The organism is Micromonospora sp. NPDC005237, assembly GCF_040607775.1.
Taxonomy (GTDB): domain Bacteria; phylum Actinomycetota; class Actinomycetes; order Mycobacteriales; family Micromonosporaceae; genus Micromonospora.
Map to the genome: position 1 here is coordinate 1 of NZ_JBEXHJ010000016.1, position 57,671 is coordinate 57,671.

At 71.0% G+C, this 57,671-nt stretch carries 49 protein-coding genes (1 of these 49 running past the window's edge); 25 read left to right on the forward strand and 24 right to left on the reverse strand.

The genetic code is table 11. From position 1 onward, the window contains the following. Positions 1-135 precede the first annotated feature (135 nt). The 16 genes from chvE to ABZT87_RS29980 all read right to left on the reverse strand — a co-directional run bounded on the left by chvE (position 136) and on the right by ABZT87_RS29980 (position 20,681). Positions 136-1,278: a multiple monosaccharide ABC transporter substrate-binding protein gene (gene chvE / locus ABZT87_RS29905; protein ID WP_355139725.1), complete on the reverse strand. Its 1,143-nt coding sequence runs from the start codon at positions 1,276-1,278 to the stop codon at positions 136-138. A gap of 343 nt (positions 1,279-1,621) precedes the next feature. After that, a complete protein-coding gene (locus ABZT87_RS29910) occupies positions 1,622-2,611 on the reverse strand; it encodes a LacI family DNA-binding transcriptional regulator (protein WP_355068944.1) in 990 nt (329 codons plus the stop codon). A gap of 414 nt (positions 2,612-3,025) precedes the next feature. After that, positions 3,026-5,146 carry an RICIN domain-containing protein gene (locus tag ABZT87_RS29915; protein ID WP_355139727.1) on the reverse strand — a complete coding sequence of 707 codons (2,121 nt, stop codon included), beginning with the start codon at positions 5,144-5,146 and terminating at the stop codon, positions 3,026-3,028. A gap of 340 nt (positions 5,147-5,486) precedes the next feature. Beyond that, entirely contained in the window at positions 5,487-6,989 is a 1,503-nt protein-coding gene (gene araA, locus ABZT87_RS29920; protein WP_354861998.1) for an L-arabinose isomerase, read from the reverse strand. 26 nt (positions 6,990-7,015) lie between these two features. Then, positions 7,016-8,008, reverse strand: a complete 993-nt coding sequence (yjfF, locus tag ABZT87_RS29925) for a galactofuranose ABC transporter, permease protein YjfF (RefSeq protein ID WP_354861996.1) — start codon at positions 8,006-8,008, stop codon at positions 7,016-7,018. Beyond that, positions 8,005-9,075, reverse strand: a complete 1,071-nt coding sequence (locus tag ABZT87_RS29930; RefSeq protein ID WP_355139729.1) for an ABC transporter permease — start codon at positions 9,073-9,075, stop codon at positions 8,005-8,007. The genes yjfF and ABZT87_RS29930 overlap by 4 nt, the downstream gene beginning before the upstream one ends. Continuing rightward, a complete protein-coding gene (locus ABZT87_RS29935; protein ID WP_354861993.1) occupies positions 9,072-10,613 on the reverse strand; it encodes a sugar ABC transporter ATP-binding protein in 1,542 nt (513 codons plus the stop codon). The genes ABZT87_RS29930 and ABZT87_RS29935 overlap by 4 nt, the downstream gene beginning before the upstream one ends. Before the next feature lie 180 nt (positions 10,614-10,793). After that, the gene (locus tag ABZT87_RS29940; protein ID WP_354862004.1) at positions 10,794-11,789 is read right to left on the reverse strand and encodes an ABC transporter substrate-binding protein; all 996 of its coding nucleotides are present in this window, start codon (positions 11,787-11,789) and stop codon (positions 10,794-10,796) included. 138 nt (positions 11,790-11,927) lie between these two features. Next, the gene (locus ABZT87_RS29945) at positions 11,928-12,620 is read right to left on the reverse strand and encodes an L-ribulose-5-phosphate 4-epimerase (RefSeq protein WP_354861991.1); all 693 of its coding nucleotides are present in this window, start codon (positions 12,618-12,620) and stop codon (positions 11,928-11,930) included. Then, entirely contained in the window at positions 12,617-14,299 is a 1,683-nt protein-coding gene (gene araB, locus ABZT87_RS29950; protein ID WP_355139731.1) for a ribulokinase, read from the reverse strand. The genes ABZT87_RS29945 and araB overlap by 4 nt, the downstream gene beginning before the upstream one ends. Positions 14,300-15,081: 782 nt before the next feature. Further along, positions 15,082-15,870 carry an ABC transporter permease gene (locus ABZT87_RS29955; RefSeq protein ID WP_355139733.1) on the reverse strand — a complete coding sequence of 263 codons (789 nt, stop codon included), beginning with the start codon at positions 15,868-15,870 and terminating at the stop codon, positions 15,082-15,084. Further along, the gene (locus ABZT87_RS29960) at positions 15,867-16,877 is read right to left on the reverse strand and encodes an ATP-binding cassette domain-containing protein (RefSeq protein ID WP_355069102.1); all 1,011 of its coding nucleotides are present in this window, start codon (positions 16,875-16,877) and stop codon (positions 15,867-15,869) included. The genes ABZT87_RS29955 and ABZT87_RS29960 overlap by 4 nt, the downstream gene beginning before the upstream one ends. 34 nt (positions 16,878-16,911) lie before the next feature. Then, the gene (locus ABZT87_RS29965) at positions 16,912-17,754 is read right to left on the reverse strand and encodes a DUF4097 family beta strand repeat-containing protein (RefSeq protein ID WP_355069101.1); all 843 of its coding nucleotides are present in this window, start codon (positions 17,752-17,754) and stop codon (positions 16,912-16,914) included. Positions 17,755-17,812: 58 nt separating this feature from the next. Next, on the reverse strand, positions 17,813-18,340 hold the full coding sequence (locus ABZT87_RS29970) for a hypothetical protein (protein WP_354861050.1): 528 nt from the start codon (positions 18,338-18,340) through the stop codon (positions 17,813-17,815). A gap of 66 nt (positions 18,341-18,406) precedes the next feature. Continuing rightward, positions 18,407-19,618, reverse strand: coding sequence for an FUSC family protein (locus ABZT87_RS29975; RefSeq protein WP_355139735.1), 1,212 nt, complete (start codon positions 19,616-19,618; stop codon positions 18,407-18,409). 94 nt (positions 19,619-19,712) lie between these two features. After that, entirely contained in the window at positions 19,713-20,681 is a 969-nt protein-coding gene (locus tag ABZT87_RS29980; RefSeq protein WP_355139737.1) for an SDR family NAD(P)-dependent oxidoreductase, read from the reverse strand. Positions 20,682-20,763: 82 nt separating this feature from the next. Between ABZT87_RS29980 and ABZT87_RS29985 the strand changes: the two genes are divergently transcribed. The 5 genes from ABZT87_RS29985 (at position 20,764) to prfH (ending at position 24,984) form a co-directional block, all read left to right on the forward strand. Next, positions 20,764-21,690, forward strand: coding sequence for an AraC family transcriptional regulator (locus ABZT87_RS29985; protein ID WP_355139739.1), 927 nt, complete (start codon positions 20,764-20,766; stop codon positions 21,688-21,690). A gap of 232 nt (positions 21,691-21,922) precedes the next feature. Beyond that, positions 21,923-22,081, forward strand: a complete 159-nt coding sequence (locus ABZT87_RS29990; RefSeq protein ID WP_354861058.1) for a hypothetical protein — start codon at positions 21,923-21,925, stop codon at positions 22,079-22,081. Positions 22,082-22,232: 151 nt separating this feature from the next. Further along, entirely contained in the window at positions 22,233-22,883 is a 651-nt protein-coding gene (locus ABZT87_RS29995) for a methyltransferase domain-containing protein (protein WP_355139741.1), read from the forward strand. 308 nt (positions 22,884-23,191) lie between these two features. Further along, entirely contained in the window at positions 23,192-24,379 is a 1,188-nt protein-coding gene (locus ABZT87_RS30000) for an RNA ligase RtcB family protein (protein ID WP_355139743.1), read from the forward strand. Beyond that, the gene (gene prfH, locus ABZT87_RS30005) at positions 24,376-24,984 is read left to right on the forward strand and encodes a peptide chain release factor H (RefSeq protein ID WP_355139745.1); all 609 of its coding nucleotides are present in this window, start codon (positions 24,376-24,378) and stop codon (positions 24,982-24,984) included. Before ABZT87_RS30000 ends, prfH begins: the two co-directional genes overlap by 4 nt. A gap of 10 nt (positions 24,985-24,994) precedes the next feature. On the opposite strand, the gene ABZT87_RS30010 is transcribed toward prfH, so the two are convergent. Beyond that, on the reverse strand, positions 24,995-25,888 hold the full coding sequence (locus tag ABZT87_RS30010) for an alpha/beta hydrolase (protein WP_355139747.1): 894 nt from the start codon (positions 25,886-25,888) through the stop codon (positions 24,995-24,997). Positions 25,889-26,090: 202 nt separating this feature from the next. On the opposite strand from ABZT87_RS30010, the gene ABZT87_RS30015 reads away from it, so the two are divergent. The 4 genes from ABZT87_RS30015 (at position 26,091) to ABZT87_RS30030 (ending at position 29,841) form a co-directional block, all read left to right on the forward strand. Further along, positions 26,091-26,918 (forward strand): PIG-L family deacetylase, encoded by an 828-nt coding sequence (locus ABZT87_RS30015; protein ID WP_355139748.1) that lies wholly within the window; start codon positions 26,091-26,093, stop codon positions 26,916-26,918. A 41-nt stretch (positions 26,919-26,959) separates the two neighbouring features. Continuing rightward, complete coding sequence (locus ABZT87_RS30020; RefSeq protein ID WP_354861068.1) at positions 26,960-27,604, forward strand: response regulator transcription factor; 645 nt, start codon at positions 26,960-26,962, stop codon at positions 27,602-27,604. 72 nt (positions 27,605-27,676) lie between these two features. After that, positions 27,677-28,849 carry a DUF418 domain-containing protein gene (locus ABZT87_RS30025; protein ID WP_355139750.1) on the forward strand — a complete coding sequence of 391 codons (1,173 nt, stop codon included), beginning with the start codon at positions 27,677-27,679 and terminating at the stop codon, positions 28,847-28,849. After that, on the forward strand, positions 28,846-29,841 hold the full coding sequence (locus ABZT87_RS30030; protein ID WP_355139752.1) for a histidine kinase: 996 nt from the start codon (positions 28,846-28,848) through the stop codon (positions 29,839-29,841). Before ABZT87_RS30025 ends, ABZT87_RS30030 begins: the two co-directional genes overlap by 4 nt. Before the next feature lie 61 nt (positions 29,842-29,902). Here ABZT87_RS30030 and map read toward each other — a convergent pair whose 3' ends face one another. After that, positions 29,903-30,721, reverse strand: coding sequence for a type I methionyl aminopeptidase (map, locus tag ABZT87_RS30035; RefSeq protein ID WP_354861072.1), 819 nt, complete (start codon positions 30,719-30,721; stop codon positions 29,903-29,905). A 103-nt stretch (positions 30,722-30,824) separates the two neighbouring features. Between map and ABZT87_RS30040 the strand changes: the two genes are divergently transcribed. The 7 genes from ABZT87_RS30040 to ABZT87_RS30070 all read left to right on the forward strand — a co-directional run bounded on the left by ABZT87_RS30040 (position 30,825) and on the right by ABZT87_RS30070 (position 37,792). After that, positions 30,825-31,091 carry a helix-turn-helix transcriptional regulator gene (locus ABZT87_RS30040; protein ID WP_354861073.1) on the forward strand — a complete coding sequence of 89 codons (267 nt, stop codon included), beginning with the start codon at positions 30,825-30,827 and terminating at the stop codon, positions 31,089-31,091. 36 nt (positions 31,092-31,127) lie between these two features. Next, entirely contained in the window at positions 31,128-31,460 is a 333-nt protein-coding gene (locus tag ABZT87_RS30045) for a putative quinol monooxygenase (RefSeq protein ID WP_355139754.1), read from the forward strand. 193 nt (positions 31,461-31,653) lie between these two features. Beyond that, positions 31,654-32,880, forward strand: coding sequence for a hypothetical protein (locus ABZT87_RS30050; protein ID WP_355139756.1), 1,227 nt, complete (start codon positions 31,654-31,656; stop codon positions 32,878-32,880). Positions 32,881-32,899: 19 nt separating this feature from the next. Then, entirely contained in the window at positions 32,900-34,666 is a 1,767-nt protein-coding gene (locus tag ABZT87_RS30055) for a hypothetical protein (protein ID WP_355139758.1), read from the forward strand. A gap of 10 nt (positions 34,667-34,676) precedes the next feature. Continuing rightward, positions 34,677-35,036, forward strand: coding sequence for a hypothetical protein (locus tag ABZT87_RS30060; protein WP_354861080.1), 360 nt, complete (start codon positions 34,677-34,679; stop codon positions 35,034-35,036). A 551-nt stretch (positions 35,037-35,587) separates the two neighbouring features. Further along, positions 35,588-37,081, forward strand: a complete 1,494-nt coding sequence (locus ABZT87_RS30065; protein WP_355139760.1) for an arabinofuranosidase catalytic domain-containing protein — start codon at positions 35,588-35,590, stop codon at positions 37,079-37,081. A 141-nt stretch (positions 37,082-37,222) separates the two neighbouring features. Then, positions 37,223-37,792: a hypothetical protein gene (locus ABZT87_RS30070; RefSeq protein ID WP_355139762.1), complete on the forward strand. Its 570-nt coding sequence runs from the start codon at positions 37,223-37,225 to the stop codon at positions 37,790-37,792. Here the strand turns inward: ABZT87_RS30070 and ABZT87_RS30075 are convergent. Continuing rightward, positions 37,758-38,576: a phosphatase PAP2 family protein gene (locus ABZT87_RS30075; RefSeq protein WP_355139764.1), complete on the reverse strand. Its 819-nt coding sequence runs from the start codon at positions 38,574-38,576 to the stop codon at positions 37,758-37,760. The two genes, ABZT87_RS30070 and ABZT87_RS30075, sit on opposite strands and share 35 nt — an antisense overlap. Before the next feature lie 82 nt (positions 38,577-38,658). Continuing rightward, positions 38,659-40,299 (reverse strand): MDR family MFS transporter, encoded by a 1,641-nt coding sequence (locus ABZT87_RS30080; protein ID WP_355139766.1) that lies wholly within the window; start codon positions 40,297-40,299, stop codon positions 38,659-38,661. A gap of 189 nt (positions 40,300-40,488) precedes the next feature. Here ABZT87_RS30080 and ABZT87_RS30085 point away from each other — a divergent pair, with 189 nt between their 5' ends. Further along, entirely contained in the window at positions 40,489-41,106 is a 618-nt protein-coding gene (locus ABZT87_RS30085) for a TetR family transcriptional regulator (RefSeq protein WP_355139768.1), read from the forward strand. Positions 41,107-41,250: 144 nt separating this feature from the next. Here ABZT87_RS30085 and ABZT87_RS30090 read toward each other — a convergent pair whose 3' ends face one another. Continuing rightward, a complete protein-coding gene (locus tag ABZT87_RS30090; protein ID WP_355139770.1) occupies positions 41,251-42,861 on the reverse strand; it encodes an arabinofuranosidase catalytic domain-containing protein in 1,611 nt (536 codons plus the stop codon). A gap of 188 nt (positions 42,862-43,049) precedes the next feature. Then, positions 43,050-44,885: an RICIN domain-containing protein gene (locus ABZT87_RS30095; RefSeq protein WP_355139772.1), complete on the reverse strand. Its 1,836-nt coding sequence runs from the start codon at positions 44,883-44,885 to the stop codon at positions 43,050-43,052. Between the two features lie 299 nt (positions 44,886-45,184). On the opposite strand from ABZT87_RS30095, the gene ABZT87_RS30100 reads away from it, so the two are divergent. From ABZT87_RS30100 to ABZT87_RS30115, 4 genes are read left to right on the forward strand one after another with little or no spacing between them, the layout of a single operon-like run. Continuing rightward, positions 45,185-46,426, forward strand: coding sequence for an extracellular solute-binding protein (locus ABZT87_RS30100; protein WP_355139774.1), 1,242 nt, complete (start codon positions 45,185-45,187; stop codon positions 46,424-46,426). A gap of 18 nt (positions 46,427-46,444) precedes the next feature. Further along, positions 46,445-47,416, forward strand: a complete 972-nt coding sequence (locus tag ABZT87_RS30105; protein ID WP_355139776.1) for a sugar ABC transporter permease — start codon at positions 46,445-46,447, stop codon at positions 47,414-47,416. After that, positions 47,413-48,237, forward strand: coding sequence for a carbohydrate ABC transporter permease (locus ABZT87_RS30110; protein WP_354856187.1), 825 nt, complete (start codon positions 47,413-47,415; stop codon positions 48,235-48,237). The genes ABZT87_RS30105 and ABZT87_RS30110 overlap by 4 nt, the downstream gene beginning before the upstream one ends. A 56-nt stretch (positions 48,238-48,293) precedes the next feature. Beyond that, a complete protein-coding gene (locus ABZT87_RS30115) occupies positions 48,294-50,006 on the forward strand; it encodes a trehalase family glycosidase (protein WP_355139778.1) in 1,713 nt (570 codons plus the stop codon). Positions 50,007-50,055: 49 nt separating this feature from the next. Here the strand turns inward: ABZT87_RS30115 and ABZT87_RS30120 are convergent, their stop codons facing one another. Then, positions 50,056-51,069, reverse strand: a complete 1,014-nt coding sequence (locus ABZT87_RS30120; RefSeq protein WP_354856189.1) for a LacI family DNA-binding transcriptional regulator — start codon at positions 51,067-51,069, stop codon at positions 50,056-50,058. Between the two features lie 248 nt (positions 51,070-51,317). Here ABZT87_RS30120 and ABZT87_RS30125 point away from each other — a divergent pair, with 248 nt between their 5' ends. Together ABZT87_RS30125 and ABZT87_RS30130 are read left to right on the forward strand one after the other, a co-directional pair. Beyond that, complete coding sequence (locus tag ABZT87_RS30125) at positions 51,318-51,767, forward strand: hypothetical protein (protein ID WP_354856190.1); 450 nt, start codon at positions 51,318-51,320, stop codon at positions 51,765-51,767. Between the two features lie 104 nt (positions 51,768-51,871). Next, a complete protein-coding gene (locus ABZT87_RS30130; RefSeq protein ID WP_355139780.1) occupies positions 51,872-52,183 on the forward strand; it encodes a hypothetical protein in 312 nt (103 codons plus the stop codon). A 100-nt stretch (positions 52,184-52,283) separates the two neighbouring features. On the opposite strand, the gene ABZT87_RS30135 is transcribed toward ABZT87_RS30130, so the two are convergent. After that, positions 52,284-55,127 (reverse strand): glycoside hydrolase N-terminal domain-containing protein, encoded by a 2,844-nt coding sequence (locus ABZT87_RS30135; RefSeq protein WP_355139782.1) that lies wholly within the window; start codon positions 55,125-55,127, stop codon positions 52,284-52,286. A gap of 460 nt (positions 55,128-55,587) precedes the next feature. On the opposite strand from ABZT87_RS30135, the gene ABZT87_RS30140 reads away from it, so the two are divergent. Together ABZT87_RS30140 and ABZT87_RS30145 are read left to right on the forward strand one after the other, a co-directional pair. Beyond that, complete coding sequence (locus ABZT87_RS30140; RefSeq protein WP_355139784.1) at positions 55,588-57,162, forward strand: glycoside hydrolase family 43 protein; 1,575 nt, start codon at positions 55,588-55,590, stop codon at positions 57,160-57,162. Between the two features lie 44 nt (positions 57,163-57,206). After that, positions 57,207-57,671, forward strand: the beginning of a protein-coding gene (locus ABZT87_RS30145) for a LacI family DNA-binding transcriptional regulator (RefSeq protein ID WP_355139786.1). It continues 600 nt past the right edge of the window; only the first 465 of its 1,065 coding nucleotides appear in the window; it begins with the start codon at positions 57,207-57,209; its stop codon lies beyond the right edge, outside the window.

A 57,671-nucleotide genomic window follows, 5' to 3' on the forward strand; every position in this document is an offset into this window, starting at 1 on the left:
CGCGTTTTTTTTTTTTTTTTTTCCCCCCCTTTTTTTGGGTTTTTTTTTGTTTGTGTTTTTTGTGGGGGGGGGGGGTGGGGGCGGCCGGCCGGGGGGGGGGGGGGGGCGGGCCCCCCCCCCCCCCGACGGGGTGACCTACTTCTTGGCCTGACCGGCGGCGACCTCTTCCGCCGTCCAGTAGCCGGAGTCGATCAGCGTCGCCTTGATGTCGTCCTTGTAGACGGTCGCGATCGGCAGCAGGTAGGCCGGAACGACCTTGACACCGTTGTTGTACGTCTTGGTGTCGTTCGCCTGCGGCTCCTTCTTCTGCAGGAACGCCTCAGCGGCGTTCACGGCCTGGTCGGCAAGCAGGCGGGTGTCCTTGAAGACGGTCGAGTTCTGCACGCCGTCGTTGATCAGCTTGATCGAGGCGATCTCCGCGTCCTGACCGGTCACCACGGGCAGCTTCTTGGCGCCGCTGCCGTAGCCGGCGTTCTGCAGGGCGGTGATGATGCCCCGGGAGATGCCGTCGTACGGCGACAGCACGCCGTCGACCTTCGAGCCGTCGTTGTAGCTGGAGGTCAGCAGGTTCTCCATCCGCTTCTGCGCGGTCTCCTGCTGCCACCGCAGGGTCGCCACCTGCTCGGGGGTGGTCTGCTTGGACTTCACCTTCAGCGTGCCGGCGTCGACGTACGGCTTCAGCGTGTCCATCGCACCGCCGAAGAAGTACTGCGTGTTGTTGTCGTCGAGCGAGCCGGCGAAGAGCTCGATGTTGAACGGGCCCTTGGCGGTGCCCTTCGAGCCGTCCTTGTTCAGCAGGCCGAGACCGACCAGCAGCGCGGTGCCCTGGGCGACGCCAACCTTGTAGTTGTCGAAGCTGACGTAGAAGTCGACGTCCTTGCTGCCACGGATCAGCCGGTCGTAGGAGATGACCGGGATCTTCGCGGCCGCGGCGGCCTGCAACTGGCTGCTGAGCGCGGTGCCGTCGATCGCCGCGATGACCAGGACGTCGGCGCCCTGGGTGATCATCTGGTCGACCTGCTGCGACTGGGTGGGGATGTCGTCGCCCGCGTACTGCAGGTCGACCTTGTAGCCCTTCGCCTCCAGCTTGGACTTCACCGCGTTGCCGTCGGCGATCCACCGCTCGGAGGTCTGCGTCGGCATCGAGACACCGATCGTCAGGTCCCCCGGCTTCTTGTCGCTGGTGTCGCCGCCGCTGCCGGCACCTCCACCACTGCACGCCGCCAGGCTCAGCGCCAGCGCCGCACTACCGAGAGCAACCAGGAATTTCCTGCTCACGGGCTTCTCCTCTCCCGATTCCCCCCGCCGATCGCCGGGGCCACCTGTCACCTTTCGGGTAGTGTTAGCGCTCACATAGGGCACGTCAACACTTGATCCGAAATACCGGTGTCACGGTCTCGTAACGGAGCCGTCGCCACCGACGCCACCTCGCGCAACCCTGTGGGCGGTCGATCGACGACCGCCAGTACGTGGTCGGGATCGGCCTGCGCGTGGACACCCGCCGGGCACGCGACGGCAGGACCGACGACGAGGCCGCCGGGTGGTGATCGACGCACGCCGGCCGCGACGGCGAAGCGGTCGGCCGCGCGGCGGTCGCCGAGGCGTGCGGGCGCTGACACCGTCAGTGGCGAGGCGGGGCGACGCTGTCGCGGGCGACCAGGGTCGGGGCGATGGTCTGCCGCAGGGCACCCCCACCGATGCCCGACTCGATCTGGCTCAGCAACATCTGCAGGCTCGCCCGGGCCACCGCGTCGAAGTCCGGTCGTACGGTCGTCAGCGGCGGAATGAAGTACGCGGCCTCCGGCACGTCGTCGAAACCCACGACGCTGATCTCGGCCGGCACCCGCCGCCCGAACTCGTGCAACGCCCGCAGCACGCCCAGAGCGAGGTGGTCGTTGGCCGTGAAGATCGCGGTCACCTCCGGCATCCGGGCGAGCATCTGCCCGCACCGGTAGCCCGACGCCGCCGACCAGTCCCCGTGCATCAGGGGCGGTGGGTCGATCCCCGCGGCCAGGAGCGCCGCCCGCCAGCCCTCGATCCGGCCGGCGCTGTCGAACCAGTCGGACGGCCCCGAGACGTGCCACACGGTGCGGTGCCCCGCGTCGAGAAGATGCTGGGTCGCCGCCCGCGCGCCAGCCACCTGGTCGACCGTCACCAACGGCACCGGCCGCTGCGGATCGCCGTCGACAGTCACCAGGGGAACGTCCTTGGGCAGCCGTTCCAGGGCCTCGCCGGCCGACTCGACCGGCGCGATGACGACGATGCCGGCCACCCGGTGCGCCAGGTGCCGCTCGACGGCTGCCGAGATGGAACGGTGGTCGAGGTTGCGGACGCTGCCCACGCTGACCGCGAAGCCCTCCTCCGCGGCCGTCTGCTCCAGGGCGGCCAGCAGTGACGCCGGGCCGTAGAGGGTCGTGTTCTGTGCCACCACGCCGATGACCTGGGACCGGCCGGTCACCAGTGCGCGTGCGGCGCCGTTCGGGCGGTAGCCGAGTTCGGCGATCGCCGCCCGCACCCGCAACCGGGTCTGCTCACGCACGTTGGGGTGCCCGTTGAGCACCCGCGACACCGTCTGGTGGGAGACACCGGCCAGACGAGCGACATCTGTCATCGCGGGACCGTGCACGGCCATTTCACTCCCCCCGCCTGCAACCCGACCCGCGGCCCGTCGACGTTGACTGGAGCGGCCCGGCCCGGTCCCCCTCGCTCAGCCACCACGCCGGTGCTGAATCGCAGGTGACCAGCGCTGGATCGCCGACAGTCTACGCCAGGCACCGCCGCCAACACGGAACGGCTGAGCGTGAACGACACGGCGGGTGCCAGGTCGGGCGGCAGCGCTCCGCGCCGCGCGTGCCGGCCTCCGCTGACCCGAGCCGGCCACGGCGAACCGCCGCCCCGCTCGGCGCTCCTGGACAGAGCGCGGAACAGGGCGGCGGCGGGCCGGAGCCGGCGACGCGGACACCTTCCGCGGCGGGAGAGGTGGTCCATTCGCGTCACCCGTGGGTTACTCGTTGTGTGACCGGCGTCACGGTGTCGTCAGGTCGAATCGGCGCACGGTGACCGCGCCACCGAGCGCCTGTGTGGCGTGGTTGAAGATGGCGAACCGGTAGCCCATGAAGAACTGCCAGTTGTTCGCCAGGGTCAGGGCGTTGCCGAAGGACGTGAAGTTGACCCCGTCGGTGCTGTACGAGAAGCGGGCCAGCCGGCCGGACCCGGGTCTGATGTCGGCGTTGGCCCGCAACCAGATCCGGCCACCGGAGACGGCGGTGCTCGCCACCTCGCTGCCGGTGCTGGTGGTGTTCCAGTTGCCGTCCATCGTGAGTCCGTTCTGCATGACCAGGCGGGTGGACCCGTTGTCCCGCCGGACCCCGATCCACGCTGACGAGTTGCGCAACACCGCCAGGCCGGTGCGATCACCGTCGCGCATGGTGGAGTAATCCAACTCGATGGTGGCGGTCGAGGTGGGGCCCTGGATCCGGTGGGTCAGCGTGTTGCGCGCGGCGTACAGGTCGCCGGTGACCGTGGCGGTCTGCAGCTGCAGCCCGTTGTTGACCGACCACCGGTTGTTGTCCGGGTTGTGGTTCCACTCCCACTGCGGGCCGAGGGTGGTGCCGGCGAACGTGTCGGTGCCGGTGAGTGGCTTCACCGCCCGGGGCGCGGCGGGCAGGTTCGGCTTCGGGTACGAGCTGCCCCACGCGCCGTTGACGGTCTGCAGCACCGGCCAGCCGTCGCCGGTCCAGGTGATCGGCGCCATGGCGGGCATCCGGCCACCGGGGTACGCGTCGACGAACGCCATGTAGTACCAGTCGCCGTTCTGGGTCTGCACCAGTCCGCCCTGGTGCGGCACGCCGCCACCGGAGATCGGGCCGGGCAGGTTGAGCAGCACCTGACGCTGCTCGTAGGGGCCGAACGGGCCGTTGGTCGACTTCAGCACGTACTGGCCGTTGGCCGGCCGGGTGAGCCAGATGTAGTAGGCGCCGTTGCGCTTGTAGAAGCGCGCGCCCTCCAGCGTCCCGATGCTCGACGGCGTGCTGTAGACCTGCTGGCTGCGGACCTGGGTCTTCCCGTCGGCGGACAGCTGCGCGACGCTGATGGTGGTGTTGCCGTACGCGACGTACATGGTGTCGTTGTCGTCGATCAGCATGCCGGCGTCGTAGTAGCAGTTGGGGATGGTGGTGAGCTTGCTCCACGTCGAGTCGACGGCGGACGCGGTGTAGATGTGGGTCTGCGCGAAGTCGATGCACCCGGCCCAGTAGAACGTCTTGTTGCTCGGCCGGTAGTTCAACGTCGAGGCCCAGATCCCGTCGACGTACGCGTTACCACCGCTCATGTCGTACTTCGAGCCGAAGTCCAACCGGGGTACGGAGTGGCCGGCGTACTCCCAGTTCACCAGGTCGTAAGAGCGCAGCACCGGAGCGCCCGGCGAGTAGTGCATGGTGGACGCCGACATGTAGTAGACGTTGTCGACCCGGATGATGTCGACGTCGGCGAAGTCCTGCCAGACCACCGGGTTCGAGTACGTGCCACTCGACGGGGGCGGAGTCGTGGGGGGCGGCGTGGTGGGGTTGCCCCCGCCGTCGACGCGCACGAGCTGCCACTGCTGGTTGGTGCCGTTCCAGTCGTCGTACTGCACGATGTTTCCGCCGTCGGCGGTCGAGGCGCCCTGCACCTCCATCACCTTGCTGCTGTTGCGGTTGATCAACCGGACGTAGCCGCCGTCCGAGTCGGCCAGCTGGAACTGCTGGTTGGTGCCGTTGTTGTCGGTCCACTGCACAATCGCCGCGCCGTTGGCGGTCGAACGGTTGTAGACGTCAAGCACCTTGCCCGACAACCGCGACTTGAGCCGGTAGTAGCCACTTCCCGAGTCCACGAACTGCCACTGCTGCTGGTTACCGTTGTTACGCGTCCACTGGGTGATCCGCGCCCCGTCGTTCGTGGCCAGGTTGTACACGTCCAATGCCTTGCCGCTGTTGCGGTTGACCAACACGTACCAGGCGCTGGTGTCGACCGTCGCCGCTGACGCGGGCGCCGCGGCCACCGCCGCGGCCGCGCCACCGACCACCAGTGTCATCGCGGCGACGGCGAGTCTCGACAGCCACCCGCGCCCACGTGGCGCACCCCGGGGAACCCGACCGATGGAAAGCATGATCCTCCTCTGCTGACGCAAACCGTGCGGTCTGGGTCGGCGTCCGCGGCACCGGGCGGGGCACCGAGCTGACCACGCCCGACCATGTGATCGCTAACACCGATCGCCCGACCGCGGCGGTGACAAGGTGCCGAAACCGCGGGGTAGGACGCGCGCGCGGCCGGACCAGCCAACGACATCGACCATCTTGGCTATAGACTGTGAGCGATAACATGCTGTTAGTCAAGGCGTAACACAACCGCCTCGTGGCCCCTGCTGGCGCACACGCGAACGGGTGGCCCACCCCCGCCCGCAGGCAGGGATGGACCACCCGTTTGTCAGAACGCTCCGAGCGCGCGGATCAGAAGCCGCGGGCCAGCCGGTAGTAGGCCTGGTTCCAGCGGATCTCGTCGGCGAAGCGGCGCGGCTCGGTGTCGGCGTCGATGACGACGAGCTCGGTCCGGCTCATCTCGGCCAGGTCGTGCAGCTCCTCGGTGCCCACCGCCTGCGACAGCACGGTGTGGTGCGGGGCGCCGGCGGTGATCCACGCCTCGGCCGAGCCGGGCAGGTCCGGTCGCGGCCGCCAGACGGCGCGGGCGACCGGCAGCCGGCGCAGCGGCTGCGGCGGCGTCACGACGTCGATCTCGTTGGCCACGAGCCGGAACCGCTCCCCCATGTCGGCCAGGCCGAGCACCACCGCCGGGCCGGGCGCGGCGTCGAACACGAGCCGCACCGGGTCCTCCCGCCCGCCGATGCTCAGCGGGTGGATCTCCACGTTGGGCACGTCGGACGCGATGGTCGGGCAGACCTCGAGCATGTGGGCGCCCAGCACCAGCTCCTGACCCGGAGTCAGGTCGTAGGTGTAGTCCTCCATGAACGACGTGCCGCCCGCGACCCCCACCGACATCGCCTTGAGGGTGTGGACCAGGACGGACGTCTTCCAGTCACCCTCACCACCGAAGCCGTAGCCGTCGGCCATCAGCCGCTGCACGGCGATACCGGGCAGCTGACGCAGACCACCGAGGTCCTCGAAGTTGGTGGTGAACGCGCGGAAGCCGCCGGCGTCCAGGAACGCGCGCATGCCGAGCTCCAGACGGGCCGCGTAGCGCAGCGAGTCGTGCCGCTCGCCCCCGGGAAGCAGCTCGGCGCCGACGCGGTAGCTGTCGTCGTACTCCTTGACCAGCTCGTCCACGTCGGCGTCGGCGACCTCGCCGACCACCTGGACCAGGTCGTTGACGCCGTAGGTGTTGACCGACACCCCGAAGCGCAGCTCCGCCTCGACCTTGTCACCCTCGGTCACCGCGACGTCGCGCATGTTGTCGCCGAAGCGGGCCAGCCGCAGCGACCGCATCGCCGACCAGCCGAGCGCCGCGCGGGCCCAGGCCCCGACCCGGCCGGTCACCCGCGGGTCACTCACGTGCCCGGCGACGGTCTTGCGGGCCACCCCGAGGCGGGTCTGGATGTACCCGAACTCACGGTCGCCGTGGGCGGCCTGGTTCAGGTTCATGAAGTCCATGTCGATCTCGTCCCACGGCAGCAGGACGTTCGCCTGGGTGTGCAGGTGCAGCAGTGGCGTCTGCAGGGCGTCCAGACCGGAGATCCACATCTTCGCCGGTGAGAACGTGTGCATCCACGCGATGACCCCGATGGCCCCCTGCGCGGCGGCGTCCCGGCAGACCTGCAGGATCTCACCGCTGTTGGTCAGGACGGGCTTCCAGACCACCCGGGCGGGAATCTGCGGCGAGTCGTCGAGCGCGGCCGCGATCTGGCGGGACTGCTCGGCGACCTGCCGGAGCGTCTCCTCGCCGTACATGCCTTGGCTGCCGGTGAGGAACCAGATCTCGGGGTGGGTTTGTGGTGCCATGGGGTTGCCTTCCGCGAGAGGAACGGTCACTTGTAACGAATTCCGATGAGGCGCTGGAGGAGGATGAACGCGAAGAGCAGTCCGCCGATCACGATCTTGGTCCACCAGGAGTTGAGACTCCCGTCGAAGGTGATGAGGGTCTGGATCACACCCAGCACCAGCACGCCGAGCACCGTGCCGAAGACGTAACCCGAGCCACCGGTGAGCACGGTGCCTCCGATCACGACGGCGGCGATGACGTCCAACTCCATGCCGACCGCGATCAGCGGCGCGCCCGAGAGGGTGTAGAAGGACAGCAGGATGCCACCGATCGCGGAGCACAGACCGCTGATCGTGTAGACGGCGATCCGGGTCCGCCCCAACGGCAGACCCATCAGCAGCGCCGACTGCGGGTTGCCGCCGACCGCGTACACGTTGCGCCCCAACCGGGTGTAGGCCAGCACGTACGCCGCGACGAGCACCACGGCGAAGGCGATCAACACGCTGATCGAGACGAAGTTGCCCCGGGGGTCCCCGATCCGCTCCTGCGACATCCTGGTCCAGAACCCGTCGGTGATCGGGATGGACGAGCCGGAGATGAACGTGCACATGCCGCGGGCGAAGAACATCCCGGCGAGCGTGACGATGAACGGCTGGATGTCGAAGAAGTGGATGGCGCACCCCATCAACAGGCCGAGCGTCGGGCCGATGAGCAGGGCGATGACGAGCACGAGCGCCGCGGGCAGACCCTTCTGCAACAGATCCGCCGACACCATCGCCGTCATGGCGACGACGGACCCCACCGACAGGTCGATGCCACCGGTGAGGATCACGAAGGTCATCCCCACCGCGACGACGAGCAGGAAGCCGTTGTCGATGAAGACGTTGAAGATGACCTGCACGTTCGAGAACGCCGTGTACTGGGACACGCCGATGCCGTACATCACCAGGAGCAGGGCGAGCGTGGCAAGCACCGGCACCTGCCGCCGAGGCAGCCGGATCCGGGTGCGGCGGGGGGCGGTGAGCGATCCGGTGGTCATGCCGGCACCTGCTCCTTCGGCTTGTCGGCGACGGGGCGCGGCGGCGGGGCGCTTCTTCTGCGCCGGCTGAACTTGGCTCGGAAGGCCGGCGCCTGGATGAGGCAGACGGCGATGACGACTACCGCTTTGAACAGCAGCGACGTCTGCGGTGAGATGTTCATGGCGTACACCGTGGTGGTCAGGGTCTGGATGATCAGCGCGCCGAGGATCGTGCCGCTCAGGAAGAACCGGCCGCCGGCGAGGGACGTGCCACCGATGACGACCGCGAGGATGGCGTCCAACTCCACCCAGAGGCCGACCGCGTTGCCGTCGGCGCTGGAGACGTTGGCCGTCATCATGAAGCCGGCGATCGCCGCGCAGACGGCGCTGACGACGTACGCGAGGAAGATGACCCGACCGGAGCGGATGCCGGCGAGCCGGCTCGCCTCCGCGTTGCCGCCCACCGACTCGATGATCATGCCGAGTGCGGTACGGCGGGTGAACGCGGCGACGAGCAGTGCCGCGGCGAGGGCGATGAAGATGGCCAGCGGCAGGGTCAGCAGGTGGCCCAGCCCGATCGCCCGGAACGGCTCGGAGTTGATCGTGATGATCTGACCCTGGGTGATCAGCTGGGCGAGGCCCCGGCCGGCCACCATCAGGATCAGCGTGGCGATGATCGGTTGGATCCCGATCACGGCCACCAGCACCCCGTTCCAGACGCCGAGCACGAGCGCGACCCCCAACGCCATCGCGAGGGCGGTCAGCACCACGGTGAGACTGTTCTGGTCGGGCTGCTTGCTGATGTACATGCAGGCCATCGCGCCGCTGATCGCGCACACCGAGCCCACCGACAGGTCGATGCCGCCGGTCGAGATGACCAGGGTCATGCCCAGCGCCACGAGGATCAGCGGCGCGCTCAACCGCAGGATGTCGATCGGCGAGCCGTACAGGTGCCCGTCCTTGAGCTCGATGGACAGGAACCCGGGCCGGTAGATCGTGTTCGCGGCGAGCATGGCGACCAGCACGGCGACGGGCCAGAACACCCGGTGACCGATCATCGTCCGATAGCGGCCCATGGTGTCGTTCATCGGTCCACCTCCTCCCGGTGAGATCCACTCGCGATCGTCTGCATGATGCGCTCGGCGTCGAGGTCCTCGTCGTTGGCGAGCTGCGCGACCATCTGCCGGTCGCGCATGACCGCCACCTTGTGGCTGAGGCGCAGCACCTCCTCCAACTCGGCGGAGATGAACAGCACCGCCATCCCGCCGTCGGACAACTGCGTCACGAGCCGCTGGATCTCGGTCTTCGCGCCGATGTCGATGCCCCGGGTCGGCTCGTCCAGGATCAGCAGCCGCGGCTCGGTGATCAGCCACCGGGCCAGCAGCACCTTCTGCTGGTTGCCGCCGGAGAGGTTGCGGACCGGCACCTCCGGGTCCGCCGGACGGATGTTGAGGGCCTTGACGTACTTGTCGACCAGCTCGTCCTGGCGGCGGCGCGGGATGGGCCGCAGCCAGCCGCGGGCGGCCTGCATGGCGAGGATGATGTTCTCGCGGACCGACAGTTCGGGAACGATGCCCTCGGCCCGGCGGTTCTCCGAGCAGAAGCCGACGCCCTGGTCGATGGCCTGCGCGGGGGTACGCAGACTGCCCGACGTGCCGTCGATCGCGACCTGCCCGCCGTCGGCCCGGTCGGCGCCGAAGAACAGCCGCGCCACCTCGGTACGCCCGGAGCCCAGCAGACCGGCCAGGCCCACCACCTCGCCGGAATGGATGGTCAGGCTGAACGGCGCGACCGCGCCCGCCCGGCCGAGGTTCGACACCGCCACCAGGGGGGTGCCCTCCTCCAGCTCGGCCAGGTCCCGCCGGGAGTGCTCCTCGATCCCTTCGAGGACGTCGAGTTCCTTGCCGATCATCTTCTCGACGAGGCTCAGCTGGGGCAGCTCGGCGGTCAGGTACTCGCCGACGAGCCCGCCGTTGCGCAGCACCGTGATGCGGTCGGCGATCTCGTAGACCTGGTCGAGGAAGTGGGTCACGAACAGGATCGCGATGCCCTCGTCGCGCAGTTGCCGCATGATGCGGAACAGTTGCGCGACCTCACCCGCGTCGAGGCTGGACGTCGGCTCGTCCAGGATCAGCACCCGGGCCTGGATGTCGATCGCACGGGCGATCGCGACCATCTGCTGGATCGCGAGGGAGTACGAGCCCAGCGGCGCGCTGACGTCGAGGTCGAGGTCGAGGCGGGCCAGGAGCGCGCGTGCCCGTCGGCGGACCTCACCCCAGCGGACGGCGCCGAAAAGCCGCGGCTGGCGGCCGATGAAGATGTTCTCCGCCACCGAGAGGTTGGTGCAGAGATTGACCTCCTGGTAGACGGTGCTCACCCCGGCTGCCGTCGCCTGCATCGGGCCGGTGAAGGACACCGGCTCACCGTCGAGGGTGATCGTGCCCTCGTCGGTGTCGTAGACGCCGGTCAGCACCTTGATGAGGGTCGACTTGCCGGCGCCGTTCTCGCCCAACAGGGCGTGCACCTCGCCGGGGAAGAGCCGGAAGTTGACGTCGTGGAGTGCGCGCACCCCGGGAAAGGACTTGCTGATCCCGGTCATCGTCAGGACCGGACGGCTATCCGTCATCCCATCAGACCTCTTCTGGGGGTTGTCGACGCGGATGGGCCGCTGCGCTCCCACCGCGCCCGCCCGGCCGCCCCGGCGGGAGGCTCGGGCGGGCGTGGCGCGGGTCATGCCCGGTCCGTTCGGGTTTATGGGGCGACGCGGCGGGGTCGCCACGCGAGCGCGGCGACCCCCCTGCGTCGATCAGTACTTGCGGTTGGGCAGAGCCTCCTTGGCCTGCTCAGTCGTGAAGGTGGTCTCCTCGGTCTCGATCCGAGCCGGCACCGTCTCGCCCGCGTGGACCTTCTTGGCCAGGTCCATCAGCTGCGGGCCGAGCAACGGGCTGCACTCCGCGATGAAGTTGAACTTCCCGTCGGCGAGGGCCTGCATACCGTCCTTGACGGCGTCCACAGTGATGATGGTGATGTCCTTGCCGGGCACCTTGCCGGCCGCGGTGATCGCCTCGAGCGCGCCCAGACCCATGTCGTCGTTGTGCGCGAACAGCACGTCGATCTTCGGGTTGGCCTTGAGGAACTGCTCCATGACCTGCTTGCCGCCGGCCCGGGTGAAGTCGCCCGTCTGCGAGGCGATGACCTTCAGGTTCGGGTTGGCGGCGATCGCCTCGGCGAAGCCCTTCTTGCGGTCGTTGGCCGGCGCCGCGCCGGTGGTGCCCTGCAACTCCACGATGTTCACCGGGCCCGAGGCGGCCTTCTTCTGCTCGACCAGCCACTCACCGGCGAGACGGCCCTCCTTGACGAAGTCCGAGCCGAGGAAGGTCTTGTAGAGGGTCTTGTCGGCCGAGTCGACCGAGCGGTCGGTCAGGATGACAGGAATGCCGGCGTCCTTGGCCTCCTTGAGGACGGTGTCCCACCCGGACTCCACCACCGGCGAGAAGGCGATCACGTCGACCTTCTGCTGGATGTAGTTGCGGATCGCCTTGATCTGGTTTTCCTGCTTCTGCTGAGCGTCGTCGAACTTCAGCTCGATGCCCGCCGCGGCCGCGGCATCCTTGATCGAGGTGGTGTTCGCGGTACGCCACCCGCTCTCCGCACCGACCTGGGAGAAGCCCATCGTGATCTTGCCGTCGTCCTTGGACCCGCCGCCGCCGGTGTCGCTGTTGCCGCAGGCCGCCACGCCGCCCACGAGCAGCACGCTGGCGAGGACCGCGACAGCGCGCCACGGAGCGGACTGCGTTCGCATCTTTCTCATCAGTTCTCCTTGGCTGTGGTGTGGTGGGACCGCGCGAGCCGCCGACGTGCGAAGGGTGGCGTACGCGGGTGGTGCGTGCTGGTGCGTCGGTGGAGCAGACCGGCAGGCCCGGACGGCCGATGGAGACGGTCAGGGACCTGCCGGTGCGACTGTTTGTTGCCCGTAGACGTTCTGGTAGCGGTGGTAGAGGGCGTCGATGTCGGCCTGCGCGATCGGCACCGGCTGCCCGAGGGTCCGCGCCAGGTACGCGGTACGGGCCACGTCCTCGCACATGACCGCGGCCTTGACCGCCGCCCGGGCGTCCCGACCGATGGAGAAGACACCGTGGTTGCGCATCAGCACCGCGGGAGAGCGGTGCCCGGCGAGGGTGGCGACGATCCCCTTGCCGATGTCGTCGCCGCCGATCAGCGCGAACGGGCCCAGCGGGATCTCCCCACCGAACTCGTCGGCCTGGGCCGTGAGGTGGCAGGGGATCGCCTCCCCGCAGGCGGCCCAGGCGCTGGCGTACGAGCTGTGCGTGTGCACGACACCGCCGACCTCGGGCATGGCGCGGTAGACGTAGGCGTGGGCGGCCGTGTCGCTGGACGGGGCGAGGTCCCCCTCGACGAGGACACCGTCGAGGTCGCAGACCACCATGGTGTCGGCCGTGAGGTCGTCGTAACCCACACCGCTCGGCTTGATCACCATGAGGTCCTGACCGGGGACCCGCGCCGAGACGTTGCCGGACGTCCAGGCGACCAGGTTGTAACGGGTCAGCTCGCTGTGCAGGCGGGCGACGCTCTCGCGCAGCTCGCGGATCTGTCGACCTACCTCTGCGCTCATGCGACGACCTCCAGCGGGGCCTCGTGCGTGGCCGCGACGGCCTCGACCGCCGCGTTGCGGATCGCCCGCAGGCGGAGCATGACGTCGTTGCCGCCCCGACCGAAGTGGTCATGCAGCGCCCGGTACTCGGCGTACAGGGCGTCGTAGGCGCGCGCCCGGTCGGGATCCGGCGTGTAGACGGCCTCGTGCACCCGCCCCATCGCTTGCGACGCCTCGTGGATCGACGGGTACGCCCCGGCGGCGACGGCGGCGTGGATCGCCGACCCGAGCGCCGGCCCCTGCGCCGAGGCGATGATGTTCAGCGGTCGCTTGGTCACGTCGGCGTAGATCTGCATCAGCAGCTTGTTGTTGGTGAGACCGCCGGCGATCACCAGGTCGTTCACCGGCACCCCGGCCTCGACGAACGCGTCGATGATCATCCTGGTGCCGTACGCCGTGGACTCCAGCAGCGCACGGTAGATGTCCTGCGGCCGGGTGGCCAGGGTCATCCCGACGATCATCCCGCTGAGGTCGTGGTTGACCAGCAGCGAGCGGTTGCCGTTCCACCAGTCCAGGGCGACCAGGCCGTGTGCGCCGACCGGCTGGCTGGCGGCAAGCTCGGTGAGGCGTTCGTGCGAGTCGAACCCGGCGGGGGCGCCGTGCGCGACGAACCAGCCGAAGATGTCGCCGACACCGCTCTGCCCGGCCTCGTAGCCCCAGGCGCCGGGGCTGATGCCGCCGTCCACGACACCGCACATGCCAGCCACCTCGGCGACCTCCGCGCCGTTGACGACGTGGCAGGTCGAGGTGCCCATGATGGCGACCAGCCGACCGGGCTCCACCGCCTGCGCGGACGCAGCGGTGACGTGCGCGTCGACGTTGCCGACGGCCACCGCGATCCCCTCCGGCAGACCGGTCCAGGCCGAGGCGCGGGCGGTGAGCGTGCCGGCGCGTGCGCCGAGCGGCAGCAGCGGACCGTCGAGCTTGGCCACGAAGTCGCCGAAGTCGGGGTTGAGCGCGGTCAGGAAGCTGTCGGACGGGTACTGCCCGTCCTGCAGGATGCCCTTGTAGCCCGCGGTGCAGACGTTACGGGTCTCGGTGCCGCTGAGCTGCCAGACGATCCAGTCGGCGGCCTCGATGAACCGCTCGGCCCGGTGGTAGATCTCCGGGTCCTCCTCCAGGATCTGCAGACCCTTGGCGTACTGCCACTCGGCGGAGATCTTGCCGCCGTACCGGCCGATCCACGGCTCCGCCCGCTCGTGGGCCAGCGCGTTGATCCGGTCGGCGTGCGGCTGCGCGGCGTGGTGCTTCCACAGTTTGACCCAGGAGTGCGGCCGGTCGCGCAGGTCGGGATCCTCGCAGAGCGGGGTGCCGTGGGCGTCGGTCGGCAGCACGGTGCAGGCGGTGAAGTCGATGCCGATGCCCACCACCGATGCGGGGTCCACTCCCGCGGCGGACACCGCCGCCGGGACGGCGTGGCGCAGCACGTCGCGGTAGTCGTCCGGATTTTGCAGCGCCCAGTCCGGGGGCAGCGGTCGACCTCCGGGCAGCGTCTCGCTGATGACCCCGTCGCCGTACTCGTGCACCGCGGTCCCCAACTCGGCACCGTCGGAAACCCGGACCACCAGGGCCCGCCCGGAGAGAGTGCCGAAGTCGACACCCACGACGTAGCTTTCGGCAGCTCCGTCCACACGCTCCATGTTCACCTCCACCGTTAACGGGGATAGTGTTAACGCTCACATCCAGCGCCGTCAAGACATCTAGCTGCAACAGCTCCGTAACGGAACGCGGAGGCCCGCGCGCCCACTTGGGCGGGTAGCTACCGGATTGGTGCAAAGTCCGCGATTCCGCCTCCAGCCCGGTCGCGGCAGCGCAGGGAGGGCGACATCTGAACGGCAGCCGGCCGAAACCTCCTCGCCCGGCGGGCGGCCCGACACCTCCCCGGCCGGCCGTCGGCCCGGCGCCTCCTCAGCCGGCAGGGCGACAGCAAGGTCCCGCACCACTGGGCCACGGGATGACGGTCCGATCGCGACGGTGGCCGGGTCGTCGGCGATGTCAGCGATAACATCGCTGCGGCCGCCAGCCTCGCATGATCAGATCTATGACCCGCGCCGCAGCCGCCGCCGAGCCCATGAGCGCGCACTCCGGTCGCCGACGTGCACCTCGCGTGCCCGGTCCGGGAATCGTGTTATCGATAACATTCGACGTTTCGCGGTCGCCGCGCGCACGGTCTCGACCCAGCGCGTCTCGTGGGCGCCCGCGCCTCCGGCGTCGCGGCCAGGGTCGGGGTGGGGACTCCGCGGCGATCCCGCGGTGGTGATCGACTCCAGGTTGGCGATGTCGCGGTATCCGGTCGGCGGGACACCGCGACATCGCCGAGCTGGGGTCGATCATGCGCCCCGGCCCGGCCCCGAAGGGCCGGACCGGGGCGGGCCGGGCGGGTCAGGCGGGCCGGGAGGGTCAGGCGCGAGGGCCCGTCGGGTCAGGCGGTCCGGCCGCGGTTGTAGAGCGCCTTGGCCCAGAGGAAGCAGGCCACCGTGATGACGGCGCACCAGGCGACCGCGAGGATCCCGTTGCTGCCGATTCCGGTGCCGAGCAGGAGGCCCCGGAGGGTTTCCATGACCGGGGTGAAGGGTTGGTAGTCGGCGAACAGGCGTACCGGCGTCGGCATGGAGTCGGTGGGGACGAACCCGCTGCCGAGAAATGGCAGGAGCACCAGCGGCATGGGCAGGTTGCTGGCCGTCTCGACGCTTTTCGTGACCAGGCCGAGGGCGACCGACAGCCAGGTGACCGCGACGGTGATCATGGTGAGGACGCCGATCGCGGCGAGCCATTCGACGGCATTGGCGGTGGGACGGAACCCGACCAGCAGCGCTACGCCGGTGACGGCCGCGAGGCTGAACATCGTCTGGAGCACGCTGCCCACGACGTGGCCGGTGAGAACCGACGGCCGGAAGATCGCCATCGTACGGAAGCGGGCGATGATGCCCTCGGCCATGTCCATGGCGACCGAGATCGCGGTGCCCTGCGCCGCGCTGGCCACCGTAATGAGCAGGATGCCGGGGGTGACGTAGTTGGCGTAGTCGGCGCGGTCGCCGGAGGGTCCGAGGCCGGCGCCGAGCGTGCCGCCGAAGACGTAGACGAAGAGCAGCAGAAGGATGACCGGGATGCCGACGAGCATGAGGGTCAGCGAGGGGTAGCGCCGCATGTGCAGGAGGTTGCGCCGCAGCATGGTGTTCGAGTCGCGCAGGGCGAGGTTGAGGGTGCTCATCGCGCGGAGGCCCTTTCGTGACCGGACCGCCCGGCCCGGGTGGCGGGGTGGCTGTCGGGTTGATTGGCTCGGCTGTCGGGTTGGCCGGTGAGGGCGAGGAAGACGTCGTCGAGGTCGGGGGTGTGCACCGCGAGGCCGGCCACGGTGATCGCGTCGCGGTCGAGGTGGTCGAGGACGGACCGCAACGAACCGACCCCGCCGTCGCTCGGCACCTGGAGGGTCAGCGCGGCGTCGTCCCGGGTGGCCGCCGCGAACGTACGGGCCGCCGAGTCGAGCCCCTCCTGGTCGGCGAACCGCAACACGACGTGGCCGCCCGGGATGAGCCGCTTGAGCTCGTGCGGGGTGCCCTCGGCGATCAGCCGGCCGTGGTCGAGGAACGCGACGCGGTCGGCGAGCTGATCGGCCTCCTCCAGGTACTGGGTCGTCAGCAGGATGGTGACGCCCTCGGCGGCGAGGGCCCGGATGATGTGCCACATGGCGCGGCGGCTGCGCGGGTCGAGGCCGGTCGTCGGCTCGTCGAGGAAGATGACGCGGGGGTCGCCGACCAGGGTCATCGCGAGGTCGAGCCGACGGCGCATGCCGCCGGAGTACGTCGCGGCCGGCTTGTCCGCCGCCTCCGTGAGGTCGAACTGCCCGAGCAGGTCGGCGATCCGTCGCCGACCCGTCGCCCGGTCCAGATGACACAGGTCGGCCATCAGGTTCAGGTTCTCCCGACCGGTGAGCAGGTTGTCCACGGCGGAGAACTGGCCGGTGACGCCGATCAGCTCACGAACCGCGTCGGGCTCACGGGTCACGTCGTGGCCGAGGACGCGGGCGTGGCCGCCGTCCGCCCGGAGCAGGGTGGAGAGGATCTGCACTGTGGTGGTCTTGCCGGCGCCGTTCGGGCCGAGCAACGCGAAGATCGTTCCCTCGGTGATCATCAGGTCGATGCCGTCGAGCACGACCTTGTCACCGTAGGACTTCCGCAGCTCCGTGGTGACGATCGCGGGTTTCCTGCTGCTGGTCATGGTCTCCTCATTTGTGGTCGGGGGTCGCGGCGGATCAGGCACGGCGGATCGTGATGTCGCCGTAGGAGGTGTTCGCGCGGATCTCGACCGTCTCGTCGGTCTCGGCCGGGCTGTCGGTCGACTCGAGCGCGTTGTGCACGCGCCCGTGCCGGGAACTGACGTCGAGCCAGGCGGCGGTGCCGCGCCGGACCCCGACCTCGATCGCGCCGTACGAGGTGTGCGACTCGACCGACCCGCGTACGACCTCGCCCAGCCGGACGTTGCCGTACGCGGTGCGTGCCGCCACCGAGGCCATCGACGCGTCCACCGTGATGTCGCCGTACGCGGTGTTGACCCGGACGTCACCGCCGCTGCGGCCGATCCAGCAGTCACCGGAGGAGTTCTTGATCTCCGCGGTGCCGTCGACCGCGCCGAGGCGCACCTTTCCGGAGGAGGCCTTCACCCGGGCGGAACCGGTGACACGCTCCACCGCGACCTCGCCGTGGCTGCTGTCGATCTCCAACGGCCCGGTCTCCTCGAGCCGGATCCCGCTGCCGGTCTTGATGCGACACTCGCCGAGCCGCCCCTCGCCGCGGAACGCCGCCCACGCCGCCTCGGCATGCAGCCGTGTCCCGCTCGGCACCTCGATGAGGACGTCGACCGAGGGGCCGGAGCCGAAGCCGTATCGGCGCCAGCTCTTCGGCACCCTGATCCGCAGGAGCCCGGCGGCGTACTCGACGGTGGTCTGCTCCGCGGCGCTCACGTCGGCCTTGCTCGACGGGTCGCGGGGGCGCACCTGCACCACCGTGTCGGTGCGGTCGGTCGCAGCGATCCAGGCGTCCCCGACGGGCAGCTCGACCTGGACGGAAATCGGTTCTGGCGTATCGAAAACAGGCATGGTGGTCTCCCGGGAGGTGCGTGGCGAAGGCGAGCGGAATCGGAAAGGGGCGCGGCGGTCAGCGCGCCCAGCCGGTGACGTGCTGGCCAGGCCGCGGCGGCTCCAGCCGGCGCGGTGGCTGGCGATCCGTGCCGCCGGCCGCGACGGCGGCGGCGACGGCTCGCACCAGCCAGGCGTTGACGGACAGCCCGGCCCGGCTGGCGGCCCCGTCGACGCTGGCCTTGAGATGGTCGGGGAGGCGGAGGTTGATCCGGGACGTGCCGCCCTCGTCGCCCTCGGGCGGGAGCAGCGGCGCCGGCGCCGGAGGCGGTTCGCTGACCGCATCCGTGCTGTCCGCCGGCGGGTTCGCGGGCGTCACCACGAAATTGGGCTCGCGCCCGCGCAGCCGGACGTGCACCGACCCGGGGGCGAGATCGCGGGTGATCTCGTCGGCCGCGTCGGAAAGCGCCTCGAGCAGCGTGAGGTGGGTCGCCGCCTCCAGTTGGGTGAAGAGTCGCTCGGCCAGCACCCGACCCTCCGGGTCGACGCCCTCGGCGGCCACAGCGAACTCGTTGCGCAGGTTCTCGACGTACGGCCTCAAGTCCATGGCACCATCATGGCACTACTTTGGCTCAAAATGCAACAGCCGTGGCTCAACGTGCTGCCATGACCTTCATCGCCGATCGCCGGTGCGACGCTCCGGCCCCCCGAACACGCGGCGGACCAGCCGGTTCGCGACCTCCTGCGTCAGCCCGGTGGCCACCAGCAGATCGCTGACGGTCGTCCGGACCTGCGCCACCACGACGGCACCGGAGAAACCGACCCCCTCCCGGTAGGCGTCACCGGCGGCGCACACCGCCCGCAGGGCCTGCTCCCGCGCCTGGGTGGGTTCGTGACCGGCGGCGAACTGCCGCTTGAGCACGCGTACCGCCTCGGCGAGGTCGGCGACGGCCTCCGGCAGCTGCCTCGGGATCGGCTCACCGTCGTCGATCACGGTCACCGCGCGGCGGATCAGCGTTCCGGCGTTGCGCATCGCCCGGTCGATCGGTCCCGCCGCCTGCGCGTACCGGCCCACCGGCCCGTGCCGCTCATGCCAGTGCACCGGCGAGAGGGTGCTGGCCTCCCGGGCCCCCTGGGTCGCCTCGACCAGCGCCCGCAGCTCGTCCTTGTTCTCCCGCAGCTGCGTCCGGGCGGCCAGCGCACGGGCGATGTCGCGGTCGGCCAGCGCGCCAGCGGTGGCGTCGAGCTGGGTGCTGAGCAGGTCCAACGCCGGGCGCGCGGCCCGGTTGAGCACCCGCAGCGGGCTCAACGGCAGAAGGACGGCGGTGACCAGCAGCGCCACCGCTCCCCCGACGAGAGCGTCCACGAAGCGGGGAATCTCCAGGTCCCGCACGGACGGACTCAACGTGGCGATGAGCACCGCCGTCGCCCCGGCCTGGATCACCGCCGCCGCGCTGCCGGCGAGGAACAACGCGACGAGGATCGCCAGCACGACGATCAGGGCGAGTTGCCACCACCCGGTGCCGGTGACCGTGAGCAGCAGGTCGCCGACCAGCACCCCCACGGTGACGCCGATGATCAACTCGACGGTGCGACGCAGCCGTTGCCCGACCGACGCGGCGAGGGTCGAGACCGCGGAGATCGGCGCGAACACCGGCTGCGAGACGTGCAGCACGTGGCGCACCACCAGCCAGGACAGCGCCGCAGCCAGACCGGCCTGCAGAGCGAGGCCGCCGACGCTCCGTACCCGCCGCGCCCGCTCCCGCAGCGTGCCCCACAGGCGGGCGCGGAGCCGGGCGACGGTCGTCGGCGCAGCGGCGTTCGCTCCCGCGCCGGCCCGCGCCGCGGCGCCCCCGTCCGTAGCGGGCCGACCGGCAGCGACCATGGCGGCGGCTACCCCGCCGTACCCCGATCAATCCTGGCCGCCGGGCGCGGCCACGCGCGAGCGCGCCGCGCCCGGCGGCCGACGGCGGTCGCGCTCAGCGCGCGGAGAGCATCTTCTCGGCGTACGCCCAGAGCCGGTCCGCGGCGACCGGGTCGATTGCGTGGTCGGCGACCCCGCCGGCGGCGTTCGGGCCGCCGGGCACCACCTCCGCCTCCTGGTTGTCGACGAAGTACCGGCCGCCGATGCCGTCGAGCAGGGGTGACGCGGCGAGCAGGACGGTGGTCGCCGCTCCCTGGGCGGGCGTCTTGTAGTGGTCCGGCACGACGAGGTTGCCCGCCTCGTCCATCGCGCCGAACGCGCGCATCATGTCGTCGTCCAGGTGACGTTGCAGGTTGGTGTGGATGTACCCGGGGTTGAGGGAGTTGGCGGTGATCCCGTCCTTGGCCCACCGCCGGGTGATGCCGACCGCGAGCAGGACGTCCGCGGTCTTCGACTGCCCGTACGCCGACCACGGGTCGTACGGGCGCCGCTCGAACTGGGGGTCCTCGACGTCGAACGGAGCGCCCAGGTGCGCCCCGGAGCTGACCACCACGACCCGGGCCGCCCCGGCGGCACGCAGGTTGTCGTGCAGACCGACGGCGAGCGCGAAGTGCCCCAGGTAGTTGGTCGCGAGCTGGAGTTCCCAGCCCTGCGCGGAGAGCTGCCGGGTCGCAAGCGCCATGATGCCGGCGTTGGCGACCAGCGCGTCGAGCGGGCCCCGCCAGGCCGCGACGAAGGCGTCGACCGACGCCAGATCGGCGAGGTCGAGCGCGGCCGACCGGACGGCGCCCCGGGTGGCGTCGGTGGCGAACTCCGCGACGAGCGCGGCGGCCCGCTCGGGGTCACGGACCGCGACGGTGACCTCGGCGCCGGCGCCGGCCAGGGCGCGAACCGTCTCGACACCGAGGCCGGAGGCGCCGCCGGTGACGATCATCCGGCGCCCGGTGAGGTCCACGCCGTCGAGGATCTCGGCGGCGGTGGTACGGGCGGTGAACGACGTGGTGAGGCGTGGGTTCGCTGTCATGTCAGCCAGACTATGAACCTGAACCTGGACTGCCTATAGTCTAGGATCCGCGATACTTTAGTGATCGTCCAGGACGGTGCGGATGGATCCCCTTGAGGACGTACTGGCGTTGCTCGATGCGACGAGTCACGTCTCCGCCGGCCTCGTCGCCGGAGGGCGCTGGGCGGTCCGGTTCGACCCACCGGCCGGCGCGAAGTTCAACGCCATCCGGCGCGGCCGCTGCTTCCTGCTCGTCGACGGCGAGCCCGAGCCGATCGGCCTCGCCGAGGGCGACTGCTACCTGCTGACCCGGCCGGTGGCCTACACGCTCTTCAGTGCCCCCGACGCACCGGTCCAGCCGGCGTACCCGATCTTCGCCGCCGCTGCCGACGGCGTGGCGCACGCGGGCGACGGCGACGACATGTTCCTCATCGGCGGCGCGTTCTCCCTGGGCGACCGGGGTCGCAGTCTCCTGTTGGACAGCCTTCCGCCGATCATCCACGTGCCCGCCGACACCCCCGCGGCCGCCACCATCCGGTGGGCGCTCGACGAGATCGACAGCGAGCTGCGGCAGGCACAGCTCGGATCGCGACTCGTCGCCGAACACCTGGCGCTCGTCCTGCTGATCCAGGTGCTGCGGCTGCACCTGGCCCGCGGTCCGCAGCACACGTCCGGCTGGCTGGCCGGGCTCGCCGACCCGGTGGTCGCTCCCGCGCTGCGGGCGATGCACGGGCGGCCCGCGCAGTCGTGGACGGTGGACGAGATCGCCCGCGCCGCGTCCGTCTCCCGCTCCACGCTCGCCGCCCGCTTCCGGCAGGTCGTCGGCGTGGGCCCGCTGGAGTACCTCACGCGATGGCGGATCGAACTCGCGGCGGACCGCATCCGCCGCGGCTCGGACACCGTCGCCACCATCGCCCTGGCCGTCGGGTACGGCTCGGAGAGCGCCCTCAGCGTGGCCTTCAAACGTGTCACCGGCGTCTCGCCGCGGACGTACCGCAGACAGGTGGCCGGGAGCGCCCGGACCGCATAGGGGTCACCCGTGCGGTGCGGCGCGTCGCCTGCGCGGTTGGGCGCGTCCGGGCGGGGTAGACCCCGGTCTGCCACGCGGGTGGTGGGGCCACCCGCGGCTGGATCGCCGGCGCCGGGCGGTCGGACGCCTCGGGGGGCGACGGCGGATGGATCAGCGCGGGTGAGCGGGCCCGACACCCTCGGCGACATCGTGGAGCTGCGGGTGCCTTCTGCTGCCGTTCCTGCTGGTAAACGTGGCGATCTGGATGCGTCCGGCGAACCCGCGCTCGGAGGCCATGGTCAAGTCCCTGTGCCGGGTGCTGGCGGTGTTCGCGCTGGTGCCGGTCGTCGCGATCGGCCTGGTCTGGCGGCTGGAGTTGGCGCAACGCCTGCGGCACGCGCCGCCCGAGTGACGCTGATCGGGCCACTTCCCGTCTCCGTCCGGTGCGCGGAATCGCGGGGCAGAACCAGCCCACGGAGCGCGCCACACCGGCGCGGTTGACATCACCGCCCATGATTGTGGTCGCTGCCCGGAATCCTGATCGTCAGAGGCTGGAGGTCGACGTGGCTGCGGTGTCCCACCCGGTGTTCGCGCGGGTGTACAAAAGGCTCAGCGTCGCCATGGACCGCGCCGGCACCGCCGAGTTCCGCCGCGACCTGGTCGCCGGCCTGACCGGCCGGGTGCTCGAGGTCGGCGCCGGCAACGGGCGCATGTTCGCCCACTACCCGCGGACGGTGACCGAGGTCGTCGCGGTCGAGCCGGAACGCCGCCTGCGTGCCGCCGCCGTCTGGGCGGCCCCGGCCGCGCCGGTGCCGATCACGGTCGTCGACGGCCTGGCCGAGGCGTTGCCCGCCGCCGACGGCGAGTTCGACGCGGTCGTGGTCGCGTTGGTGCTGTGCACCGTGCCCGACCAGGCCGCCGCGCTCGCCGAGATCCACCGTGTGCTGCGCCCCGGCGGCCAGCTGCGCTTCTTCGAGCACGTCGCCGCCGAGGAGCCCGGTCGCCTCCGTCGGGTCCAACGGTTCTCCGACGCCACGCTCTGGCCGAAACTGTTCGGCGGCTGCCACACCGGCCGCGACACCACGGCCGCCATCGAGGCGGCCGGGTTCGCCATCGACGAGCTGCGTCGCTTCCGGTTCCCGGCCGGCAGTTCCAGCCCCTCCTCGCCGTGCGTTCTGGGTCGCGCGATCCAGCCGGAGCACCGGCTGCGCTGAGGTGTCATCGGGCCGTCCGCGAGGTTCAGCGCCTCGGCAGGCCGGCCAGCCAGTCGTCCAGGGCCGCCGGGCTCGCATCGCGGCAGCGTACGCCGCAGCGGCGAGCGGGCCTCACCAGCTGCTGCCGGGACAGGCCGGCCGCGTGCCGGGCCCGCGTCGATAATCGCTTGCCGCACACGACGGGCGTCCCCAGAGTGGTGCCCATGACGTACTGACGGACACCACCCGCACCGCGCCGAGGCCGCTTCGCGCCGCTCGGTGCCGTACCGCCGTCCGTCCCCTTGCGATTCAGCGAGAAGTGAGCGTCGTTGTCTGAGCACCACTCCCCTCGGGAGTCTTCGTCCCCGTCCGCCCCGGCCACCATTGCCGTGTTCGCGTCCCCCGCGAGTTGGATCGAGTCCGCCGCGCTCGACCAGTGCCGGCAGGTGGCCGCCCTCGACGGCATGGTCCACGTTGCCGGGATGCCGGACCTGCACCCGGGCAAGGGCGCCCCCATCGGCGCGGCCATGGCGTCGACCGTGCTGTACCCGTTCCTGGTGGGCTCGGACATCGGCTGCGGCATCGCGGTGTTCCCCATTCGACTCCGGCGCGTCGTACCCGAGCGGCTGGCTGCCCGGTTCCCCGACCTCGACCGCGCGCTCGACCCCGAGCGGGACGCCGACGATCCGGCCTGGACCGTCGTCGCGGGCGACGTTCCCGCCGGCCACCGGGACGGTCTCGGTACGGTCGGCCGCGGTAACCACTTCGTCGAGCTGGCTCGCGTCGACACCGTCTTCGCACCCGAGCACGCGCACCGACTCGGGCTGGCCACCGGTGACCTCGTCCTCGTCGTGCACAGCGGCTCGCGGGGCCTGGGTGAGCGGATCCTGCGCACGCACACCGAGACGCACGGGGCGGGCCCCGCTCCCGACCCGGCCGCGTACCTGGCCCGGCACGACGAGGCGGTGCGCTGGGGCTCGCTCAACCGGCGGCTGCTGGCCGCCCGGGTCGCGTACGCCCTGGGGGCCGAGCCGACCGAGCCGGTCGTCGACCAGTGCCACAACCTGGTCGAGGTGCGCGACGGCGTCTACCTGCACCGCAAGGGGGCGGCGCCCGGTGACGGCCGCGACGTGCTCGTCGCCGGTACGCGGGGTACCGCGTCGTACCTGGTGGCCGCCCACGCCGGGGCGGACGCCAACCACTCGGTGGCGCACGGCGCGGGCCGGAAGATGTCCCGTGCCGACGCGCTGCGCCGGGGCCGGGCCAAGCACACGGTCGAGGAGTTGCGGCGTACCCCGGTGGGTTCCCTGGTGGTGTGCGGTGACCGCCAGTTGCTCTTCGAGGAGGCGCCCACGGCGTACAAGCGGATCGAGCAGGTGATCGGCGATCTCGTCGAGCACCGGCTCGCCACGCCGGTGGCCACCACGATCCCCCTGGTCACCTACAAGACGCCGGATGTCGGGGCCGCGTCGAGGTCGGACCGGCGCGACAAGCGTCGCGGGCGGGGTCGGTCGTGAGCGCGCAGCTGCTGCTGTCCGCCGGCCGTGGGCCGCGGGAGTGCGCGTGGGCGCTGGCCCACCTGTTGCGCCGCCTGGAGGCTGACGCCACCCGGCAGGGCGTGACCGTCCAGCGGGTCCACGCGGTGCCCGGTGACCGGCCCGGCACCTACCGGTCGGTGCTGATCCGGTTGTCCGGCGCCGACGTCGAGGCGTTCGCCGCCTCCTGGACGGGGACGCTGTGCTGGCAGGCGCCCAGCCCCTACCGGACGAGCGCCGGTCGAAAGAACTGGTACGTGACCGCGCAACCGCCGCCGAGCGACGCGCCGCCGACGACGTTCGCCGAGGCCGACGTCGACATCGTCGGCTGCCGCACCGGCGGTCCCGGCGGCCAGCACCGGAACAAGGCCAGCACGGCGGTACGCGCCACGCACCGCCCCTCGGGCCTGGTCGTGGTGGTGGACGACGAACGGCAGTTCAGTCTGAACCGGCGCGTCGCCCTTGAGCTGCTGCGCCAACGGGTCGAGCGCGGCGACGAGGCGGCCCGCCGCGCGGTCACCACCGCCCGTTGGCGCATCCACGACGACCTCGTGCGGGGCGACCCGACCCGCACCGAACGCCCGTAGCGCAGCGCGCTCAGACCTCCAGGACCGCGTCGGCGAAGGCCCGCGGCGCCTCCTGGGGCAGGTTGTGCCCGATGCCGCCGCCGACGGTCCGGTGCTCGTACCGGCCGGCGAACTGCTTGCCGTAGACACTCGGGTCCAGGTGGGGAGCGCCGTTGGCGTCACCCTCCAGGGTGATGCTGGGCACCGAGATCCTCGGCTTGCCGGCCAGGCGCTTCTCCACCTCGTCGTACTGCGGTTCGCCCTCGGCCAGGGCCAGCCGCCACCGGTAGTTGTGGATCACGATGTCGACGTGGTCGGGGTTGTCGAACGCGGCGGCGCTGCGCTCGAAGGTCGCTTCGTCGAACATCCACCGCGGCGATGCGGTCTGCCAGATCAGCCGGGCGAAGTCGCGGCGGTTGCGGTCGTACCCCTGCCGGCCGCGCTCGGTGGCGAAGTAGAACTGGTACCACCAGGCGAACTCGGCCTTCGGCGGCAGCGGCGTCCGGCCCGACTCCTGGCCGTCGATCAGGTAACCGCTGACCGACACCAGACCGGAACAGCGCTCAGGCCACAACGCGGCCACGACATCGGCCGTACGCGCACCCCAGTCGAACCCGGCCAACTTCGCGCTGTCGATGCCCAGGGCGTCCATGAGGGCGATGAGGTCGAGCCCCATGGCGGCCGGCTCGCCGTTGCGGACGGCGTCGTCGGATCGGAACCGCGTCGTGCCGTGACCCCGCAGATACGGCACGACGACCCGGTGGCCGGCGTCGGTGAGCAGCGGTACGACGTCGACGAAGCTGTGGATGTCGTACGGCCAGCCGTGCAGCAGGATCACGGGAGCGCCGTCGGCCGGGCCGGCGTCCACGTATCCGACGTTCAGGACCCCGGCGTCGATCTGTCGCACGTCATCGAACAGTGCCATCGAACCGGTCTCCTTCCTCGGCTGATTCCGGCTGTCGAAACGCGGCTCCGGACCACCGGCCCAGCCCCGAAATCGTAGGAATCCACGAGCCGCCGGACAGCGAGTTGCGCAAGAACAGCAGCGCCGGTGCGCGGATCGCTAGAATGCGTCCGCAAACAGGACACTTCCCGTGTGGTCGCCGCGCTGGTCGTAGGGTGATGACATGGCTGAGCGATCCCTGACCCTGATGGCGGTGCACGCGCACCCCGACGACGAGGCGACGAGCACCGGTGGCGTCCTCGCCCGGTACGCGGCCGAAGGTGTCACCACGGTCCTCGTGACCTGTACCGACGGGCGATGCGGCGACGGCCCCGGCGGGGCGAAGCCCGGTGGGCCCGGCCACGACCCGGCCGCCGTCGTGGCGATGCGTCAGGCCGAGCTGGAGGACAGCTGCGCGACGTTGAAGGTCACCCACCTGGAGACGCTCGGCTACGCCGACTCCGGGATGATGGGTTGGTCGACGAACGACCAGCCCGGCTCCTTCTGGACGACGCCGGTGGCCGAGGCCGCGGACCGGCTCGCCGACCTGATCCGCCGCTACCAGCCGGACGTCATCGTGACCTACGACGAGAACGGCTTCTACGGCCACCCGGACCACATCCAGGCGCATCGCATCACCATGGCCGCCGTCGCGCAGACCGACATCCCCGCGAAGGTCTACTGGACCACCGTGCCGCGGACGGCGTTCGCGGAGTTCGGCCGGATCATGAAGGAGCTCGGCGTCGAGTGGGCCGAGCCGGACCCGTCGTCCGACCAGCCCGAGCTGGGGCTGCCCGACGACGAGATCACCACCTGGGTCGACACCCGGAGCTACGGCGCGCAGAAGTTCGAGGCCCTGGCCGCGCACGCCAGCCAGACCGAGAACATCTTCTTCCTCCAGTTGGGCCCGGAGCGGTTCACCGAGCTGATGGGCAGGGAGACCTTCGTCCGGGTGCGGGACACCACGGGCGCGCCGGTGCCCGAGGACGACCTCTTCGCCGGCCTGCGCTGACGCGTACCCACACCCGGCGGCGGGCCCGCTACCGTTGCCGGGTGCGGGTGGTGGTGGCGGAAGACCTCGTGTTGTTGCGGGACGGGTTGATCCGGCTGTTGGAGGCCCACGGCTTCGAGGTGGTCGCCGCCGTGGGCACCGGGCCGGATCTGCTGACCGAACTCGTCACGCGGCGCCCCGACGTGGCCGTGGTCGACGTGCGGCTGCCGCCGTCGTACACCGATGAGGGTCTGCGGGCCGCGCTCGCGGCGCGGGCCGAGGTGCCGGGGTTGCCGGTGCTGGTGCTCTCTCAATACGTGGAGCGACTGTACGCGCGGGAACTGCTCGCCGACGGCCACGGCGGGATCGGCTACCTGCTCAAGGACCGGGTGTCCGACCTCGGCGAGTTCGTCGCCGCGGTCCGCCGGGTCGCCGCGGGCGGCACCGCGCTCGACCCCACAGTGGTGGCGAAGCTGCTCGACAGCCGGACCCGGGTGCTGCCCCTGGACCGGTTGACCCCTCGCGAGCGGGAGGTGCTCGGGCAGATGGCGCAGGGCCGGTCCAACGCCGCCATCGGCGCCGCCCTGTTCATCACGGAGAAGGCCGTCGCCAAGCACACCAACAGCATCTTCGCCAAACTCGGGCTGCAGTCCTCCGAGGACGACAACCGGCGAGTCCTCGCCGTCCTCGCCTACCTCGACGCATAGGGGTACTGGCACCACCACGGGAGGGGTTCCAGGCTCCTCGAAACGCGTCGCGCCAGCGGCGAGCCTGAGACCATGACCGCAACCGTCAGCACGACGGCCCTCCAACCGGGCCCCGTCCCCCGCACCGACCGCGCCCTCGCCCCCGACCTCGCCCGGGGCGCCATGCTGCTGTTCATCGCGCTCGCGAACGCCGCGAACGCCGCGTTCGCCGGCCAGCCCGGCCTGGACGGCACGCCGCACGGCGCGCAGCGCGTCGTCAACGCCGTCCTGGCGACGTTCGTCGACAGCCGCGCCTACCCGGTCTTCGCCGTCATGTTCGGGTACGGCCTCGTGCAGATCGCCCGACGACAGGGCGAGGGCGCACGGCGGATCCTGCTGCGGCGCAACGCCGCCCTGATCGTCTTCGGCCTGTGCCACGCGACGCTGCTGTACTTCGGGGACTTCCTCGGCGCGTACGGCATCGTCGGTATCGCCGCCACCCTGCTGTTGCTGCGCCGCGGCGACCGGTTCCACCGCGTCGTGCTGTGGCTCTGGGGCATCCAGACCGCGTACGCCGGGGTCCTGGCGGTGACCGCGCTCGTCGGCGCGCGCGGCGGCAACGCCGTCCTCACCAACACGCCGAACCCGTCGCTCGCCGCCTCGTCGTACGGCCAGTCCATCCTCGACCGACTCGCCGAGTGGCCGGTCCACACCGCCACCGTGCTCCCGTTCATCGTCATCGTGTGGCTGGGCATCTGGGCGGCCCGGCACCGCATCCTGGAGAACCCAGCCGCGCACCGCGTGCTGCTGCGCCGCGTCGCCGTCGGCTGCCTCGGCATCTCCGTCGTCGGCGCGCTCCCCTACGCGCTCATCGCCGCTGGTGCCGTGCACGTCGACGCCGCTACGGTCGGGACCATGGCACTCGTCCACGCCGTGAGCGGCGAGTACGGAGGGCCCGGCTACGTGGCGTTGTTCGGCCTGCTGGCACTGCGACTCGACCGTGCCCGCCGCGGCCGTGCCCTGCTCGCCCCGGTGGTCGCGCTCGGGCAACGGTCGCTGAGCGGATACCTGTTGCAGTCCGCGGTGTGGCTGGCGCTGTTCGCGCCGTGGGCGCTGCACCTGGAGGGCACGTACGCCGCCGCCGGCGTGGCGGTCGTCACCTGGCTGGTCTCGCTGGCCGCCGCCTGGACGCTGAGCGTCACCGGTCACCGGGGGCCGGCGGAGACGCTGCTGCGACGCATCACCTACCGCACCACCCGCCGATGACCGCCATCACCCGCAGGACCGTGGCCGGGGCGCTCTGCGTCGCGGCCACGGTCGCCTGGCTGGTCACCGGCCGTGGCGTGTTCTGGCCCCGGTGGGTGTACTTCGGGGTCGGCATCGTGCTGCTCGGCCGGCTCCTGCTGCGGCGGGCACTGCGGGTGCCACCGGGCCGGCGTCTCTGGCTCGCCCTCGACGTCGCCGCGTGCGCCCTGATCGGGTGCGCCGACCTCAGCGTCTGGGTGCTCACCGGTGGCGGCTACTTCTGGCCGGCCTGGACGTTGCTCGGCCTGGCGACGATCGTCGGGCTGCACGCCTGGGTGGTCAGTCGCCCTCCCGGCGCCCGCGAGCGGGAGCTCACCGAGCGGATCGCCACGCTGACCCGTTCCCGCCGCAGCGCCGTGGACCAGCAGGCGGCCGAGCTGAAACGGATCGAGCGCGACCTGCACGACGGGGCCCAGGCCCGCCTGGTGTCCCTGGCGCTGACCCTCGGCCTGGCCGGGGACCTGCTGCGCCGCGACGTCGACGGTGCCGCGCAACTGCTGGCGGAGGCCCGCGCCACGGCGACCGCCGCCCTCGACGACCTTCGCACCGTCACCCAGAGCATCCACCCGGCGGTCCTCGCCGACCGCGGCCTCGGTGACGCCGTCCGCGCCCTGGCGCTCGACCTCGCCGTGCCCGTCACCGTCACCGGCGACCCGCCCGCGCAGCTCCCACCGGCGGTGCAGACCGCGGCGTACTTCGCGGTGGCCGAAGCCCTGGCCAACGTGGCGAAACACAGCGGCGCCACGGCGGCGTGCGTGACCTTCGACCAGGCCGGCGACATGCTACGGATCCAGGTCGACGACAACGGTTCCGGTGGCGCCGACCCGGGCCGCGGCACCGGCCTGCGCGGCATCATCGGTCGCCTCGACGCCATCGACGCCCGCCTGTCGGTCGACAGCCCGGTCGGCGGCCCGACCCGGGTCAGCGTCACGATCCCGATCGAGCCGGCATGAAACTGCACAGGCACCGCAGGCACCGCAGGCCGACGGCCCGCACGCTCCGCGGCGGTACGCCTCAGGACGTCGCGGCCGACTGCCCGCTGCGGCTGTCCGGCCGTACGCCCTGGTCGGGGCGGTGGGTCAGCACCCGGGGGCCGGTCTCGGTGACCGCGACGGTGTGCTCGGAGTGGGCCGAGCGCGAGCCGTCCGCGGACCGGATCGTCCAGCCGTCCTGGTCAAATTTGATCTTGCCGGTGCTGCGGCAGAACCACGGCTCGATCGCGAGCGTCAGGCCGGGCTTGAGCTTCATGCCCCGCCCGGGTCGGCCGTTGTTGGGCACGTGCGGGGCCTCGTGCATGGTGCGGCCGATGCCGTGCCCGCCGAACTCGTCGTTGACCTGGTAGCCGTAGCGGTGGGCGACCTCCCCGATGGCGGCGGAGATGTCGCCGAGCTGGTTGCCCGGCCGCGCGGCGTCGATGCCGGCCGCCAGCGCGACCTCGGTGGCCTCGATCAGCTTCAGATCCGCCGGGTCGGGGGTGCCGACGACGACGGACAGCGCGGAGTCGGCGGCCCAGCCGTCGATCCCGACCGCCATGTCGATGCTCAGCAGGTCACCGTCGCGCAGGACGTAGTCGTGCGGCAGACCGTGCAGCACGGCGTCGTTGACCGAGAGGCACAGGACGTTGCGGAACGGGCCGCGACCGAACGACGGCGTGTAGTCCCAGTAGCAGGATTCGGCGCCCCGCTCCCTGATTCGGCGGCGGGCGTGGTGCTCCAGGTCCAGCAGGTTGACCCCTGCGGCGGCCACCGCACGCAGCTCGGCCAGCAGCTCGCCGACGAACCGGCCGGTCACGGCCATTCGATCGACTTCCGCGGCGGTTTTCAGCTCGATCACGATCAACCCTTCCGTCTCCGGTGCGGTATATTTATACCACGTTGGCCCGAGGGGTCGGCGGGTCGACATTGCCGGTCCGCGCGGACGCATCTATCCTGCTCACATGGTCCGCCCACCCCTCACACCGGAACAGATCGCCGCGGGGCAACGCCTCGGGGCGGCCCTCCGGGTCGCACGGGGCAGCCGCAGTCTCGTCGAGGTGGCCCTGGCGGCCGGCATGTCACCCGAGACGCTGCGCAAGATCGAGGTGGGCCGGCTCCCGGCACCCGCGTTCGGCACCGTGGTCTGCCTCAGCGAGGTCCTCGGCGTCGCGCTCAGCGACCTGGCCGAGGTGTGGCTGGCCGATCTGCGCGTCCGTGAGGCGTCCTGAGCACTCAGTCGACGACCGCTGGGTAGCCTTGAGCCCATGATCTTCATTACCGCGAAATTCCGGGTGCTGCCCGAGCACGCCGACCAGTGGCCGCAGATCGCCGCCCCGTTCACCGAGGCGACCCGCGCCGAGCCGGGCTGCCTGTGGTTCGACTGGTCCCGCAGCCTGGACGACCCGACCGAGTACGTCCTGGTCGAGGCCTTCCGCGACGACGAGGCAGGCGCGGCCCACGTCCAGTCGGCCCATTTCCGCGCCGCGCAGGAGACGCTGCCGCCGCACCTGGCCGAGACGCCGCGCATCGTCAACGCCACGGTCCCGCAGCAGGACTGGTCGCTGCTCGGCGAGATGGCCGTACCCGAGGCCCGCTGACCGCCGGCCGACGCCGGCAGGGCCACTTTCCGCCGTTTCCGCTCGGCGCTTTTCGCCAACCCGGGCCGGTAGCTCCACTGGGGACTGTCGGATATCCGCGATCCCCGACGCCGGCCCGGGTGGAGGATGTCGGACATCGATCTCGTCGCTAAGGTCCAGCGTGACAAGCGCCTGCCGGGGAAGGCGGTGATCGATGCGTTGCGTCACCTGTGGGGCCGACACCGATGCGGCGCTCCCCACCTGCCAACGGTGCGGTTCGGCCCTGCCCGGCGCCGCCGTGCCGCAGCAGGAGTCTCCGCCCCGCGCGTTCTCCGTCGCGACCGAGCCTCCCGACCCGACCACCGAGCCGCCCGGCCCGACCGTCCTCGCGACCGAACCGCCCAGCGCGACACCCTTCACGACCGAGCCACCCAGCGCGACACCCTTCGCGACCGAACCGCCGGGGGCGTCGCCCGTCGACGGCGGGGCCTCGGGCGCGATGTCGGGGGCGGCCCTGCCACCCCCGCTGTGGGACCTGCTGGTGTGTGCGGTGCTGTTCGCCGGCTGGGCGCTGGTGCTGCTGCTCGTCGCGCTCGCCCGGGGCGCCCAGGAGCCGTCCGAGGTGCCGGGTCGACTGGCCCTGTGGCACTACGTGCTCGCCGCGCTCGCCGTGGCCATCTACCTGTTGACGGCCGTCCGGGGCGTACCCGAGTCACCTGGCTACCTGTGGGCGCGCGCGGCCCGGGGTGACGGCCGTGACGGTGACCTGAGGCGAGGGCTCCAGCTTCTGGTGCCCACGGTCGTGGTGACCGTCGCGGTGGCGCTCGTCGCGGGCATGACAGTGCCGCTGTCCGCCGCCGTCTCCGAGGCGACGTCCACCTCGGCGACCCCGACCGCCGACGACGAGGTGCCCACCGAGACGCCGCCGACGCCCGACCCGGTCCCGACGACGACGCCCGGCCCGGAGACGCCGACGCCGACGGTGAGCGACGATCCGGATGCCCGGCGGCAGACGCAGGCCCAGGCGGTGGACGCGCTGCTGTCGGAGTCGATCGCCTCGCGCGGTGACCTGGCCATCGCCATCGCGGCCGTGGGAGAGTGCCGCGACCTGAACCGCTCGCTCGGCCTGTTGGACGGCGTGACACGCCAACGCCGCACCCAGCGTGACCAGGCCGAGGCGCTGACCGTCGACGCGCTCACCGACGGGCCGGCGATGCGCTCCCACCTGGTCTCCGCCTTCACGTACGCCGGGGACGCCGACGCGGCCTACGCCGCCTGGACGCGACGCTCCATCAGCTCCGGCTGCTCGCTCGACGCCAACTGGCGGCGGGGCAACCAGCTCTCCGAGCAGTCCCAGAAGGCCAAGAACGAGTTTCTGCGCCGGTGGAACCCGATCGCCACCTCATGCGGGTTGCCCACCCGCACCAGCAGGGAAATCTAGGGAGCCGGGAGATGACGACGTGACGGTGACCGAGGCGCCGCAGACCGACCCCTTCGATTTCCCGTCGTACCAGGTGCCACCGCGGCTGTCCGACACCACCCGGCAGTTGTGTGGCGCGGCCTACCTCGACCAGAGGTACGCCGAGACGGTGATCAGAGAGGTGATCGAGGACGAGCGGCGTGCCGTCGCGCTCTCGTTCGGCTTCGACCTCAACGCGGTCGTCCGGCACTGCTTCCGGGCGCAGCACCGCTACCTGGTCCGCGACAGCATTCTGTTCGGGCTGCTCGTCATCGGTCTGCTGACCTCGATCACCGCCACCGTGGGCTGGGTGGTGCTCGGGTTCACCGTGCTGCTGGCCCGGTCCCGGGAGTCGCGCCAGCTGTCCCTGCCCGTCCGCGTCCTGTTGTACGGCACGCTGATCACCATCGTGCTGTGCAGTGGCGGCCTGGCGCTCGTGCTGCCTCTGTTCACTGTGTCGAGCGGCCTCGAGTTCTTCGCCGGCTCCCTGCTGGGCACCGGCCCCGACCTCAGCGCCGACTCACTGGTCGAGGCGCTGCAGGCCAGGATGACGGCCGGCCTCTTCGGCTTCCTGGCCTGGATGCCCCTCCTGCTCGGTGTCGCCACCCTCGCCGTCCTCGTCCGGTTCGAGCGCACCACCCACCAGATCCTGACCGACGAGCTGCGCCCCGGCATCCCACCGGTCCTGCCGACCCTGCCCAACGAACGGGTGGCCCGCCGGCTCGACCTGGTGGCCCGCGCCCAGTACGGCAACATCACCGTCCAGGAACGGGACCCCTTCCTGGGCTGCGGTGCGGCCGAGCACGGCTGGTCGTACGCCATTCCGGTGCGGCCCGCGCCCGGCCGGGCCGCCGGCCGCGACGGCAGCCCGGATGCCTCGCCGATCGACCAGGCGGAGCTGGGGCCTGCGCTGACCGCGCACGTCCGGGCGGCGATCCGGCGGATGCGGGAGGATCCGCTGCCCCGCGCCGTCCGGGTGCCCGGGCTCTCCCTGGTGCCGCACATCGTCGCCGACGGGGTACGCCGGCAGGGTGACCCGCTGCTCGACCCGGTGACCGGGATGCCGCGCAGCCGCGCCTCGGAAGAGGTGATCGACGTGATCGTCCGGCATCCGCAGGGCGGCCTGCGCTACTACGACCGGATCGTGGTCAGCGGCGCCGGCAAGCCCCTGCACACCGCCGACGGACGGCTCGTGCTGCCCGAGCAGAACCTCGGCATCGACATCTCCGCGTTCGTGCACGCCGCCGTCGAGGGCGGGTTGCTCTACGTCGAGTTCGTCACCACCGTGATGCCCCCCATCGAGGCCCGGTACGCGGTGGTCGATCGGCTGCGGCCCGAGCAGTCGATGGTCCGGATCGTGCGTGACGTGCTGGCGAACATGGTGACCGACTCGGTGCTCAGCGGCTGGCACCTCATCAAGCGACTGCGGCACGATCGGGGCATGAAGACCCGGATGGACGACGCGCTCGCCGCGAGCGAGCAGTTCCGGACGCACGACTACGGCGCCCGGGTCAGTGTGCGTCAGCTCGTCGCCGAGCGGACCGCGGTCAAGCACCTGCAGCTGCTCGACGAGTGGAAGTACACCAAGCTGCTGGAGCGGGCCGTGCTGGAGGCGGTCGTGTCGTTCCTGACCGAGCGGGGCCTGGACACCGGCGATCTGGTGCAGCGCGCGTCCGAGGTCCAGAACATCTTCGGCAACGTCAACACCATCTTCGGCGGTCAGCAGGCGTTCGCCAGCTCCAATGTCACGTTCGAACAGCACACCTAGGAGGCCCTCGATGGCGGACCCGGATCAGCCGGCCCGGTCGATCGTGTTCCACAACACGATCCATGGTGGGCAACAGGCGATGGCCAGCGACAACGTCACCATGGTCCAGTACAACGGGACCAACGACCTCGCCGAGCGGTTCGACGCGCTGCTGCGCACCCTGAAGGAGCATGTCGCCGACTTCCAGGACCCGGATCGCGCCGGCCGCGAGGTGACCGCGATCGAGGTCGCACGCGAGCAACGGCAGCCGGATCCCAAGCCGGTGCTGACGTCGTTGGAGACACTTGCCGCGTTGGCCACGGTCGGCGGCACGCTGGCGGAGGCGGTCAGGGCCGCCATCGACATCGTCTCCCAGCACTGGCCACTCTGACCGTACGGTGAGCAGAGCTGGCTGGCCCGACGGCACCAAGGGCGCCCGGGTCGGTGCGAGCGAATACCCACGGTCGTCTATGGACATGCCATCCTGTTAACGCTAACGTAGCCGACGACCGTCGATATCTGAGCGTAATCTGACCGTCACGAAGGGCCTGTCATTGCTGGTCCCGGCTGTGCGGTCGACATCGTTCGCGGCGTGGGGCGGGTGGAGCGTGGCCGGCACGGGACGGCCCGGGATCACCACCGGGCGACCCGCGCCGAGGGCCGGACGATTCCAGGCCACGGCCACTTCATCGATCACCGCCGCGTCCCCGGGCAGGACCGTCGGCGCTGACCGGCAACCGTAACGCCACGTACCGAACCGCCTGGCCCGCCGACCACGCCGTCCCCGACGGCTCACCCCGGCGCCGGACGGCCTCGGTGTCGTCGTACGCGGCCACAGACCGGGCCAGGTCCCGCCGTCCCCCTGCTCAGAGTCCGGGCCCGAGCAGGGGGAACGGGCCGGCCCCCGGCACATCGTCAATCTCTCACCGATGAGGAGAGCACGTGCGACTCAGACAACCCCGCCACCGGCGGTCGGCGCTCATCGCCGCCGCCGCCACACTCGTGCTCGTCGGCGCCGCCCTCACCCAGACCGGCGCCTCGGCGGCCGCCGCCGGATGCCAGGTCACCTACTCGGTCAGCTCCCAGTGGCAGGGCGGCTTCGGTGCCAACGTCACCATCACCAACCTGGGCGACGCCGTCAACGGATGGCGACTGACCTGGAACTTCGCCGCCGGCCAGACCGTCACCCAACTGTGGAACGGCAGCTACACCCAGGCAGGCAGCGAACTCACCGTCACCAATGCCCCCTACAACGCCAGCATTCCCACCAACGGCAGCACGAGCTTCGGCTTCAACGGCAGTTGGACCGGCAGTAACCCCGTACCGGCCTCCTTCGCCCTGAACGGCACCACCTGTACGGGAGGGGTGAACCCGACGACCCCGCCGCCGACCACACCGCCACCGACCACACCGCCACCCACCACACCGCCGCCGACCACACCGCCACCCACCACACCGCCGCCGACCACGCCTCCGCCGAGCACGACCCTGCCGTGCGACATCTACACGGCCGGTGGCACGCCCTGCGTCGCGGCGCACAGCACCACCCGTGCCCTGTACGCCTCCTACAACGGGTCGCTCTACCAGGTACGCCGATCCTCGGACAACAGCACCCGCAACATCGGGGTGCTCAGCACCGGAGGACGGGCCAACTCCGCCACCCAGGACAGCTTCTGCGCGAACACCACGTGCGTCATCACGGTCATCTACGACCAGTCCGGGCGCGGCAACAACCTCGGCTACCAGGGCGCGGGGGGCATCGGTGGCGCCGTGCAGCCGGCGGTGGCGACCAGGGAGTCGTTGACTGTCGGCGGCAACAAGGTCTACTCGCTCTACATCAACGGCAACAGCAGCTACTGGCGCGACGGGCACCTGACCGGCATCCCGACCGGGGCCGCGCCGGAGGGCATGTACATGGTGACCAGCGGGACCCACGTCAACAGCGGCTGCTGCTTCGACTATGGCAACAGCGAGACCACCCGTCGGGCCGACGGCCGGGGCACGATGGACGCCATCTACTTCGGAACGAGTTGCTGGTTCGGCGGCTGCTCCGGCAGCGGTCCCTGGGTGCAGGCGGACCTGGAGTGGGGTCTGTTCCCGGGCGGCAGCAGCTCGTGGAACCCGAACCAGCGGGCGTTCACCAGCAAGTTCGTCACCGCTACGTTGAAGAACAACGGTACGACGCGCTTCGCCATCAAGGGCAGCAACTCCCAGTCCGGCAACCTCTACACGCTCTGGGACGGCTCGCTGCCCTCGGGCTACAACCCGATGCGGAAGCAGGGCGCCATCATCCTGGGCAGTGGTGGCGACTGCTGCATCGACAACTCCAACCAGAGTGTCGGAACCTTCTACGAGGGCGCGATGGTGGCGGGCTACCCGTCCGACGCGACCGAGAACGCGGTGCAGGCGAACATCGTCGCCGCCGGCTACCGCTGAGGTCCCGCGGCCGCCACCCCCGTCTCGCGGCGTGTGGCGGCCGCGACCAATCCGCTACGCCGCGTGGCCCGGCTCGGGAAGGTTCCCGAGCCGGGGTGAGCCCGCGCGGCGACGCCAAGCGGCGGCAGGCATCATGTCGGCGTGAACTCAACCCTGGCCGCCCTGCTCGGCTCCGCGATCACCGCCTTCGCATCGCTGTTCGTGGTGTCGGTGCACAGTCGGATCAGGCGGCGGCAGCGCGAGCGGGCCGAGCTTCAGCGGGCGTACGTCCTGGTTCTGTCCGGCGCCCTACGCCTCGCCCACAAGGCCGAGGCGTTGCGGCAGACCGGGTACTGGCGGTCGGGCCTGCCGGAGGCGGGTAACGACCTGCTCGGAGGGCACAAGCCGCTGGGGCCGATGATGCTGCACGACTGGCTGGCCCGGGACATGGTCACGGTGGAGGCCGCCTGGTCGGAGATCTGGACGCGCGGGGACCAGGACGGCATCGCGCTGACCAACGGGCTGATGACCGCGTTCAACGGGGTGCTGGCCGCCGCGCTGCGGGCCAGCGGTACGGAGCCGTTCGAGTCGTCCGACGAGATGACGATCGCCAGCCGCCGCCTCGGCGAGGCACGTCGGCAGCTCGCCCTGCACGCGCGCCGGGTCGCCAAACTGGGCCCGCGAGACGTCGACCTGTTCACCGAGCGCGAGTACGGCGTACCGGTGGGCTGAGGTCTCGTTTCGTTGCCGCGGTGGCTTGGGGCTGGGAAAGAGGCTCGGGTCGCTCGGCGGGCGTGGGCAGGACCAGGTGGACGACCCCGAGCATCAGTGCCGCCACCACACCGTCGAGCCAGTAGTGGTTGCCGGTGGCCACGACGACCAGCAGGGTGACGAGCGGGTGGGCCAGCCACAGCCACCGGAGGCGCCCGCGGGTCACCGCGACGAGCGCGACGGCCACGACCAGCGCCCACCCGACGTGCAGGGACGGCATGGCGGCGTACTGGTTGCTGAGGGTGTCGGTGTCGGGTGGACCGTAGACGGTGGGCCCGAACCGGCGGCCGGTGTCCACCAGGCCCGTCAGCGCGGTCAGCCGGGGCGGCGCCAGGGGAACCAGAAGGTGCAGGGCCAGAGCCGCCGCGGTGAGACAGGCGAGCACGCGACGCGTCCACAGGTAGTGCGCCGGGTGTCGCAGGTATAGCCAGATGAGGGTGATCACCGTCGCGGGGAAGTGCACGTACGCGTAGTAGCCGTTGGCCAGGTGCGCCACCAGGTCGTGCGCGAGCAGCGGATGCTGGACGGCAGCCTCGTCGGGCAGGTGGAACAGCCGCTCGATGTGCCAGACCGACTCGCCGTTGGCCAGCGCGGTCGACACCCGACCGGCCACCGCCATCCGCGCCACCTTGTAGAGCAGGAACAGCGTGGCGACGAGCAGCAGCTCGCGCGCCGCGCGGCGGGCCGGAGCGGCCCGCCGGCCGGGTGCCACCGGCTGCGGCACCGCCAGCTCGGCGATCTCCACAGGCGCCTCGATTCAGTCACTGTCGCCGGGTGGATCGGGCCGCCACCGTCTCCAGACGGTGGCGGCCCGCTGCGGTCGGACGTCAGCGCCGGTCGGGCGTCCCCCTCGGCGCGGGGTCGACGGAGACCTGGTCGAACGCGGGCGCCCCGTCGACCGCGTCGGCGCCGACCGCCGTCGTCGTGGCGGCGTCCGGCAGGTCGAGGCTGGTCCGCAGGGTCACCGGCCGGAGCAGGAGCGCGGCGATGACGCCGACCACCCCGATGGCGGCCGAGATGAGGAAGATGTGCCCGGTGGCGTCGCCGTACGCGGCCCGCACGATGTGCTGGATCCCGTCGGGCAGCGCGGTGATGTTGAGGTTGCTGTCGCCGCCGGCGCCGGAGGCGGGGATCCCGGCGGCGGTCAGGTCACGCGTGATCTGGTCGGTGACCCGGTGGGCGAGGACGGCGCCGAGCACCGAGACACCGATGGTGCCGCCGAGCGACCGGAAGAACGCGACGCTGGAGCTGGCCGCGCCGATGTCCTTGAGGGCCACCGTGTTCTGGACGGCGAGGACGAGGTTCTGCATGGTCATGCCGACGCCGGTGCCGACGATGAACATGGCGACGCCGACCAGGACGAGCGACGTCTCGTGGTCGATGGTGCCGAGCAGCGCGAACCCGGCGACCAGGATGATCGAACCGGCGACGATGTACGGCTTGATCCGCCCGGTCCGGGTGATCAGCCGCCCGGCGACGATCGAGGAGCCGAGGACGCCGGCCATCATCGGGATGGTGAGCAGGCCGGCCTCCGTCGGGCTGTAGCCGCGGCCGATCTGGAAGTACTGGCCGAGGAAGACCGCGCCGCCGAACATGGCCATGCCGACCGCGAGGCTGCCGAGGATGGCCAGCGCGGTGGTGTGCTGGCGCACGATGCCGAGTGGGACCACCGGCTCGGCCGCCCGCGACTCCACCCAGACCGCGAGGGCGAGCAGGAGGAGCGCGCCGCCCACCATGACCCCGGTCTGCCAGGAGACCCACGCGAACGAACCGTCGACGAAGGAGATCCAGATCAGCAGCACGCTGACGCCGGCGGCGATCAGGGTGGCACCCAGGTAGTCGATCTTGACGTTCTCCCGCCGCAGCGTCGGCAGGTGCAGGGTCGCCTGGAGCAGGATCAGCGCGATGGCGGCGACCGGCACACCCACGAAGAAGCACCAGCGCCAGCCCAGCCAGGACGTGTCGACGATGAGGCCGCCGAGCAGCGGGCCGCCGACGGTCGCGACCGCCATGACGCCGCCGAGGTAGCCGTTGTAGCGACCCCGCTCACGCGGCGGGATCATGGCGGCGATCGCCACCTGGACGAGGGCCTGCAGGCCGCCGACCCCGATGCCCTGGAACGCGCGGGCCGCGATGAGCTGCCCCGCGCTCTGCGAGAAGCCGGCGATGACGGAGCCCAGCAGGAAGACCACGATGGCGATCTGGATGAGGAGCTTCTTGTTGAACAGGTCAGCCAGTTTGCCCCAGATCGGGGTGGTGGCGGTCGCGGTGAGCAGGGTCGCGGTGACCACCCAGGTGTACTGGTTCTGGGAGCCGTTCAACGACCCAATGATCTTGGGAAGCGCGGTCGAGACGACCGTGCTGCTCAGCATCGCGACGAAGAGCACCAGCAGCAGACCGCTGAGCGCCTCGAGCGTCTGCCGATGGGTCATCGGCTCGGTGCCGGCCGTGGTGGTGGGTGCGCTCATCGCGCGGCCTCCAGCTTGTCGTGGTTGGCGAGGGCGACGTCGAACAGGGCTGCGCGGCGAGCGCCGTGGGTTCACGAACCCGCGCATTCGCGCACCTGAGTTGGTTGCCTCACGCAAGCATCTACCGATCTTGCCCAGTCGGCAAGTTTGCGCATTGAGAAGCCGGTCACTCGACGTACGCTGAGCGCGATGGACGAGATCACCGGTCTACGGAAGCGCAAGAAGGCGGCCACCCGCCTCGCCCTGCACGAGTCAGCCCTGCGCCTCGCGGCCGAGCAGGGCCCCGACGGCGTGACCATCGAGGCGATCGCCGACGCCGCGAACGTCTCCCGGCGGACGTTCTCGAACTACTTCTCCAGCAAGGAGGAGGCGCTCTTTCACGGCGACACGGTGCGCCTGCGCCGGCTGTTGCAGTTGGTGCACGAGCGGCCGGACAGCGAGCCGCCGTGGACCGCGCTGAGCCGGGCGGCCGAACACTCCACCAGGGAATCATCGGATGATCGCGACCACAGCTGGCTGACCCGACGCCGGCAGCTGCGCGGGCACCCCGGCCTGGCCGCGCAGCAGGTCGCGGCGTACACCGCGATCGAGCGCGAGCTGGCCGCGGAGCTTGCGCACCGGCTCACCGGCGCGGCGGTGGAGCTGCGCTCCCGTCTGTTGACCGCGACGTTCCTGGCCGCCCTGCGCGTCGCCACCCAGCACTGGATCGACCACCCGGGCGACGACCTGCTGGAGATCGTTCGCACCGCGCTCGCCGAGGTCGCTCCCCCGTCGGCCGCCGCACCGGCAGACGACTCGACGACCTGACCATCGACAGGTGTACGACCCGACACGGCGCGCACCGGCCCGCCGCCAGCGAGCGCCACAGCGGAACGACGGCGGGCCCCGTCGCGCCGGCCACCACCGCCGGGAGCGGTGGTGGCCAGCGGACGAGGCCCGCCGTCGACGGGGTCAGCGGTAACCAGCGGTCACCACGTTGGCCTGCACCGCGTTCTCGGTCGCGTCGGACGGGTAACCGGCGACCATGGCCCCCTCGTAGAAGGTGCCGGCGCTCAGGTTCGCGCCCCCGTCGGGCTTGCAGCAGTCACCGCCACTGCCCAGGATGATCGCGCCCTGCTTCTTCATGGGGCTGTATCCCGACGGGAGCGAGCCGTCCCACAGCGTGTAGAGGCTGCCGGACTGGGCGTCGCTGCCCTTCATGGCGAAGCGGGACGTGCCGTTGTTCTTGAGCGTCGCCGTGACGAACTTGCTGGTGAACGCCCGCTGGTTCGGGTTCCACGAGCTGCTGCCACCGGGGAACAGACCCCACTCCAGGTCGGCCTGCACCCAGGGACCACTGCCGGAGCAACCGCCGAACCAGCACTGCTTGCCGAAGTTGATGGCGTCCATCGCGCCGGCGGCGTCGGCCTTGCGCGTCGTCTCGCTGTTGCCGTAGTCGAAGCAGCAGCCGCTGTTGACGTGGGTCCCGCTGGTCACCATGTACATGCCCTCGGGCGCCGCGCCGGTCGGCACGCCGGTCAGGTGCCCGTCGCGCCAGTAGCTGTTGCCAGGATTGATGTAGAGCGAGTACGCCTTGGCGCCGCCGACCGTCAGGGACTCCGAGGTCGCGGTCGCCGGCCTGCTCTGCGGCGAGCCCGGAACCACGCTGGACCCCTGGTACCAGAGGTCGTTTCCGCGCCCGGACTGGTCGAAGACGACGGTGATCACGCAGGTCGTGCCGGAGCAGAACGAGTCCTGCGTCGCCGCGTTGGCGGTGCCGCCCGTGCCGGTAAGGCCGATGTTGCGGGTGGTGTTGTCCGACGAGCGCCGGACCTGGTAGAGGTTGCCGGCGTACGTCGCGTAGAGGGCTCGCGTCGTGCTGTGGGCCGCCACGCACGGGGTGCCGCCGGAGGCGTAGATGTCGCACGGGCGCGCGCCGCTCGGCGGCGGGGTGGTGGTCGGCGGGGTGGTGGTCGGCGGGGTCGTTGTCGGCGGGGTGCTCGGCGAGGCCCACTGCTGGTTGGCGCCGCCGTTGCAGGCCCAGAGGATCAGTTTGGTGCCGTTCGCGGTGGCCGCGCCGTTGGCGTCCAGGCACAGCCCGGACTGCACACCGGTGATGGTGCCGTTGCTGTTGACGTTCCACTGCTGGTTGGTCTGGCCGTTGCAGTCCCAGATGATCGCCGCGGTGCCGTTGGTGGTGCCCCGGCCGGAGGCGTCCAGGCACTTGTTGCCGTACACCGTGAGCTGCTTGCTCGACGTCCAGGTCCAGGTCTGGCCGGCCGCGCCGTTGCAGTCCCACAGTTGGGTCTGGGTGCCGTTGGTGGTGCTTGAGTTGGGAACCTCGACGCATCGACCGGACGGGACGCCGACGATGGTGGTGCTCTGCCCGGGCGCGATGGCGGCGGCCGCCAGCGGCGCGGCGGCGGCCTCGGCGGCGGACGATCCGGCGCCGGCCGTCGCACCGACGGTGACGAGGACGAGGACGCCGGCCAGTGCGCTGGCCAGGACGGCCAGGCGTGGGAGGCGACGTCTCGGGATGGGATCGCGGGCCATGCCTGACCCGGCGGGGGACGGGGTTCGCACGAGGTGGCTCCTCGGAGTCGTGACGGCGTGGATGGCCGACGCCGCAGGTGGTGGTGGCGGGGGCAGCCGAATCGATTCGCGGCAATCGTAGGATCAATTTTCGATGAGTGTCAATGAATGCCCGCCCGGCGGGAGTCCGGCGGTGGCCGCCCGTGCCGACGGCCACCGCCTGACCTCTTCCGCGACGCCTACCGCCCCCAGACCCGCCAGGTCTGGTTCAGCGGGCTGCCCTGGCTGACCGCGTTGCAGGTCCACTGGAGGACCGTCGCGCGAGCCGCCGTGGAGACCCCGTTGACGTCGACACACTTGCCGCTGTGCCGGGCGACGAGCTGGTAGTCGTGCGAGTCGTTACCGGAGTAGGTCACCTTCCGGAGGGTGAACTGCTGGTTGAGCCCGTTCTGGCAGGTCCACTGGGTCACGGCGGCGCCGTTGGCGGTGGAGACGCCGCTGACGTCGAGGCACTTGCCGCTCTGCTGGTTGACCACCGTGTAGGTGTCGGCCACGCCGGCGACCGGCCGGAAGTTCCAGAGCTGCTGGTCACCGCCCTCGCAGTAGAACTGCTGCTGGACGTTGCCGTCGGCGGTGCTCAGGCCGGGGTTGTCCAGGCACTGCTGGGAGTGCTGGGCCACCGCCACCGACTGGAAACCCGCTTCGGAGGGTGGCAGCAGGGTCACCGTGTACGTGTCGTTCTGGTTGCCGTACGGCAGGGTCACTGTGGCGTTGTTGTTGGACACGGTGACGACGCTGTTCGAGACCGTGATCGGCCCCTGCACCGCACCACCGTTGTTGTACGGGATGCGCTGCGTTAGCACCCGCACCTGGTTGTTCTGCACCACGCCACTTGTCGTGTCGAGGCGTTGCAGGTTGACGGCCAGGTTCCCGGTCGTACGACCACCACCGACCAGGACCTTCGCCACCCCGTTCGCCTTCGTGGCGTACGCGTCGTACGACTGGCTGCCGGTCACCGACACGATCTGTCCGGCCTGGGAGGCGTAGTAGCGGTAGACCCACCACTCGCCCTTGGGCTGGTACTGGCCGGCCGAGTTGCGGATCAACAGGTTGCCGAGGTCGTTGTGCAGGTTGCCGGCGCTGGCCCAGTTGGCCCGCAGACCGTCCGCGCCGGCCCGCTCCAGACGCGCGATGTACCAGGCGCCGTCGGCCGGGTTCTGCTCGTTGGTCGCCCCGTACTCGTTGATCTGGTAGGGGCGGGGATGCGGGATGCCGCGCGGGTCGAGGGTGGCGTTGGCGGCGGCGACGTTGGCCACCGGGTCACCGGGCAGGGAGTGCCAGCTGATGATGTCCGGCACCGTGTTGGTCGAGCGCACGAAGTCCAGGTACTGGTTCCAGAACGCGTGGTTGGTCGACGGCACGCAGGCGCAGCTCGGCCCGACGATGAGCTGGTTGGGGAACTCCGTCCGGAGGCGCTGGTACGTGCGCCGCCAAAGTTCGAGGTACTGGGAGATCGGCCGGTTCCAGAAGATGGTGATGTTGGGTTCGTTCCAGATGTCCCACTGCACCGACAATCCGGACGCCCGGACGTCGCTGATCACCCGGGTCAGGAAGTTGTCGTAGTCGGTCCAGTTGCCGTTGTCGCCGGGGAAGCGGGAGATGCCGGCGCCGTCGGCGCCCCAGAGGTCGTGCGGCAACAGGATGAACTGCCCGCCCAGGGCGACGGTCCGACGGGCCTGGGCGACGGTGGCGTTCCAGCGGCGGTCATAGTTTCCGCCGACCCAGCCGCTGCCGGGCAGTTGCGCGCCACCCGCGCGCATGTAGCGGAAGTTGACGTCGCGGTAGAAGTGGTCGGGCGGGCCGCTGGCGTTCTCGGTCATGCCGTAGATCCAGCCGGACGCGCGGTAGGTCGGCGTGCCGGTGGTGGTGGAGAAGTTGACGCTGATCGACTCGTCGGCGGCCTGGGCCGGGGACGCGGCGACGGTGACGGCGGTGGTTGCGGCGAGCAGGCCGACGACGAGTCGGGCGACGAGCGCGTGGGCTCGCCCCGACCTGCTGCGGGACGGGGTTTTCACGGGCGGCTCCTTGGTGGGGCGCGGGGGACGCTCTCCGGAGGGCTGCGCTTGCGAATCGATTCGCAGGGATCGTAGGTCGGAGACTCATCCGTGTCAATGAAGTGACGATCGCGTGAAGCCGCTGTTTCCCAGCAGTGCCTCCGTGGACGCTCACCAACCCTTGACCATCGCGCACGGGCGGTCCTATCTTCGTGCGAACCGGTTCGTCGAATCGGTTCGCCTCATGGTCGGACGTGGTCCGGCCCGCGACGGTCAACCCACGACACCCACCTGACGATCGACTTGAAGTGAGGCAGCACATGACACGACTCAACCGACGGCGGCGCCTGGCCGCCGTTGCCGTGCTAGCGCTCGCCGCGGTGACGGCGAGCGCCTGCTCGTCGTCGTCCGGCGACTCCGACGGTGGCGGCGGCGCGTACCTCGTCTGGGACCCGTATCCGCAGTTCGCCGACGACTCCGACTGGGTCGCCCTGCTCAAGAAGTGCGGAACCTCGGCGGGCGTGACGGTCGAGCGGACCGGCTACGACACCACCGACCTCACCAACAAGGCGCTGCTCGCCGCCCAGCAGGGCAACTCGCCGGACGTGCTGATCGTCGACAACCCGGTCATCTCGACACTGGCCGAGGCCGGCGCGCTCACCACCACCGAAGAGAACAAGCTGGACGTGTCGAGCATGGCGGCGAACCTGCTCGGCGCCGGCCAGAGCGCGGGCAAGACGTACGGGGTGCCGATCGGGGCCAACACCCTCGCGCTCTACTACAACAAGGACCTGTTGACCGCCGCCGGCGTCGACCCGGCCTCGGTCAAGGACTGGACGTCACTGACCGCGGCGCTGACGAAGGTCAAGGCCAAGGGCAAGAAGGGCATCACCTTCTCCGCGATCGGCACCGAGGAGGGCAGCTTCCAGTTCCTGCCCTGGTTCTGGGGATCGGGCGCCCAGCTGACCAGCCTGGACTCGCCGCAGGCGGTGTCCGCGCTGACTCTCTGGACGGACTGGCTGGGGCAGGGCTACGCCCCGAACTCGGTCATCAACAACACCCAGACCACGAGTTGGCAGGAGTTCGCCACCGGCGACTTCGCGTTCGCCGAGAACGGCACCTGGCAGTTGGCCAACGCGGAGAAGCTCGGCTTCTCGTACGGCACCATCGCGATCCCGGCCAGCGCCGGTGGGCCGGCCCCGGCGCCGACCGGTGGCGAGTTCGTCTCGATCCCGGTCCAGAAGAAGACCGACCGGTACGCGACGTCGCAGAAGCTCGTCACCTGCCTCACCAGCGCCGACAATCTCCTCACCACCGACACCACGCTCTCCTACGTCGCGCCCGTCGCCGCCGTGCAGGACCGGCAGGCAACCGAGAACCCCAAGCTCAAGGTCTGGGTGGAGGCCGTCCGGGCGGCGAAGGGCCGCACCGGTGACAACCTCGGCACGAAGTACCCGAAGATCTCCGAACCACTGTGGACCGCCGTGCAGGCAGCCCTGAGCGGCGGGAAGTCGCCGCAGGAGGCGCTGACCGCCGCGCAGGCCTCGGCCACGAGCAAGTAAGCGCGCCGAACCGACACGATGACCCCCACGACGCGGATTTCCACCATCACGCGAGGCCACGGTGGGGCGGCTGAGGCCGCCCCGCCCGGGCCCCCCGCGCCTCGAAGCCGCCGGCCCGGACGTTGGCTGGCGTGGGGCTTCCTGGCGCCGACGGTCGTCTACCTGCTGGCCTTCTACGCCTACCCGCTCTACCGCAACGTCGAGCTGAGCCTGCGCGAGTACACCGTCCGCTCGTTCGTGCAGGGCGGCGCACCCTTCGCCGGCCTGGACAACTACCGCACCGTCCTGGCCGACCCGGCGTTCTGGCCGACGTTGGCGCACACAGTGGTCTTCACCGGCGCGTCGCTCGTCTTCCAGTTCAGCATCGGCATGGCCCTGGCCCTCTTCTTCCGCCAGAACTTCCCGCTGTCGGGCACCCTGCGGGCGCTGATCCTCGTACCGTGGCTGCTGCCGCTGATCGTGTCGGCCTCGACCTGGTCGTGGCTGCTCAACAGCGACTCGGGCCTGGTCAACGCCGCGCTGGGCGTCGTCGGGATCGACCCGGTCAACTGGCTCACCTCGCCGACCTGGTCGCTCACCTCGGTGATCATCGCGAACGTCTGGATCGGCATTCCGTTCAACCTGGTGGTGCTCTACAGCGGCCTTCAGGCGATCCCGGTCGAGGTGTACGAGGCGTCCGCGCTCGACGGCGCGACCGGTTGGCAACGGTTCTGGTCGATCACGTTCCCGCTGTTGCGCCCGGTCTCCGCGATCACCCTGCTACTGGGGCTGATCTACACGCTGAAGGTCTTCGACATCATCTGGATCATGACCAGGGGCGGCCCGACCGGTTCCTCCGCCACGCTCGCCACCTGGTCGTACCGGCTCGGCTTCGGCAACCTGCTGCCCGAGTTCGGTCCGGGCGCGGCCGTCGGCAACCTGCTCATCGTGATGGCCCTGATCGCCGGGCTCGTCTACATCCGGTCCCAGCGGAGGCAGCACCTACGATGACCACGTCACCGCGTCGTGTCTGGTGGAAGACCGGAGTCGGTCTGGTGCTGACCGGGCTGATGCTCTTCCCCGTGTACTGGATGATCAATGTGTCGTTCACCCGGGACCAGGACATGCGGGCCAGTCCGCCGCACCTGTTCCCGACCGACGGCACGCTGGACGGCTACCGGGCCGTCCTCGACCAGCAACTGCCGTACCTCGGCACCAGCTTCCTCGTCGGGCTCGGCACTGTGGCGCTGACCGTGGCGCTCGCCGCCCCCGCCGGGTACGCGCTGGCGAAGCTGCGGCCACCCGGCGGCCCGGCGCTGAGCTTCCTGCTGCTGATCGCCCAGATGATCCCCGGCATCATCATGGCGATGGGCTTCTACGCCATCTACCTCACCCTCGGCGTCCTCAACACGCTGCCGGGCCTGATCCTGGCCGACACGACACTCGCGGTGCCGTTCGCCGTACTGATCTTCACGGCCTTCATGTCCGGCATCCCCGACGAGCTGCTCCAGGCCGCCGTGGTCGACGGCGCGGGACGGCTGCGTACCTTCTGGTCGATCGTGCTGCCGGTCAGCCGCAACTCGATCGTCACGGTGTCGCTCTTCGCGTTCCTGTGGTCCTGGTCGGACTTCATCTTCGCCTCGACCCTGGCCGGCGGCGGCGACCACCAGCCGATCACCCTCGGCATCTACCACTACATCGGCAACAACAACCAGCAGTGGAACGCCATCATGGCCACCGCCGTCGTCGCCTCGATCCCCGCCGCTGTGCTGCTGATCCTGGCGCAGCGGTACGTCTCGATGGGCGTGACCGCCGGCGCCGTCAAGGATTGACCATCCGCGGCGGTCGAGGACTGACCACCCGCACCACAGAAAGGCACCCGCCACCCATGACCGTCGCCCCGTCCGGTCCGGAGTTCGCCATCCAGGACATCCCGTTCAGCTACCGCGGATCCTGGTTCAACATCTCCCCGGTGGTAGCCGAGAAGACGTACGCCGACGACCTGCACCTGGTGTCGCACCAGACCGGGCTGCACCCGGTGCTACGCCTCTCCCCCACGGCCGCGGGCACCACGGTCGTGGCCACGCCCGCGCTGCTGACCTGGCGTGCCGGTCCCGGTCGGATCGAGGCCGCCTACGACGCACCCGACACCCTGCGGATCCGGGGCCGGCACCTCGGCCTGCGGATCGCCGCGGCCGCGGGCACCCTCACCCCGTTCAGCGGCACCTACCTCTACCTCGACCCGGTCGACGGCTCACACGTCTTCACCTCGTACGAGACCGGGCGCCGCTACCGGGTCACGGTGCTCTCCGGCGCGCTGCGTCGCGCCGACGGCGTCGAGGCGCTCGGCACCGCCGACCGCTGCCTGGACCTCCCCGGCGACCAACCCTGGGAGATCGCCATCGAGGAGTACGCCACCGCCCGCCGGCCGTACGCCGCCGCCGTCCCCTTCGACCGGGTGTGCCGCGACCGCAGCGCCGAGTTCGCCGCGTTCGTCGACGCCGTCGCGCCGTGGCGCGGCGCGGACACCCCGGCCGCCGAACTGGCCGCGTACGTGCTGTGGTCCGCCACCGTCGCCCCGGCGGGCTTCGTCACCCGGCCCGCCGTCCTGATGTCCAAGCACTGGATGGACAAGGTGTGGAGCTGGGACCACTGCTTCAACGCGATCGCGCTCGCGGCCGGTGAGCCGGAGCTGGCCTGGCACCAGTTCCACCTGCCCTTCGACCACCAGGACGGCGCGGGTGCCCTGCCCGACTCGGTCACCCACTCGGAGGTGCTGCACAACTACGTCAAGCCCCCCATCCACGGCTGGGCCCTGCGTCACCTGCGCCGACGCCTCCCCCAGTCACCGGACCGGGCGGCGCTCGCGCAGACGTACGACCGGCTGGCCCGCTGGACCGGGTTCTGGCTCGACGCGCGCCGCGCGCCCGGCCACGACCTGCCGCACTACCAGCACGGCAACGACAGCGGCTGGGACAACGCCACCACGTTCGACGAGGGCCGGGTCGTGCAGACCGCCGACCTGGCCGCGTTCCTGGTCTCCCAGCTGCGGTGCCTGGCCGACCTCGCCACCGAGCTGGGCGAACCTGCCGACCGGTGGTCCCGGGAGGCCGACCGGATCCGGACGGCCATGATCGGGCAGCTGTGGGACGGCGAGCGCTTCACCGCCCGCAGCCCGCACACCGGGCAGCGGCGGACAAGCCGCAGCCTGCTCGACCTGATGCCGGTCGCTCTCGGCGCCGACCTGCCCGCCCCGATCGCCGACGCGCTGGCCCGGGGCGTCGAGACCCACCTCACCACGCACGGGCTGGCCACCGAACCGACGGACTCGGCCCACTACCTCGCCGACGGCTACTGGCGGGGCCCGATCTGGGCGCCCTCCACCGTGCTGGTCGAGGACGGTCTGCGGCGGGCCGGGCACACCGGGATCGCCGACGACATCAGCCAGCGCTTCCTCGCGCTGTGTGAGAAGTCCGGTTTCGCGGAGAACTTCGACGCCGAGACCGGCGCCGGGCTGCGGGACCGCGCGTACACCTGGACGGCCAGCAGCTACCTCATCCTCGCGGCCGCTCAGGAGGAACGCCGAGCCGCGCGGCGGTAGCTGGTCAGCAGGCCCCGCCGACTGCCGGGGCCCGCGCGCCGGTGGAGGGTCAGTGGGTCCGGACCGGGCCGGTGCTGGACCGCAACGAGATGGGCGGGCTGTAGAGGCGATGCCGCGGCACGCTGCCGGGGGCCGCGATGATCTCCAGCAGCAGCGACACCGCCTCGGCGCCCATGTCCCGCATGGGCACGTCCGCCGCGGTCAGCGGCGGGCGGAAGTCCTCCGCCCAGTGCTGGGCGGCGACCCCGGTGACGGAGAAGTCGGCCGGCACGGACAGCCCGGCGCTGGTCAGCGCACGCTGCATCCCGGGCAGCGCCGCCTCGTTGATGGTGGCCACCGCCGTGACGTCCGGATGCGTCCCGAGCAACTGCTCCACGCACGCCTCACCGGAGGCCGTGTCGTCGCCGCAGCAGACGTCCACGCCGACCAGACCTCGTTCCGCCACCGCCGCCTGGAAACCGGCCAGCGCGCGATGGCTGGGCCCGTAACCCGCCGCCACCAGCTCGGCGGAGCGGTTGACCAGCGCCACGTGCCGATGCCCCAGATCGGCCAGGTGGTGCACGCAGCGCGCGATCAGCCCGGCGTAGTCGATGTCGACCCAGCTCATGCCGTGCGCTTCGGCCGTCCGACCGATCGTGACGAACGGCAGACCCGTTCTGGCCAGCCGCGTGACCCGGTCGTCCTCCAACCGGATCTCCATGAGGACCACGCCGTCCACCCGACGGCCGGTGACGATCCGCTCGAACGACCGGTCGTGGTCGCCGCCGGACGGGGACAGCAGCACATCCAGGTCGTGGCGGGCGGCGGCCTCGACGACGCTGGCCACGAAGCCCAACTGCATGTCGGTCAACCGCTGGCTCGCCGGTGGGATCACCAGCCCGAGGGTGCGGGTACGCCCCTCCTTCAGGGCGCGGGCGCTGGCGTTCGGCCGGTAGTCCAGCTCGTCGATGACCGCCTGGATCCGCTGCCGGGTCGCCTCCGAGACGGTCCGCTTGCCGCTCAGCACGTACGACACGGTGCTGCGGGACACCCCCGCCCGCCGGGCGATCTCCCCGATGTTCATACGCCGCCCTCGAATCGATTCCTGCCCCGACGGGGACGCGCCCAGCTCCGGTTCCGAGCATAAGCGCTCCGCACCGGCACCCGGATGCCCCGCCCGGCCCGTTCGGCCCGCCGGACCGGGTCGGCCCGCCCGTCCGCCGTCCTCGACCCGGTCAGGAATCAAGAAGCGCCCGGTCGGCGCCCCGGCCTAGCCTTTTCCCAGGTAGCCGGCACCACGCCGGGCCGGAAAACATCGAGAGGGAGCCCGACATGTCCGCGAAGACCTCCACGACCGAGTCCGACGGCTTCAGCGCCGAGGAGCGCGCCGCGATGAAGGAGCGTGCGGCCGAGCTGCGCGCCGAGGGTAAGAAGGGCGCCAAGAGGGCCGACGGGTTGCAGGCGGTCCTCGACCGGATCGCGCAGATGGCGCCCGACGATCGCGCGCTCGCCGAGCGCGTGCACGTGGCGGTGACCGCCGCCGCCCCCGAACTGACGCCGAAGACCTGGTACGGGATGCCCGCCTACGCGAACGCGGCCGACAAGATCGTCGTCTTCTTCCAGGACTCCGGCAAGTTCAACTACCGCTACTCGACCCTGGGCTTCCAGGACACGGCCAACCTCGACGACGGAGATATCTGGCCGGTGGCGTACGCGCTGCGGACGTGGAGCCCCGAGGTGGAGAAGAGGGTCATCGAACTGGTACGCGCGGCGGTCTCCTGAGCACCGCCGCGATCGGGTGGCTCCCGGTCGGCGGACCGGGTCCCGTCCGCACGCCCGCGCGCGCGGCGGCGCTGGCGCTTGCGCCCACCGGCGATGATCGGTCCGTGTCGCTCTGGGAGGTCGTCTCGCGCATCGGCGTACCGCTGATCGCCGTCGTCGGCGCCGCGTTCGTCGTGGCTGGCGCGTTCGCCGACCCGCCCGACTCCTTCTCCTGGCCACGCGGCTGGCAGTGGGCGTGGACGGGGCTGTGGCTCATGGCCGCCGGCGAAGCGGCGTTCGGCACCGACCGCCAGTGGTTCGAGCGTGCGTGGAAGGGCACCGCGGCGCTGCTCGTCGCCGTGGCGTGCGCGGTCGCCGTGTGGCGTCATTATCGGTGGCGAAGGCAGGCGAGGCCCACGGGCGAGCGAGGGCGGTAACCGACGGTCCGGGACGACGCGACGCGCACGCCGGCCGCCCCAGCCCGCCACCGGCACCGGGCCGACGGCGGGCTGAAGCGCAGGCGCGGGACGCGCCGGGTCAGGTCGTCGTGCAGGTGAGGTCGGTCGGCGGGTTGTTGACGCCGGTCGCGGAGGCGATGAAGCCGAACGTCGTCGAGCCGCCCGCCGGCAGCGACCCGTTGTAGTCGACGTTCGTCACCCGCACGTTCGCGCCGCTCTGCGTGTGGGCGCCGCTCCAGATCTGGCTGATCACCTGCCCGTTGGGGAACGTCCAGGAGACGGTCCAGCCACGGATCGGGGCCGCGCCGGCGGTCACGGTGACCTCGCCCTGGAAGCCGCCCGACCACGAACTCGTCACCGTGTACGTGGCCCGCGCACCGGACGGCGACGGCGTGCTCGTCACGGTCGGTGTCGGCGTCGGCGTCGGCGTCGGCGTCGGGCTCAGGGTCGGAGTGACGGTGGGCGTGGGCGTGCTGCTCAGCGTCGGCGACGGTGTCACACCGGGCCGCGCGGCGCGGTAGGTGTGCCCGGCGCGGACGGCGAATTGGACGACATCCGTCTCCGGCCGGGTGGTGGTAGGCGTGCTGCCGTCGGTGACGTCGACGAGGGTGAAGGAACCGGTGAAGAGCCGGCCCCGGAGTCGTACGGTGCCGTCACGGTCGGCGCGGACGCTGATCTCGTCGGCCTGCCCGCTGGTCCAGGCCACGCCGACGGTGTATCCGCCGCGCGCGCGTAGCCCCGCGACCTGGCCGGTGGGCCAGGCGCTCGGCAGCGCCGGCAGCAGGTGCAGCTCGCCGGTGTGGCTGTGCAGCACCATCTCGGCGATGCCGGAGGTCGCGCCGAAGTTGCCGTCGATCTGGAACGGTGGGTGCAGGTCGAACATGTTCGGCGCGAGCCGGTCGGTCCGCACGAGGTCCTTCAGGAGCTTGTGGGCGCGGGCGCCGTCCTCCAGCCGAGCCCAGTAATTGATCTTCCAGGCGAGGGACCAGCCGGTGCCGTCGTCACCGCGCAGCTCCAGCGTCCGGCGCGCGGCCTCGTAGAGCTGCGGGGTGCCGCGCCTGGTGATCTGGTTGCTGGGATGCAGGCCGTACAGGTGGGAGACGTGCCGGTGGTTCCGCTCGGTCTCGACCCAGTCGGCGAGCCACTCCTGGACGTTGCCGCGCGAGCCGACCTTCGTGGGCGCCAGCCGGTCCCGGGCCGTGCGCACCTGGGAGCGGAACGTCGTGTCGACGCCGAGCACCTCGCTGGCGCGGGCGACCGCGTCGAACAGGTCCCGCAGGATCTGGTTGTCCATGGTGGGGCCCGCGCAGACACTGGCGTTCGAGTGGTGCGGCAGCTCGGGCGAGTTCGACGGGTTCGTGACCAGGTAGCCGAGCGTCGGGTGGGCCACCAGGGTGTCGAGGAAGAACTGGGCGGCGCCCTTGAGGGCCGGGTAGTTGGCCGACAGGAAACCGACGTCGCCGGTGAACAGGTAGTGCTCCCAGATGAGGGTGGACAGCCAGGCCCCGCCGGTCTGCCACATGCCCCACAGCGCCCCGTCGACGACCGAGGCGCCGCGCCACCCGTCGGTGTTGTGGTGGGTGACCCAGCCGCCGGCGCCGTACTGCGCCTGGGCGACGCGCGCACCGGTCACCGTGAGGTCCTTGATCATGTCGAAGACCGGCAGGAAGCACTCGGCCAGGTTCGTCGTGTCGGCGGGCCAGTAGTTCATCGGCAGGTTGGCGTTGATGGTGTACTTCGAGTCCCAGGGCGGCGTCATGGAGTCGTTCCAGATGCCCTGGAGGTTCGCCGGCTGGGTGCCCGGCCGCGACGAAGAGATCAGCAGGTAGCGGCCGTACTGGAACAGCAGGGCGGAGAACTGCGGGTCGTTGGTGCTCGCGTGCTGGGCGATCCGCACGTCGGTCGGCTGATCGGCGGCGGCCGTACGACCCAGGTCGATGGTCACCCGGTTGAACAGGGCCTGGTAGTCGGCGAGATGGCGACTGCGCAGCTGGTCGACGCCCACGCCACGGGCGGCGGCGAGGCGGCTGCGCGCGATGCCCTGGTAGTCGCCGTTGACCGTGCGGTAGTTGACATAGCTCGAACCGATCGAGATCAGGACGGTCACGCTCGTGGCGCCGGAGACGCGCAGGGTGCCCCCGGAACTGCTGACCGTGCCACCGGTCGCGACGGCCTGGGCCAGGGCGAGGAAGCGCACCGACCCGTTGACACCCTCCATGGCGCCGGAGATGCCGTCGACGGCGATCGTGGTGGCGTCGGGGCTCGACATCGTCGTCCGCTGCGGGCTGTCGAAGGTGGCGTTGAACGTGATCGAGTTGGCGCGGTCGGCGGTCAGCCGGAGCACGATCACCGCATCGGGTGCGCTGGCGAACACCTCACGCTGGTACCGGACACCGTTCAGCACGTACGTCGTGGTGACGGTGGCGGTGGTGAGGTCGAGCGTCCGGTTGTACTGCGACGCCCCGCTGGCGGAACCGAAGGCGAGTCGGAGGTTGCCCACCGGCTGGTAGGCGAGCTGGCCGCCCGGGGTTCCCATCATCGTCTGGTTGATGAGGTCCTGCGCCTGGGTCCACTGGTCCGCGAAGACCCGCCGCCGGATCTCGGCCAGGTTGGCCGCCCCCCGGGTGTTGGCGGAGTCGTACGGGCCGCCGGCCCAGATGGTGTCCTCGTTGAGCTGGAGTCGTTCGGTGTCGACGTTGCCGAACACCATCGCGCCCAGCCGGCCGTTGCCGATCGGCAGCGCCCGTAGCCAGTCGGTGCCCGCGGGTCCGTCGTACCAGAGGGCCAGGTCGCCGGCGGCGAGCACCTGCGGCGGCGCCACCGAGCCGGCGCGGGCGACGGCGGACCACGCGACTGGCAGCAGCGCGGCTCCGGCGCCCGCCGCACCGGCCCTGAGCACGTTCCTTCGTGTCACTTCAGGCATGGTCTCTCCAATCAGCGCAGCTCAGAGGCGCAGGAGGGGGAAGGACGGCGCCCGTGCCGGGCCACCGCCGAGGAAGTCGAATGTCGTGGACGTGCCCACGGCCAGCGCGCCGTTCGAGGTCTCGTGCGAGACGTGTGGTGGGGCACGCTGCTGTTAGCGTTAACAGTGCCGCCCGTTCGCACCACCCTGCAGCAACGTTCACAGCCGGGACCGACGCGCCGAGCTCCCGACGGCGCGTCACCTCTCCCTCAATAGACCTTCGTAGATGGCAGTGCCGCTCGTCAAGAGGTGTCGGCCATGTTTCCCGCCAGCGTCCCGCCGGGGTCGCGGGCCGGCCGCCCCGCCCCGACGCTCGGACCGGGTTGCCATCCCGACGCCATCTTCGTAGCATCCAGGGCAGACGATGTTATCGCGAACATTTGGTGGCATCAGGGTATGCACCCCGCAGGAGGTGGCGCCAGTGTCCGCAGGCACGCCGGCCGTCTCGGGCTACCACAACCCGGTCGTCCCCGGCTTCTACCCCGATCCGAGCGTCTGCCGGGTCGGCGAGGACTACTACCTGGTCTGCTCCAGCTTCGAGTACTTCCCGGGGGTACCGCTCCTGCACAGTCGGGACCTGGTGAACTGGCGACAGATCGGCAACGTCCTCGACCGTCCCAGCCAGCTGGAGATCCCGCCGGACGCCGACGCGTCCCGCGGCATCTTCGCGCCGACCATCCGCCACCACGACGGCCGGTTCTGGGTGATCACCACCAACGTCAGCCTGGGCCGACACCTCATCGTCACCGCGCAGGATCCCACCGGCCCGTGGTCCGAGCCGGTCTACCTCGACCTCCCCCACGTCGACCCCTCCCTGGCCTGGGACGACGACGGCACCTGCTGGCTGACGACCTCCGGAGTGGACGCCTACCTGATCGACCCGGACAAGGGGCAGGTGCTGGAGGGGCCGATTCCGCTCTGGTCCGGCACCGGCGGCCAGTACCCGGAGGCTCCGCACCTCTACCGGATCGGCGACTGGTGGTACCTGCTGCTCTCCGAGGGCGGCACGCACACCGGCTACGCCGTCTCGGTCGCCCGCTCACGCAGCCCGCGGGGGCCCTTCGAGCCCGCGCCGACCAACCCCATCCTCACGCACCGCAGCACCAACCTGCCCGTACAGGCCGCCGGGCACGCGGATCTGGTGCAGGCCGCGGACGGCAGCTGGTGGATGGTCCTTCTCGGCATCCGGGCGAAGGGCCAGTGGCCGCCCTTCCACGTGCTCGGACGCGAGACGTTCCTGGTACCGGTTCGCTGGGACGGCGGGTGGCCCGTCGTGGACGTCGTCCGGAAGGTCACCGCCGCACCCGCCGGCAGCGCACCGGCCCTCGCGGCCCCGCCCGGCCCGGTCACCTACCACGACGACTTCGACGCGACCGCCCTCGCGCCCGGCTGGATCTCGCCCCGCTCCCGCCCCGACGCGGCCTGGTCGCTGACCGAGCGGCCCGGATGGCTCACCCTGCACGCCACCGGTACGACGCTGGACCGCGCCGGTGCGACGATCGTGGCGACGCGCCAACGCCACCATGACTGCCGTGCCGGCACCCGGGTGGATCCGGGCAGCGGCACGGCCGGGCTCACCATCCGAATCGACGAGGCGCACCACTACGACCTGGAGGTCCGCGCCGGCAGCGTCCGCGTCGTCGGCCGGGTCGGGCCGTTCCGGCAGGTCTTCGCGTCCCTCGACGTACCCGCTGGCCCGCTGGTCCTGACGATCGCCACCCGGACCGACGACCTCTACCCGCCGACCGTGACCTCCGCGGCGGACCTGGCGGCCGCGGACGAACCCTTCGGTGTACGCCCCGCCACCTCCGACATGATCTCGTTCGAGGTGGAGACCTCCGGGGGCCGCGTCCTGCTGGCCGAGCTCGACGGGCGCTACCTGTCCACCGAGGTCGCCGGCGGCTTCACCGGCCGGGTCATCGGCATGTACGTGACCGAGGACAGCGCCGCCTTCGACTGGTTCGACTACCGCCCGGCAGCGCGGCCGATCGACTGAGCGCGGACCGGCTCGCCATCGACGGATCACCGTAGACTCCCCGTGTGATCGAGGAGAGCCGGCGGCACCACCCCCGCAAGCCCCGGCGCGGTGACCTGCCCATCGCCACGATCGCCGAGCTCGCCGGGGTGTCCCCTCCCACGGTCTCCAAGGTTCTCAACGGCCGCGCCGGGGTGGGCGAGCAGACCCGGCAGCGGGTGGAGGCCCTGCTGCGGGACCATGGCTACCGCCGGCCGGAGACCGCCGCGAGAACCCTCTGCATCGAGGTGCTCTTTCACCAGATGCTGTCCTCGATCGCCCTGGAGATCCTGCGGGGGATCCAGGAGGTCGCCGGCTCCCGGGACTGCACGGTCGGCTTCATCGACATCCGCCATCGGGTGGCGGCGGAACTGCCCTGGATGGAGCCCCTGCTGCTGCGGCAGCCCACCGCCGTCATCGCGGTCTGCTCCCTGGTCACCGCCGAGCATGGCAGACAGCTGACCGCCATGGGTATACCGCTCGTGGCCATC

Coding starts and splice junctions, on each gene's coding strand:
- ABZT87_RS29910 (WP_355068944.1), bottom strand. CDS start 2,611: ATGACAGATGTCGCTCGTCTGGCCGGTGTCTCCCACCAGACGGTGTCG.
- ABZT87_RS29915 (WP_355139727.1), bottom strand. CDS start 5,146: ATGCTTTCCATCGGTCGGGTTCCCCGGGGTGCGCCACGTGGGCGCGGG.
- araA (WP_354861998.1), bottom strand. CDS start 6,989: ATGGCACCACAAACCCACCCCGAGATCTGGTTCCTCACCGGCAGCCAA.
- yjfF (WP_354861996.1), bottom strand. CDS start 8,008: ATGACCACCGGATCGCTCACCGCCCCCCGCCGCACCCGGATCCGGCTG.
- ABZT87_RS29930 (WP_355139729.1), bottom strand. CDS start 9,075: ATGAACGACACCATGGGCCGCTATCGGACGATGATCGGTCACCGGGTG.
- ABZT87_RS29935 (WP_354861993.1), bottom strand. CDS start 10,613: ATGACGGATAGCCGTCCGGTCCTGACGATGACCGGGATCAGCAAGTCC.
- ABZT87_RS29940 (WP_354862004.1), bottom strand. CDS start 11,789: ATGCGAACGCAGTCCGCTCCGTGGCGCGCTGTCGCGGTCCTCGCCAGC.
- ABZT87_RS29945 (WP_354861991.1), bottom strand. CDS start 12,620: ATGAGCGCAGAGGTAGGTCGACAGATCCGCGAGCTGCGCGAGAGCGTC.
- araB (WP_355139731.1), bottom strand. CDS start 14,299: ATGGAGCGTGTGGACGGAGCTGCCGAAAGCTACGTCGTGGGTGTCGAC.
- ABZT87_RS29955 (WP_355139733.1), bottom strand. CDS start 15,870: ATGAGCACCCTCAACCTCGCCCTGCGCGACTCGAACACCATGCTGCGG.
- ABZT87_RS29960 (WP_355069102.1), bottom strand. CDS start 16,877: ATGACCAGCAGCAGGAAACCCGCGATCGTCACCACGGAGCTGCGGAAG.
- ABZT87_RS29965 (WP_355069101.1), bottom strand. CDS start 17,754: ATGCCTGTTTTCGATACGCCAGAACCGATTTCCGTCCAGGTCGAGCTG.
- ABZT87_RS29970 (WP_354861050.1), bottom strand. CDS start 18,340: ATGGACTTGAGGCCGTACGTCGAGAACCTGCGCAACGAGTTCGCTGTG.
- ABZT87_RS29975 (WP_355139735.1), bottom strand. CDS start 19,618: ATGGTCGCTGCCGGTCGGCCCGCTACGGACGGGGGCGCCGCGGCGCGG.
- ABZT87_RS29980 (WP_355139737.1), bottom strand. CDS start 20,681: ATGACAGCGAACCCACGCCTCACCACGTCGTTCACCGCCCGTACCACC.
- ABZT87_RS29985 (WP_355139739.1), top strand. CDS start 20,764: ATGGATCCCCTTGAGGACGTACTGGCGTTGCTCGATGCGACGAGTCAC.
- ABZT87_RS30010 (WP_355139747.1), bottom strand. CDS start 25,888: ATGGCACTGTTCGATGACGTGCGACAGATCGACGCCGGGGTCCTGAAC.
- ABZT87_RS30015 (WP_355139748.1), top strand. CDS start 26,091: ATGGCTGAGCGATCCCTGACCCTGATGGCGGTGCACGCGCACCCCGAC.
- ABZT87_RS30025 (WP_355139750.1), top strand. CDS start 27,677: ATGACCGCAACCGTCAGCACGACGGCCCTCCAACCGGGCCCCGTCCCC.
- ABZT87_RS30030 (WP_355139752.1), top strand. CDS start 28,846: ATGACCGCCATCACCCGCAGGACCGTGGCCGGGGCGCTCTGCGTCGCG.
- ABZT87_RS30040 (WP_354861073.1), top strand. CDS start 30,825: ATGGTCCGCCCACCCCTCACACCGGAACAGATCGCCGCGGGGCAACGC.
- ABZT87_RS30045 (WP_355139754.1), top strand. CDS start 31,128: ATGATCTTCATTACCGCGAAATTCCGGGTGCTGCCCGAGCACGCCGAC.
- ABZT87_RS30050 (WP_355139756.1), top strand. CDS start 31,654: ATGCGTTGCGTCACCTGTGGGGCCGACACCGATGCGGCGCTCCCCACC.
- ABZT87_RS30060 (WP_354861080.1), top strand. CDS start 34,677: ATGGCGGACCCGGATCAGCCGGCCCGGTCGATCGTGTTCCACAACACG.
- ABZT87_RS30080 (WP_355139766.1), bottom strand. CDS start 40,299: ATGAGCGCACCCACCACCACGGCCGGCACCGAGCCGATGACCCATCGG.
- ABZT87_RS30085 (WP_355139768.1), top strand. CDS start 40,489: ATGGACGAGATCACCGGTCTACGGAAGCGCAAGAAGGCGGCCACCCGC.
- ABZT87_RS30100 (WP_355139774.1), top strand. CDS start 45,185: ATGACACGACTCAACCGACGGCGGCGCCTGGCCGCCGTTGCCGTGCTA.
- ABZT87_RS30105 (WP_355139776.1), top strand. CDS start 46,445: ATGACCCCCACGACGCGGATTTCCACCATCACGCGAGGCCACGGTGGG.
- ABZT87_RS30110 (WP_354856187.1), top strand. CDS start 47,413: ATGACCACGTCACCGCGTCGTGTCTGGTGGAAGACCGGAGTCGGTCTG.
- ABZT87_RS30115 (WP_355139778.1), top strand. CDS start 48,294: ATGACCGTCGCCCCGTCCGGTCCGGAGTTCGCCATCCAGGACATCCCG.
- ABZT87_RS30120 (WP_354856189.1), bottom strand. CDS start 51,069: ATGAACATCGGGGAGATCGCCCGGCGGGCGGGGGTGTCCCGCAGCACC.
- ABZT87_RS30125 (WP_354856190.1), top strand. CDS start 51,318: ATGTCCGCGAAGACCTCCACGACCGAGTCCGACGGCTTCAGCGCCGAG.
- ABZT87_RS30135 (WP_355139782.1), bottom strand. CDS start 55,127: ATGCCTGAAGTGACACGAAGGAACGTGCTCAGGGCCGGTGCGGCGGGC.